Origin of the sequence: Acetomicrobium hydrogeniformans ATCC BAA-1850 (genome assembly GCF_000160455.2) — a bacterium.
GTDB classification, from domain to species: domain Bacteria; phylum Synergistota; class Synergistia; order Synergistales; family Acetomicrobiaceae; genus Acetomicrobium; species Acetomicrobium thermoterrenum.
The window spans coordinates 1665887-1723088 of record NZ_ACJX03000001.1; the positions used below are offsets into that span (position 1 = coordinate 1665887).

The 57202-nt window shown below is 44.0% G+C and carries 57 protein-coding genes, 10 tRNA genes and 1 pseudogene (2 of these 68 cut by a window edge); 57 read left to right on the forward strand and 11 right to left on the reverse strand.

Going from position 1 to position 57202, the window contains the following annotated elements; all coding sequences use genetic code 11:
- The 6 genes from HMPREF1705_RS08300 to HMPREF1705_RS11155 form a co-directional block, all read left to right on the forward strand.
- On the forward strand, positions 1–624 hold the 3' portion of the coding sequence (locus tag HMPREF1705_RS08300; protein ID WP_057940916.1) for a 2-oxoacid:ferredoxin oxidoreductase subunit beta. It extends 201 nt beyond the left edge of the window; the window shows 624 of its 825 coding nt (coding positions 202–825); its start codon lies beyond the left edge, outside the window; the stop codon is at positions 622–624.
- Complete coding sequence (locus tag HMPREF1705_RS08305) at positions 621–1181, forward strand: 2-oxoacid:acceptor oxidoreductase family protein (RefSeq protein ID WP_057940917.1); 561 nt, start codon at positions 621–623, stop codon at positions 1179–1181. Before HMPREF1705_RS08300 ends, HMPREF1705_RS08305 begins: the two co-directional genes overlap by 4 nt.
- Positions 1182–1208: 27 nt before the next feature.
- Positions 1209–2570 (forward strand): 23S rRNA (uracil(1939)-C(5))-methyltransferase RlmD, encoded by a 1362-nt coding sequence (gene rlmD / locus HMPREF1705_RS08310; RefSeq protein ID WP_057940918.1) that lies wholly within the window; start codon positions 1209–1211, stop codon positions 2568–2570.
- 390 nt (positions 2571–2960) lie between these two features.
- A tRNA-Gly gene (locus HMPREF1705_RS08315) sits at positions 2961–3036 on the forward strand.
- Between the two features lie 237 nt (positions 3037–3273).
- The gene (locus tag HMPREF1705_RS10850; protein WP_131725253.1) at positions 3274–3540 is read left to right on the forward strand and encodes a hypothetical protein; all 267 of its coding nucleotides are present in this window, start codon (positions 3274–3276) and stop codon (positions 3538–3540) included.
- A 257-nt stretch (positions 3541–3797) separates the two neighbouring features.
- Positions 3798–3926, forward strand: coding sequence for a hypothetical protein (locus tag HMPREF1705_RS11155; protein ID WP_262349453.1), 129 nt, complete (start codon positions 3798–3800; stop codon positions 3924–3926).
- A gap of 135 nt (positions 3927–4061) precedes the next feature.
- On the opposite strand, the gene HMPREF1705_RS08320 is transcribed toward HMPREF1705_RS11155, so the two are convergent.
- The 4 genes from HMPREF1705_RS08320 to HMPREF1705_RS08330 form a co-directional block, all read right to left on the reverse strand.
- Positions 4062–5456, reverse strand: a complete 1395-nt coding sequence (locus tag HMPREF1705_RS08320; protein ID WP_009201243.1) for a hypothetical protein — start codon at positions 5454–5456, stop codon at positions 4062–4064.
- 2 nt (positions 5457–5458) lie between these two features.
- Positions 5459–5593: a hypothetical protein gene (locus tag HMPREF1705_RS11160; protein ID WP_009201242.1), complete on the reverse strand. Its 135-nt coding sequence runs from the start codon at positions 5591–5593 to the stop codon at positions 5459–5461.
- Positions 5594–5869: 276 nt separating this feature from the next.
- Positions 5870–6052, reverse strand: a complete 183-nt coding sequence (locus HMPREF1705_RS08325) for a DUF1757 domain-containing protein (protein WP_009201241.1) — start codon at positions 6050–6052, stop codon at positions 5870–5872.
- Positions 6053–6711: 659 nt separating this feature from the next.
- Entirely contained in the window at positions 6712–7083 is a 372-nt protein-coding gene (locus tag HMPREF1705_RS08330) for a site-specific integrase (protein ID WP_071804918.1), read from the reverse strand.
- A gap of 135 nt (positions 7084–7218) precedes the next feature.
- Between HMPREF1705_RS08330 and HMPREF1705_RS08335 the strand changes: the two genes are divergently transcribed.
- A tRNA-Arg gene (locus HMPREF1705_RS08335) sits at positions 7219–7295 on the forward strand.
- Between the two features lie 98 nt (positions 7296–7393).
- Here the strand turns inward: HMPREF1705_RS08335 and HMPREF1705_RS08340 are convergent.
- The 3 genes and pseudogenes from HMPREF1705_RS08340 to tnpA form a co-directional block, all read right to left on the reverse strand.
- A pseudogene (locus tag HMPREF1705_RS08340) lies at positions 7394–8164 on the reverse strand (DUF3798 domain-containing protein); the annotation flags it as partial.
- Between the two features lie 39 nt (positions 8165–8203).
- Complete coding sequence (locus tag HMPREF1705_RS08345) at positions 8204–9337, reverse strand: RNA-guided endonuclease InsQ/TnpB family protein (protein WP_057940919.1); 1134 nt, start codon at positions 9335–9337, stop codon at positions 8204–8206.
- Positions 9334–9735, reverse strand: coding sequence for an IS200/IS605 family transposase (gene tnpA / locus HMPREF1705_RS08350; RefSeq protein WP_057940920.1), 402 nt, complete (start codon positions 9733–9735; stop codon positions 9334–9336). Before tnpA ends, HMPREF1705_RS08345 begins: the two co-directional genes overlap by 4 nt.
- 473 nt (positions 9736–10208) lie before the next feature.
- Here tnpA and HMPREF1705_RS08355 point away from each other — a divergent pair, with 473 nt between their 5' ends.
- The 8 genes from HMPREF1705_RS08355 (at position 10209) to HMPREF1705_RS08380 (ending at position 15065) form a co-directional block, all read left to right on the forward strand.
- Entirely contained in the window at positions 10209–11624 is a 1416-nt protein-coding gene (locus HMPREF1705_RS08355; RefSeq protein ID WP_057940921.1) for an alkaline phosphatase, read from the forward strand.
- Entirely contained in the window at positions 11621–11818 is a 198-nt protein-coding gene (locus HMPREF1705_RS10740) for a hypothetical protein (RefSeq protein WP_009202545.1), read from the forward strand. Before HMPREF1705_RS08355 ends, HMPREF1705_RS10740 begins: the two co-directional genes overlap by 4 nt.
- A 315-nt stretch (positions 11819–12133) precedes the next feature.
- A complete protein-coding gene (locus HMPREF1705_RS08360) occupies positions 12134–12691 on the forward strand; it encodes a flavodoxin family protein (protein WP_057940922.1) in 558 nt (185 codons plus the stop codon).
- Positions 12692–12800: 109 nt separating this feature from the next.
- Positions 12801–12877, forward strand: a tRNA-Ile gene (locus HMPREF1705_RS08365).
- A gap of 6 nt (positions 12878–12883) precedes the next feature.
- Positions 12884–12958: transfer RNA gene (locus HMPREF1705_RS08370), tRNA-Ala, on the forward strand.
- 325 nt (positions 12959–13283) lie between these two features.
- The gene (locus HMPREF1705_RS10950; RefSeq protein ID WP_009201227.1) at positions 13284–13436 is read left to right on the forward strand and encodes a hypothetical protein; all 153 of its coding nucleotides are present in this window, start codon (positions 13284–13286) and stop codon (positions 13434–13436) included.
- A 235-nt stretch (positions 13437–13671) separates the two neighbouring features.
- Positions 13672–14592, forward strand: coding sequence for a DUF4268 domain-containing protein (locus tag HMPREF1705_RS08375; RefSeq protein ID WP_071804920.1), 921 nt, complete (start codon positions 13672–13674; stop codon positions 14590–14592).
- A gap of 29 nt (positions 14593–14621) precedes the next feature.
- The gene (locus HMPREF1705_RS08380; protein WP_009201224.1) at positions 14622–15065 is read left to right on the forward strand and encodes a hypothetical protein; all 444 of its coding nucleotides are present in this window, start codon (positions 14622–14624) and stop codon (positions 15063–15065) included.
- A gap of 360 nt (positions 15066–15425) precedes the next feature.
- Here HMPREF1705_RS08380 and rsmA read toward each other — a convergent pair whose 3' ends face one another.
- Positions 15426–16262: a 16S rRNA (adenine(1518)-N(6)/adenine(1519)-N(6))-dimethyltransferase RsmA gene (rsmA, locus tag HMPREF1705_RS08385; protein ID WP_009201223.1), complete on the reverse strand. Its 837-nt coding sequence runs from the start codon at positions 16260–16262 to the stop codon at positions 15426–15428.
- A 95-nt stretch (positions 16263–16357) separates the two neighbouring features.
- Positions 16358–16435: transfer RNA gene (locus tag HMPREF1705_RS08390), tRNA-Pro, on the reverse strand.
- 186 nt (positions 16436–16621) lie between these two features.
- Between HMPREF1705_RS08390 and thrS the strand changes: the two genes are divergently transcribed.
- The 15 genes from thrS to HMPREF1705_RS10955 all read left to right on the forward strand — a co-directional run bounded on the left by thrS (position 16622) and on the right by HMPREF1705_RS10955 (position 29759).
- Positions 16622–18496 carry a threonine--tRNA ligase gene (gene thrS / locus HMPREF1705_RS08395; RefSeq protein ID WP_009201222.1) on the forward strand — a complete coding sequence of 625 codons (1875 nt, stop codon included), beginning with the start codon at positions 16622–16624 and terminating at the stop codon, positions 18494–18496.
- A gap of 268 nt (positions 18497–18764) precedes the next feature.
- Positions 18765–19271, forward strand: coding sequence for a translation initiation factor IF-3 (gene infC / locus HMPREF1705_RS08400; RefSeq protein ID WP_009201221.1), 507 nt, complete (start codon positions 18765–18767; stop codon positions 19269–19271).
- 36 nt (positions 19272–19307) lie between these two features.
- A complete protein-coding gene (gene rpmI / locus HMPREF1705_RS08405) occupies positions 19308–19508 on the forward strand; it encodes a 50S ribosomal protein L35 (protein WP_040348064.1) in 201 nt (66 codons plus the stop codon).
- Positions 19509–19538: 30 nt separating this feature from the next.
- A complete protein-coding gene (gene rplT / locus HMPREF1705_RS08410; protein ID WP_009201219.1) occupies positions 19539–19898 on the forward strand; it encodes a 50S ribosomal protein L20 in 360 nt (119 codons plus the stop codon).
- A gap of 68 nt (positions 19899–19966) precedes the next feature.
- Entirely contained in the window at positions 19967–21214 is a 1248-nt protein-coding gene (locus HMPREF1705_RS08415; RefSeq protein ID WP_370739605.1) for a TrkH family potassium uptake protein, read from the forward strand.
- Positions 21215–21231: 17 nt separating this feature from the next.
- The gene (locus HMPREF1705_RS08420) at positions 21232–21888 is read left to right on the forward strand and encodes a potassium channel family protein (RefSeq protein ID WP_009201217.1); all 657 of its coding nucleotides are present in this window, start codon (positions 21232–21234) and stop codon (positions 21886–21888) included.
- Between the two features lie 36 nt (positions 21889–21924).
- Entirely contained in the window at positions 21925–22968 is a 1044-nt protein-coding gene (gene pheS / locus HMPREF1705_RS08425; RefSeq protein WP_009201216.1) for a phenylalanine--tRNA ligase subunit alpha, read from the forward strand.
- On the forward strand, positions 22968–25361 hold the full coding sequence (gene pheT, locus HMPREF1705_RS08430) for a phenylalanine--tRNA ligase subunit beta (RefSeq protein WP_009201215.1): 2394 nt from the start codon (positions 22968–22970) through the stop codon (positions 25359–25361). Before pheS ends, pheT begins: the two co-directional genes overlap by 1 nt.
- A 16-nt stretch (positions 25362–25377) precedes the next feature.
- The gene (locus tag HMPREF1705_RS08435) at positions 25378–25692 is read left to right on the forward strand and encodes a hypothetical protein (protein ID WP_009201214.1); all 315 of its coding nucleotides are present in this window, start codon (positions 25378–25380) and stop codon (positions 25690–25692) included.
- 11 nt (positions 25693–25703) lie between these two features.
- Positions 25704–25943: a cell division protein ZapA gene (locus HMPREF1705_RS08440; RefSeq protein ID WP_040348530.1), complete on the forward strand. Its 240-nt coding sequence runs from the start codon at positions 25704–25706 to the stop codon at positions 25941–25943.
- A 12-nt stretch (positions 25944–25955) separates the two neighbouring features.
- On the forward strand, positions 25956–26504 hold the full coding sequence (locus tag HMPREF1705_RS08445) for a CvpA family protein (protein ID WP_009201212.1): 549 nt from the start codon (positions 25956–25958) through the stop codon (positions 26502–26504).
- Entirely contained in the window at positions 26504–28870 is a 2367-nt protein-coding gene (locus tag HMPREF1705_RS08450) for an endonuclease MutS2 (protein WP_009201211.1), read from the forward strand. The genes HMPREF1705_RS08445 and HMPREF1705_RS08450 overlap by 1 nt, the downstream gene beginning before the upstream one ends.
- A gap of 84 nt (positions 28871–28954) precedes the next feature.
- A tRNA-Arg gene (locus HMPREF1705_RS08455) sits at positions 28955–29030 on the forward strand.
- A 33-nt stretch (positions 29031–29063) separates the two neighbouring features.
- A tRNA-His gene (locus HMPREF1705_RS08460) sits at positions 29064–29140 on the forward strand.
- Positions 29141–29612: 472 nt separating this feature from the next.
- The gene (locus tag HMPREF1705_RS10955; protein ID WP_165588947.1) at positions 29613–29759 is read left to right on the forward strand and encodes a hypothetical protein; all 147 of its coding nucleotides are present in this window, start codon (positions 29613–29615) and stop codon (positions 29757–29759) included.
- A gap of 81 nt (positions 29760–29840) precedes the next feature.
- Here the strand turns inward: HMPREF1705_RS10955 and HMPREF1705_RS08465 are convergent, their stop codons facing one another.
- Complete coding sequence (locus HMPREF1705_RS08465) at positions 29841–30152, reverse strand: AzlD domain-containing protein (RefSeq protein ID WP_009201208.1); 312 nt, start codon at positions 30150–30152, stop codon at positions 29841–29843.
- On the reverse strand, positions 30149–30835 hold the full coding sequence (locus HMPREF1705_RS08470; RefSeq protein WP_009201207.1) for an AzlC family ABC transporter permease: 687 nt from the start codon (positions 30833–30835) through the stop codon (positions 30149–30151). The genes HMPREF1705_RS08465 and HMPREF1705_RS08470 overlap by 4 nt, the downstream gene beginning before the upstream one ends.
- A 430-nt stretch (positions 30836–31265) precedes the next feature.
- Here HMPREF1705_RS08470 and prxU point away from each other — a divergent pair, with 430 nt between their 5' ends.
- The 27 genes from prxU to efp form a co-directional block, all read left to right on the forward strand.
- The gene (gene prxU / locus HMPREF1705_RS08480; RefSeq protein WP_262349454.1) at positions 31266–31919 is read left to right on the forward strand and encodes a thioredoxin-dependent peroxiredoxin; all 654 of its coding nucleotides are present in this window, start codon (positions 31266–31268) and stop codon (positions 31917–31919) included.
- 330 nt (positions 31920–32249) lie between these two features.
- A tRNA-Arg gene (locus tag HMPREF1705_RS08485) sits at positions 32250–32325 on the forward strand.
- Positions 32326–32344: 19 nt separating this feature from the next.
- Positions 32345–32420: transfer RNA gene (locus HMPREF1705_RS08490), tRNA-Lys, on the forward strand.
- 264 nt (positions 32421–32684) lie between these two features.
- A tRNA-Leu gene (locus tag HMPREF1705_RS08495) sits at positions 32685–32768 on the forward strand.
- A 75-nt stretch (positions 32769–32843) separates the two neighbouring features.
- Positions 32844–34352 (forward strand): trigger factor, encoded by a 1509-nt coding sequence (gene tig / locus HMPREF1705_RS10655; RefSeq protein WP_071804924.1) that lies wholly within the window; start codon positions 32844–32846, stop codon positions 34350–34352.
- Entirely contained in the window at positions 34318–34896 is a 579-nt protein-coding gene (gene clpP, locus HMPREF1705_RS08500; RefSeq protein ID WP_165588964.1) for an ATP-dependent Clp endopeptidase proteolytic subunit ClpP, read from the forward strand. The genes tig and clpP overlap by 35 nt, the downstream gene beginning before the upstream one ends.
- Before the next feature lie 131 nt (positions 34897–35027).
- Positions 35028–36311 (forward strand): ATP-dependent Clp protease ATP-binding subunit ClpX, encoded by a 1284-nt coding sequence (clpX, locus tag HMPREF1705_RS08505; RefSeq protein ID WP_009201203.1) that lies wholly within the window; start codon positions 35028–35030, stop codon positions 36309–36311.
- A 56-nt stretch (positions 36312–36367) separates the two neighbouring features.
- Positions 36368–39055 carry a valine--tRNA ligase gene (locus HMPREF1705_RS08510; protein ID WP_009201202.1) on the forward strand — a complete coding sequence of 896 codons (2688 nt, stop codon included), beginning with the start codon at positions 36368–36370 and terminating at the stop codon, positions 39053–39055.
- Complete coding sequence (locus tag HMPREF1705_RS08515; RefSeq protein WP_057940923.1) at positions 39045–40379, forward strand: bifunctional folylpolyglutamate synthase/dihydrofolate synthase; 1335 nt, start codon at positions 39045–39047, stop codon at positions 40377–40379. The genes HMPREF1705_RS08510 and HMPREF1705_RS08515 overlap by 11 nt, the downstream gene beginning before the upstream one ends.
- 87 nt (positions 40380–40466) lie before the next feature.
- Positions 40467–41447 (forward strand): Gfo/Idh/MocA family protein, encoded by a 981-nt coding sequence (locus HMPREF1705_RS08520; RefSeq protein WP_057940924.1) that lies wholly within the window; start codon positions 40467–40469, stop codon positions 41445–41447.
- A gap of 149 nt (positions 41448–41596) precedes the next feature.
- Positions 41597–41782, forward strand: coding sequence for a hypothetical protein (locus HMPREF1705_RS08525; protein ID WP_057940925.1), 186 nt, complete (start codon positions 41597–41599; stop codon positions 41780–41782).
- Between the two features lie 32 nt (positions 41783–41814).
- Complete coding sequence (locus tag HMPREF1705_RS08530; RefSeq protein WP_057940926.1) at positions 41815–42042, forward strand: hypothetical protein; 228 nt, start codon at positions 41815–41817, stop codon at positions 42040–42042.
- Positions 42043–42081: 39 nt separating this feature from the next.
- On the forward strand, positions 42082–43908 hold the full coding sequence (locus tag HMPREF1705_RS08535; protein ID WP_057940927.1) for a hypothetical protein: 1827 nt from the start codon (positions 42082–42084) through the stop codon (positions 43906–43908).
- 37 nt (positions 43909–43945) lie between these two features.
- Complete coding sequence (gene meaB, locus HMPREF1705_RS08540; protein WP_057940928.1) at positions 43946–44890, forward strand: methylmalonyl Co-A mutase-associated GTPase MeaB; 945 nt, start codon at positions 43946–43948, stop codon at positions 44888–44890.
- 1 nt (position 44891) lies between these two features.
- Positions 44892–45989, forward strand: a complete 1098-nt coding sequence (gene upp / locus HMPREF1705_RS08545) for a uracil phosphoribosyltransferase (protein ID WP_009202543.1) — start codon at positions 44892–44894, stop codon at positions 45987–45989.
- A 14-nt stretch (positions 45990–46003) separates the two neighbouring features.
- The gene (locus tag HMPREF1705_RS08550) at positions 46004–46891 is read left to right on the forward strand and encodes a glycosyltransferase family 4 protein (protein WP_071804926.1); all 888 of its coding nucleotides are present in this window, start codon (positions 46004–46006) and stop codon (positions 46889–46891) included.
- 48 nt (positions 46892–46939) lie between these two features.
- On the forward strand, positions 46940–48058 hold the full coding sequence (gene wecB, locus HMPREF1705_RS08555) for a non-hydrolyzing UDP-N-acetylglucosamine 2-epimerase (RefSeq protein ID WP_242603574.1): 1119 nt from the start codon (positions 46940–46942) through the stop codon (positions 48056–48058).
- Positions 48059–48076: 18 nt separating this feature from the next.
- On the forward strand, positions 48077–49372 hold the full coding sequence (gene murA, locus HMPREF1705_RS08560; RefSeq protein ID WP_057940931.1) for a UDP-N-acetylglucosamine 1-carboxyvinyltransferase: 1296 nt from the start codon (positions 48077–48079) through the stop codon (positions 49370–49372).
- Between the two features lie 26 nt (positions 49373–49398).
- Entirely contained in the window at positions 49399–50514 is a 1116-nt protein-coding gene (hisC, locus tag HMPREF1705_RS08565) for a histidinol-phosphate transaminase (RefSeq protein WP_057940932.1), read from the forward strand.
- Positions 50498–51334 (forward strand): Asp23/Gls24 family envelope stress response protein, encoded by an 837-nt coding sequence (locus HMPREF1705_RS08570; RefSeq protein WP_057940933.1) that lies wholly within the window; start codon positions 50498–50500, stop codon positions 51332–51334. Before hisC ends, HMPREF1705_RS08570 begins: the two co-directional genes overlap by 17 nt.
- A complete protein-coding gene (locus HMPREF1705_RS08575) occupies positions 51327–51965 on the forward strand; it encodes a uracil-DNA glycosylase (RefSeq protein ID WP_057940934.1) in 639 nt (212 codons plus the stop codon). The genes HMPREF1705_RS08570 and HMPREF1705_RS08575 overlap by 8 nt, the downstream gene beginning before the upstream one ends.
- The gene (gene uppS / locus HMPREF1705_RS08580) at positions 51965–52660 is read left to right on the forward strand and encodes a polyprenyl diphosphate synthase (protein ID WP_057941031.1); all 696 of its coding nucleotides are present in this window, start codon (positions 51965–51967) and stop codon (positions 52658–52660) included. The genes HMPREF1705_RS08575 and uppS overlap by 1 nt, the downstream gene beginning before the upstream one ends.
- Complete coding sequence (locus HMPREF1705_RS08585) at positions 52661–53464, forward strand: phosphatidate cytidylyltransferase (protein WP_057940935.1); 804 nt, start codon at positions 52661–52663, stop codon at positions 53462–53464.
- A complete protein-coding gene (dxr, locus tag HMPREF1705_RS08590; RefSeq protein WP_057940936.1) occupies positions 53461–54630 on the forward strand; it encodes a 1-deoxy-D-xylulose-5-phosphate reductoisomerase in 1170 nt (389 codons plus the stop codon). The genes HMPREF1705_RS08585 and dxr overlap by 4 nt, the downstream gene beginning before the upstream one ends.
- Positions 54631–54637: 7 nt before the next feature.
- Positions 54638–55675, forward strand: a complete 1038-nt coding sequence (gene rseP / locus HMPREF1705_RS08595) for an RIP metalloprotease RseP (protein WP_057940937.1) — start codon at positions 54638–54640, stop codon at positions 55673–55675.
- A gap of 5 nt (positions 55676–55680) precedes the next feature.
- Entirely contained in the window at positions 55681–56733 is a 1053-nt protein-coding gene (ispG, locus tag HMPREF1705_RS08600) for a flavodoxin-dependent (E)-4-hydroxy-3-methylbut-2-enyl-diphosphate synthase (RefSeq protein ID WP_057940938.1), read from the forward strand.
- A gap of 81 nt (positions 56734–56814) precedes the next feature.
- Positions 56815–57202 carry the 5' portion of an elongation factor P gene (efp, locus tag HMPREF1705_RS08605; protein WP_057940939.1) on the forward strand. It continues 194 nt past the right edge of the window, so only the first 388 of its 582 coding nucleotides appear in the window; its start codon is at positions 56815–56817; its stop codon lies beyond the right edge, outside the window.

The following is a 57202-nucleotide window of genomic DNA, read 5'->3' on the forward strand; positions in this document are numbered from 1 at the left end:
CATACCACGCACGGCAGGTCTTTGGCATTTGCTACGGGTGTCAAGTTAGCCAATCCCGAGCTTACGGTTATCGACGTAATGGGCGATGGAGATTGCACTGCTATAGGCGGAAATCATTTTATACATGCCTGTAGGCGCAATATAGATATAACCGCCATCGTAATGAACAACAATATTTACGGGATGACCGGGGGGCAGGCTTCTCCGACGACGCCGGCCGGTGCATACGCGACTACCGCTCCCTATGGAGTCTTGGACGTTCCCTTCGATATTTGTAAACTTGCTGCAGGAGCGGGAGCTTCTTACGTGGCAAGAGCCACGGTTGCGCACCCGCTGCTGATCGAGAAGTATGTGAAAAACGCCGTTTCAAAAAAAGGTTTTGCGGTGGTGGAAGTAGTGACTCATTGTCATACGCAATTTGGCAGGAAAAATAAGAGACCAAGACCGATAGATAACATCAATTTCTTCAAGGACAATAGCGTGATGAACAATAAAGCCTCCAATATGACACCTGAAGAGCTGCAGGGCAAGATCGTTATTGGGGAATTTGTGAATATTGAGTTGCCTGAATACATAGAACAGTACATGAATTTGATAGAAAAAGTGGGAGGTAATCGCGGATGAGCGATCAGCGGTATGAAATTCGCATAGCCGGTTCAGGTGGGCAGGGCGTTATTTTGGCAGCCGTGATCGTCGGGGAAGCTCTTGCTTTGTACGAAGAAGGTTTGAACGTGGTGCAAACGCAAGCTTACGGTCCTGAGGCAAGGGGTGGAGCATCCAAGGCCGAGGTCATTGTTTCGCGGGAAAAAATAGATTATCCTAAGGCTACAAATCCCAATTTACAGGTCATATTGACCCAAAAGGCCTGTGACGAGTACGTTCACGATGCCTCTCCAAACAGCGTTGTCATAGTTGACGACTTCTTTGTGACTGAGCCTCCTAAGATAAATGCCAACGTTTATTCCCTTCCTATCGTCAGAACAGCCAGAGAGGAGATCGGAAGAGAAATAGTTACCAACATGGTTGCCTTGGGTACCCTTGCAAGAATTTTGGAGAGTTGGGACTTGGCCAAACCGGAGTCAATTCGTAAAGCTATATTGGATCGCGTTCCAAAGGGAACGGAAGAGCTTAACTCAAAAGCTTTTGAACTGGGATACAAGCTCATGAAAGAAAAGTTGTAATTTAGAAAGGTATTGTTAATTTCTGGGATGAAACAAAACCTTGGCGACGAAATAATTCTCAATATCGAAAGCGTTGACAGTAAAGCTCGAGGAATTGCAAGGGTCGACGGTTACGTAGTTTTCGTTCCAGGAGCCTTAATTGGTGAAACTGTCACCGTTAATATCGTCGAGCGGAAAAAACATTACTCTGTAGCTAAGATTAAGTCCCTGCTAAAGGCAAGCCCTTATCGAGTCCAACCTAGATGCGAAGTTTACGAGGCGTGCGGCGGTTGCAATATGCAGCACGCCTCGTATGATCATCAGGTGAAAGTAAAGAGCTCGCTGATAGAGGATGCAATTATCAGAATTGGCAAATGGAAAGAGGCAGATATTGCTCCTGTGATTCCGAGCTTTTTAGTGTGGGGATACCGAAACAAGGCAATAATACAGGCGCGATACCAAAAGGGTAAACGAAAGCTGGGATATTTCGCTCGAGGAACACATGATGTGGTGAACCTAAAAGCATGCCCAATTCTAGACCCTTTAATAAACCTCGTTTACGCTAACTTGCGGAATGCCGTGCTTCAAAGTGATCTCTCCTTTTACGACGAAGAAAGAGGGGAAGGCTTGATACGCAATTTTGTCTTAAGATCTTCCTTTTCCATGAAAAAGATCCTGCTTGCCTGGATTATCAGTCGTGAGCCCGACGACAGGGAGTATAAAATGATCAGTGATATTTCAAACGGCCTATATAAAGATGTATCACCTTTTCTTGGCGGAGTTCAAATAAACATCAACCCATCTAAGGGAAATTTTATCTGGGGCAGCAAAACGCAGTCGTTGTTTGGTGAAGATGTCTTGGTGGAGAGGTTTGAAAATATTAAGCTGAGATTCGGTGTGTCCGATTTCTTTCAGGTCAATGTGTTGCAAGCCTTTAGGATGTTCGAAATTGTTGCGGAATTAGCAAAGGATAGCAAGCATGTACTTGAGCTTTACAGCGGAGTTGGAAGTATGACGGCCTTTCTGGCGTCGTTTTGCAATGACGTTGTTGCAGTAGAGGAATGGAGACCTGCTTACGAATCTTTGGTGTCTAATATGACAAACAATGGCATTAATAACGTTACTGCAATTTGTGGAAAGGCCGAAGACGTGGTCAAGACAAAAGTTAGCGGACACTTCGATATTGTGGTTGTGGATCCGCCCAGAACGGGTTGCCATAAGGACGTGTTGAATTTTATCGGTAGGGTGATAAGTCCGAAAAGAGTTATATATGTTTCCTGTAATCCTGCTACGCTTGCCAGGGACAGCAAAATATTGAACGAATATGGCTACAATATGGAAAATGCAATGCCATTGGATATGTTTCCTCAAACAAGTCACGTGGAAAGCGTCGTTCTGTTGGAAAAATAACACACCTTAATCGAGTTAGATCTTTTTTTACAGCAGCAACAAAGCAGTTTTAGGGGGGTGAAGCGATGGGTGCTTTAGGCTACTTTAGCTATAAGAACATCTATGTTGAAGACAACAAAAGGATATTGGAAGTGAATGTACTTCCTGAAACCCGACCAAGTTAGCGTTACAACGATCAACGATGAAAAATTCAAGAAAAAACTGGGCGTGACCGACGAAACGCTCGAAAGAATTTCTAAAGAATTGTTAAAATTATAGTAACAGAACAGTATAATATAAATTCAATATTATATCGATTTAAGGCAGGCTCCTTTAAGGATGTTTTATATCTTGTTGTTGATTTTAATCCTTGCAAAAACCACGAGCCCCCAATATAATTTAAAAGGCAATGCGGACATAGCTCAGCTGGTAGAGCATCGGCTTCCCAAGCCGAGGGTCGCGGGTTCGAATCCCGTTGTCCGCTCCAAGTTTAGTTCCCGACTGGCTTCGTGCTGTGTCGGGAATTTTTTTGTGCCTATTTAGGAGCGTCGGCCTGGATTTTATAAGGCAGTGCTTTAAATGACTCCTAGAAATTCGCATCTTTCCGAAATGTAAGGTTTTCCCTCCCCTCGCTTTGTTTGGTATAGTATATTCCAGTTAGTTTATATTCTATTTCTCAACGATATTCAAGCTCAACGATATTCAAGTCCGGCGTTTATCTTTCATGGGCGGCTTGCGTCTCCGGCAGTTGTGGCCAGTAAACATGAAAAGCTGTTGTCCAGACGCCTTAGAAGGCCTCAAAAGAAGAAAAGACGAAGGGAAGCATCGTCTCGATCGAAGACGACGTCTTAAAACGGCTTCTGAAGCTATCAGGCAAAAGTATGTTCAAAGGCCTTACGACCTGCGACATGCCTTTGCCCTCTCTTACATGCGAAACAGCGGAGATACGCTTTTTGGCAGCGTATTATGGGCCATACCGATCTTGCAATGACCAAACGTTATGTTGCCTACACGCTAGGCGACATAAAAGAACAACATGACCATGCCTCGCCTGTCAACAAGCTTGTGTCGGTGGGGAAGAGAGTGAAGCTGAGAATAAGGCAGGCTTGAGCACAGAAACGGCGCAACGAACAGCCCTGGCGAGATAAAAACCTCACATCATAATCGTCTAAGTCGTCTCACCTAAATATTGCATGCTCATATATAATAGTGATACATGATATCTTTATTCAGCCTTAACGGAGCAGTTTGAGTGTCAGACGGGCCAGGGTCATGGAAGGAAGAAGGAAAGCAATGCCGCTGCCAGGTACATCGGTTGGTGGAAGTGAAGTCATAGACGGTGAAAACGACAACATAACACAACAAGTAAAGGTCTGACCCTGCCTATTCTGCTACTTACTCCGTGTAATTTTTCAAATCGAGCGTGAAAGCATAAGCTTCAACTTCGCACCTTACTAACTGCTTATGGTGGAATTCCTTTTGCCCTTGGATTCATACCTTTGTCGTTTACTTTTAGTCAATGCAACCATCACAACTAAATAAGCGACGCTCAAATTCAAGTGTGTCCAAATTAATGTCGATAAAGTAACCATCATAACCGAGTAATTTGAGAAACAGTTGGTCTATAAGTCGAATGACTCGAAAATACTCACGTGTTTTGTCAGTGTTATTGGTCGATTGGAACTCAGCTTTATGTACAAGAGCATTGCGGGTATCTTTTACCTTTGGTAATTCGCCCTCAGGAATATTCAGCTTTAAGTCGCACCGCAATCGTTTCAATAAATTCAAAAAAGAACGTCGATTTAGCTCCGATATTTTCGCTAGCATCTCATCAAGTTCGTTCTTTTTGATACCTTGAAATAGCCTTTGTATGTCCTCTTTAAGGTAGCTACGAAGCCTTTTTTCCTTCTTTTTGAAGTCACTTCTGATTTTGTCTAAGTTACGTTGAGAGGCGTAACGCCCGATTAGGAAGTCAAGGAGCGATACAGCTCTTAGGGCTCTTGTTTCAAGATATGCCGTTTCTCGTTTAGCATCGAGATACAGCTCAATAGCAGTGTTAAGATTGTAGCTATCGCGTAGTTTAAGATATATTGGATAGACTTTTTCGACAAAAAGATTTGTGTCTTGGGGATTATTTGGGTCTATTAATGCAAGATGTGAAAATGGCCAAGTGACAGCATTTTTAACTATAATTCTACAGGCTTGCTCATCTTCTGTATATTCTTCAGCGCTTATCCAGTTTACTTTGGTGCCCCGAGCTAATGATAATAGGCGACATAGTTCATTTATCTTGTTAATAACCTCATTCAGTTCTAAAGCCTCTGATGGTTTTGCAATGAGTTCACATGTAACCGAAATGCTTTTTTGCGCCCTGACTTTGAGGATCACATTGTCGTAATCAGGTATGGGATTTAGTATAGCTATTCCCCAGGGAGTATTAAGCTCAAGGGGATATCTTTTTACTTGCTTGCCATCTTGAATAACTATTTTTGGTAGACGATTCCCTTTGAACTCGAAATTAACCACGCTAAACTTATAATGTTGCCCTACTGTATGCTGATTTTCGTTGCATAGTTCTATTTCCTGAGCCACAAACATCATTGTAGTTAGCACCATTGAAGAAGTGCTATTAAAGTTATCACTTGGACTTAAAACAACAAGTTTCCCTCTGGTTTTGAAGTTAAGGCCATCGCTTGTTATGCCATAAATATATTCAACGTCTTCTTGATAAGGAGTATCAAAAAGAGCCTGCTCTATATTTATATCGAATCTACACTTGATAAGGATTAGTCCTGTTTCTATTTGTTGGATACATGCGCTGCAGGGAAGCTCGTTACCATTAGTCAGTCTGAGTTTTCCATTACCATGATATTTTCTTACAATCTTGCCATATTCATTAATATTCATATTTACACCTTTTCTGCGTTTTCTGGAATTTCCGAAACTGCGGATGCGCCTCCAAACACCGTTGATGCAGAAAGAACTGCGACCAAAAGCAACAGGAGCCAGACGCCTCCTGACATTAGCCTGTAAAAACGTTTCATAAAGTATCTACCTCCTGCACTTGCGATTTATGGAGATAAATTTGATTGACCCTCCAGGATCGAGCATGACATTGCCCCCTTAAATCTAATTATGTATGTGAATTATTGTAACGCATATGGAATTAAATGCACGTTGGTAGGGTGGTGCCTAGAGATCCTACAAAAACTTGACGCGGTCCACCTAGAGCAAAAATTTGACTATTATTAAAATTTTGTTATAATATTGTCAAGTGATCAAGGACTGGAGGCTGCGTAGCGGACTCCAGTCCTTGATCTTTAACCTTTCGGCAGTAAAATCAACCCGTAACCTTCTATTTGACCAGTTTTGCTGTCCTTACGAAATTTAGTTTTTATGATTTTCCAGTCCTCGTGTGCCTTTTTCCTAATTGCCCACCGGCCAATAGGAGTTACGACAAGGTCAGCTATCTGAAGCCCAGCTTCATTGTCTTTCTTATCCACCAGTTTTAGTTCCCTATCAATACGAGAAAAGATTTGTCTCTTGGGCAGATAATAGGTGCCCTTTCTGCGAGGACAAAGACCGGATATGCAGGGTCCACGTTGCGTAAATTGGTATCCCCAGATTCATCCAAAAACAAAATTTTCATATAACAGCATCCTTCCAGCGAAGACAAGATCGACGACATGAAAAGATGAACCTGTCCTGTCCCTTCCTTCGCCCGAATAGATGAAAAAGGCGCTTGAAGAGCTCACAGAACACCTGTTTTGTCGCTGTCATGGTAGAAGATTAACTTTTTTAAGTTTATCAAAGAGCCCATCAAACCATAAAGGCGTATTTTAGTACGCTTTTATGGTGCGTTGTCTCAAATGACAGATTCTTGCAGCTTAACAAGACCTAGGTTCCAAAGGGCATCTTTTAGGTTTTGACCTTGTCCGTTCCAAAAACCTTGACCAAACGACCCATAGCTTCCGAGCTCTTCTGGTATGGCTTTAAGTATATCGTTAGGCTAAGTTCGCCCAGATAGGCAGAACGTGCCATCCTATAAGCTTTTTCTAGGTTAGATTGACAGCAATGACTAGACAAACGATAGTCTGCAACCTTGTGCTTTGATGTGCGTTGCATTGCTGATTTGCCGTTGCTTTCTGCCTGTTGTCCATCCTCACCTCACCCTCTTATTTTTCCCTATCAATCTTTTTACCGGTGATGCCTTTTCCTGCGCCTCGCGGATGTCGGCTTCGACCAGCGCTATGTAGTGCTTCGTTGTCTCTAAGTTTGAGTGTCCCATGATGGCCTGCAGTGCAAAGGGGTTCATGCCGTTTCTAAGGAAATACAGCGCCGCGTCGTGGCGCAGGTCGTAGGGAGAAAGGCGCTTAAGTCCGAGCTTGGGTGCGTAGTTTTTCTGCAATCTCTGCCTCCAGCCGGAAACAGTTAACCTGTTTCCCTCGTAGTGGGCAAAAATTAGCTTCGTGTCCCACTCCCTCGGCCTTCCTGAAGAGGGTAAACGCCTCGAGTGCCTACTCCAATGAGGCAAATTTCTCCTGGAATAAAACCACGTGGCCTGTTTTGTTCACAACTTCGCCTTGCGGTGTCAGGAAAAGCGCAAATTTAGGAGCTTCGGCCTCGGTCAATATTTTGCTAAAATTGAGCTGAATTTGTCAGTATTTATGTGGATATAACTCAGCTGGATAGAGCGACGGCCTCCTAAGCCGTAGGTCGCCGGTTCGAATCCCGTTGTCCGCTCCATTGTTTATTTAGGTTTATTAAAATTTAAAAAGCACCCTTCGCGAAAGAATTTTGGCGAGGGTGCTTTTGGTTATGTTTAGTATCAGAATAATTTGTGCCTAACGTATATTCAAATACTTATCCGGGACTTGCACGTTCGTTAATCCCAAAAATCCCTTTCCAAATACGTAAGTGTCTTGATAGAGAAGGACATGGCGTCTATTTTCAATGCCTGTATTTATATCAATATAATAACTGCCATTCCACCTGGCTCCAGGTGTATATTTTTTAAAAGCCGCCGTCAAACTTTCCAGGTCTAACTGAGCTTCGCCATCTATGACGCGTCTGGCAAGTTCTACCAACCCGGCCGAATTCGTATATCCATAAGAGTATGCCCAAGTGCCCAAACGCCCAGAGGCCCCCTTTTGTATTATGGCTTCTTCGATCTTTTTTACTATGGCCTGAAAATCGCCCTTCTCGGCAGAGAGGTCAATTCCCAATGCTCCGGGGTATCCCATCAGAGGCGAAGGCAGATCGGCTTCTACGAAGTATCCGCCGTGAGCGACTATTTGCCTGAGCAAAGGTTCGGTGTGGGCGTCGTTGGTGCAGAAAAAGGCAGTATTGGGTCCGTATTTTTCAAGCCATGCCGGGACTTTTTCGAGTATGAACTGCTGTGCTCCCGCTACTCCCACATCGCTTACGGGATCCGGAGCCGTCTCGAAGTGGAATTTAAGGCCTATGTCGTTACATGCTGCTTCCATTATGTTGCGCCTTCTCGATAGCAGTTCGTAGCTCATATGGCGAGGGAAGGATATGTGGACGAAATCGGTAGCTCCTATCTTCTTGGCGGCAAGAGGAATTAGGTAACCTCTGTAGATGTTATTGACATTTTTGACATACTCCCACGAATAAATTTGTGGGATTCTGGTTCATCGAAGGATGCCCGCCGAAGCAGGTTTTACTCCTTCTCCCCCAAGGGTTGATGCCCCAACCCTGAGAATGTTTATGGCCGCATTGACATCCCGATCATGCACTGCACCGCATATAGGACAGGCCCAACTTCTTACATCGAGAGGCAATTCTTCCAGCACATACCCACACTTCGAACATGTCTTGCTGGAAGGATAAAACCGCGGAATTTCTATTGCCATTGTCCCAACCTTAGTACACTGGTGCTTTAAGATGTTTACAAACTGGCCGTGTCCGAGATCGGATATCTTTCTTCCCCATATCTTCTGCATCGCCTTAATATTTAAGTCTTCAATGCAGATTATGGCATATTCTTCAGCCAGTTCTTTAGCCAACTTGAAGTGATAGTCCATGCGACGGTTTGCTATCTTCTTGTAGGCCTTTGCAAGAATTATTAATGCTCTTTTGCGATTGTTAGATCCTTTCTTTTTGCGGGAAAGGATTCTGTGCAGTTTCCGTATTTCTTTTATACTTTGTTTGAAGAATAAGGGAGATTCGATAATTTTTCCATCTGACGTTGTGAGAAACTGTTTCAGGCCGAAGTCCAACCCGACGCTTTTACCCGATCTTGGTTCGACAGCGGTCTCTTCAGTTTCACACGTCAGATGAATGTATATATCTCCCAGAAAGTCGCGTTTAACTGTCAAGGTCTTAATTTTTCCTTCAATATTGCGGGACTTGGAGTATTTGTATACGTGGCCTATAATTATAATCTTATTCCCTTCAAGCAGTTTGTATCCGGTCTGCTTCAAAGTGAAAGATTTGTACTTCTTGATCTTCTTGAAGGAAGGCGGCGCTGTTTTGATACCGCGCTTTTGGTTTTTGAAAAAAAGCTTGTAGTTCCTTTCAATCCGCTGGGCAATATCCTGGATCGCCTGGGAACCTAACTGATTCCAGAAAACAAACATTCGGCGTTTCTTTAATTTCGTCATATGTTGCATCAGTTTGTTGACGTTCAAATGTTTTCCGTACAGGCGGTAGTATCTCTTATGCAGGGCTATAAGGTGGTTATATATACGCCCAGCAACGTCTATCAATCTATGAAGTTTTTTGTTCTTCTTTGAGCGGTAGAGCTTGAAACGGTAGGTTTTCATTTGTTCTTCTGCTTCTCGATATACTTGCGGATAGTTTCTTCGGATATATGGCCAACCGATTCACAGTAGTACGATCTGGTCCACATAGACGGTAGCCTACTTTTCAGCGATGGGAACTCTTGTCTCAATATACGAGAAGTATAACCTTTCAACTGCTGTACGATAAAATGGGGGCTATTGGTAGGCGTTGTTTTCACGAACAGATGCACATGATCTGGCATGATCTCCATTTGGACAATCTCTAGTTCAATCTCATGAGCCTTTTCTAGCAGCAGTTCTTCTAGCCGTTTTGCCACATCATCCACCAGTACTTTACGGCGGTATTTAGGACACCAGATAAGATGATAGCTAATATTGTATACGGTTGTTGTTGATCGTTTCCATCTTTTCCCGTTCATAATTGAATTATAATATAGTTATTAGATATTTGCAATACATCTAATAAAAATAATATCGCCTTTCATCCCACTTTTAAAAAAGGGGGCTTTCCCGGCGGTTGATCGTAAGTATAATAACCCTTTTCATGTCCTTCCCCCCAAAAATCAGAATATAGTGCAACGATAAGCCATTAAATTATCTCGTATTAAAAAACTTTGTCAATATGGCTGCCAATAAGTAGTGCCGGTAAAATTTCCCACCCGCAGAGGGACATCTCCTCCTCCTTATTCCATTTAGTGGCAATTGTAACATAAGCTTAACCAATTTTAAGCAAATCTGTAACCCTTCCCGGATAGAATGACAATGTCGATGGAAATTTCCTTTGGAAGGGAGGATGTTTTATGTCTTTGCGGAAGATACAACCTCAAGTTTGCCAATTTTGCAATAGCATCAGTAAAGACAAGAAAAAACTTTAAAGGGGGAGGTTGTCAAAATGAAGATGCGTATTTTTGCTAGGTGGGCAACTGTTTTCATACTACTAGTTACTCTGCTTACCGGAGGAGCCATGGCCCAAGAATCAATGCCTAAAAATATTATCTTGATGATCGGCGACGGAATGGGCTTCGCTCAACTTACATTAGGAAAGCTGGCCAAGGGAAGTCTCGCAATAGAAGAGTGCCCTGTTGGAGGTGCCATGACGACGGATCCTCTGCCGTCAAGCGGCGTCATCACAGACTCAGCTGCAGCAGGCACGGCTTTAGCTACAGGATACAAGACCGATAACGGGATCATATCTCAAACACCGGAGGGCAAGGCCCTCTACACCGTTTTGGAAAACGCCCGCGACAAGGGGAAGGCTACCGGGCTTGTGACCACAACTCGAATAACCCATGCGACACCTGCTGTATTTGCCACCCACATAGACGACAGGGACAACGAAAACGCCATTGCGGAACAGATTGTTAACTCTGACGTAAACGTCCTTTTAGGTGGCGGACTGCGCCACTTTGTCTCGAAGGGCCAAGATGGAAGCAAAAGAAGTGATGATAGGGATTTGGTGAAGGAAATGAAGGCAAAGGGATACACCTTTGTAAAGGATCGTCAAGGGCTCCTGGATGTCACTAACAAGGGCGAAGGCAAGATTTTAGGTCTCTTTAAAGGAAGTCATATGAGCTACGAGCTTGACAGAGACGCAAATAAAGAGCCGAGCATAGCTGAAATGACGAAAGCTGCCTTAGATATCTTGAGCAAAGATCAAGATGGGTTTTTCCTCATGGTTGAAGGAGGAAGGATCGATCATGCATCCCATGCTAATGACGCTCCAACGACGATGGCTGACATGATAGCCTTTGACGAGGCCGTCAAAACAGCTCTTGATTTCGCTAAAATGGATGGCAATACACTCGTCATCGTTACGGCAGACCATGCCAACGGAGGGTTATCCATAGGCATGGGCGAAAAGCAGTGGGCTAAGCCCGAAATTCTTTTTGCAGTGAAAGGTTCTGTTGAAGAAAAGATCGCCCCCATGTTAAAAAAAGATTCGTCTATTGAGAACATTAAAAAGATCGCAGCCGAGTATATGGGCGTAACGGACCTTACGGATGAGGAAGTATCTGCTATTCAACAAGGACTTAAGATCGAGGGCAAATGGACGGCTACAGATCCTATCGTAAAAGTTATAAACGAGCGGGCCCATATCGGTTGGACGACTCATCAACACGACGGCAGCGTTGTTCCTCTATTCGCCTTCGGGCCGGGATCTGCGCTATTTTCAGGCATCAAAGATAATACCTATGTGGGTAAATCAATCTTCCAATTGCAGGGAGGAGTTGCTCAAAAAGTCGCCTTTGCTGTCTTAGGCGATCTTTACGTGGTGCCAAAGGAACCAGTCTTAGCAGAGTCAAAGTGAGCTATGTAAACGTTCAAGTCGATGCCACTGCAGGTGTCATGGTTCGTACAGGTGCCAACCTAAAGGAAGGCGACCCAATAGGAATGAAGCCAAATTCGCGAGAAATTGTTCGCTCACCCGTCTCTGGCGTTATAGAGTTCATCACCTTCGATTCCGATACGCACACTCTCATTGTAACTATAAAGGAAAATTAAAAGACAGCGGCGACATGACAGAAAAATCAATTGCTATGTCGCCGCTCAATTGGGATATCATGGCCTTATCCTTTATCCGTTATGTGTTGCTTTACCCTCTCCGTTTTATCAATATGAATGTTTATATCTGCTATCATGGGAAAATAGTCAACTACGCTTCTTTTTGGAAAGGGCTTTTGTCCCATCTTTGGGCTTGGTTTTTTGGCAAACCTCGGTTGTGTAAGGCACACATTTATGTTATCTTTTATTGTTAGGTAATACTAATATATTATAGTTACATTGACACCATTTTAACGCAAAAAAGGGGTTGAATGAATGAAAGCCATAGGAATCGTCTGTAGCCCAAGGAAAAACGGGAATTCTGATGTACTAGTGCGAGAGATTTTAAAATCTAGCGGGATTAAGGAGAATGAGATATTTTATCCCAACGAGATGAATATAAAGGGATGCCAGGCATGCTACTCTTGTAAAGAGCGAGGCAGATGTGCCGTAGAGGATGACATGGGGAAAATATACGATGCCATTGAAAAGGCCGACATCGTGGTCTTCGGGGCCCCTATATATATGTCAGGCGTGACAGCTCAGTTTAAGACGGTGCTCGATCGGTTATTTGCCTTTTTGGGGCCGGCTCCTGAGTTCGTCAGTCGCCTGCCGAAGGGGAAGAGGGCAGCATTTGTAGTGTCCCAGGGGTACGAAGACGCAAAGGAATATGAAGCGCATATCAATCAAATGAAAAATGCCATAGCTTCTATAGGGTTTGAGGGCGTAAGGGTTCTTGTGGCGCCTGGACTCAACGGCCTTGGAGAAGCAATAGGGAAGCCGGATATGGTTAAGGAGGCCCGAATAATTGGAGAATCTTTGGTCCGAGCGTAAGCTCCATGCGGAATTGATTGCGTAAATTTGCCTTAAAATCTTTATTTGCCTTTCTGCGATAAAAAGTCCTTGCTAAAGATCTACAAGTTATGTTATATTCTTTCCCGATGGGCCGGTAGCTCAGTTGGTTAGAGCACACGCCTGATAAGCGTGAGGTCGGTGGTTCGAATCCACTCCGGCCCACCATGTTTTGGGGATGTAGCTCAGAGGGAGAGCGCCTGCCTTGCAAGCAGGAGGTCGGCGGTTCGAATCCGCTCATCTCCACCATAGAACAAGCAAGTGGTCCCTGAAGATACAGTCAGGGATCACTTTTTATATCCCTTCGCATTGGTAAATTCCACCTTGGTTTCCGGCTTGGTACAAAAAGGTGGTACAAAAATGTCTGCAGGCCTTGGTAAGTCCGCAAGTGACCTCCTCCGTGGTACAAAATTCTATTATAGGAAAGCGTTACCCCTGATTTGTATGGTAATATTGGTATCAAAGAGATTAAAATAAGCTTGGGAATGTCAAAGATAAAAGAAGCCTGGTTGCTGGCAGCTTTCCTTGAAGTCAATACTGCCCAGTTCCTGAAGCTCTTGAGGGGGGTTATCAGGTGCAGGATTTTTCCGAAGAGCAGATCATGGAAATTGTTGCCCACTGGATCCGCAATAAAAAGAAAGAAAAGAGTGGACAAAAATCAATGCTGCAGCTGAAGAAAAAGAAGATGAAGAAACTCGTATTCAACGAAATAACATGGGTAAATTGAGAAAAAGGCTGAGAACACCTGAATCATCGTATGTCCTTCCTATACTCCAAGCACTTGACCAAATGGGGCTCGGGCAAAGTTTCAGAGGTACTCGACGTGGTATTTGGGAAATATCAGAAAAGGGTAGGGCCTTTCTAAAAGAACAGTGACGAATAAGTATGATTAGTGCAATCTGAGGAAGTCCACAGGGCTACTAATAAAACCGTTCACGATGAATGAAAAAAGGGGTTCCAGAATGGATGAAGTAGAATGGGTAAAAACTATAGTTGCTCCTTCCATTGAAAAACGTCTCTGGAATGCTTTTGTAAAATATGCAGGCGAGCATGGCCGTTCGAGTGATATAACAAAACAGAAAGCTTCCGGACGCACATATTATCATGTTCATATCGGCGCGAATGGATACCATCTGTTCTTTTCTATTCCCTATGGCAAGCGGATTAAGATGGGAATCTACACCTATAACGTAGATACTTATAATCGTCTGAAGGAATCAAAAGACCAGATTGAAGCTGAATTTGGCGAGAGTTTGAATTGGGAATATTCGAAGCCTACAGGAACGACAAGGTCAATTGTTGTCGAAGAAAAGGCAGATGACTTCAATCCTGCAGAGCAGCCGAAGATATTTGATTGGATCATCGATCACTTTGATAGAATCACATTAGCACTTTCTATGGCAGGAGAGCATCTCAGTTTAAGCGGAGAGTCATCAGGGACTCGGTTTGAAATCAGAAAACGGTACTGGACATATGCCTTAGTACAAATACATGAGGCGCACGATAATCTCGGCTCATTCAGTAATGTTAATCCGAGCACAGACAATTGGATAAATGGCTTCATTGGAATAGGCGGTTTTTACCTCTGCTGTGTTGCAAATTTTGATTCTGCTCGTACTGAAGTGGTGTTTGGTAGAGCTGAGAAATCAGAGAATAAGGCTGCTTTCGATGCGCTGTATCAGCATAAGGATGAGATTGAAACAAAACTCGGAACTGAGCTTCAGTGGAACCGTGGAGACGATATTAAGTCATCAAAGGTATTTATACAGATTGATATCGTGGGCATTGAAAATGAAAGAAACTGGCCTCAGATGGCGAAATTTCATGCTGATTGGTCAAAGAAATTCTATGATGTGATCGTACCGTATATAGCAGCAGCTTGATAATAGGCTGTACAGGACGAGGTGCACAGATGGCAAACGCTAATTCAGAGAATCGACGTGTAGGGCGCAAGTTTCAAGAACTCGTGCAAATGATTCTCAAAGAAAAATATAATACATATTTTGAGCAGGAAGCAGCAATTCCTATCGGCAGGCCGCCAAAGGATCATAAGTTTGATCTTGCCAATACTGACCGATCTATTGTAGCCGAATGCAAGTGCTATAAATGGACTGAGTCTGAGAATGTCCCAAGTGCAAAACTGATGGGACTGAATGAGGCAGTGTTCTATTTTGGCTTTCTGCCTGATGGAACAAAGAAAATTCTTTGTATGAAAAAAGCCGTGTCCCCTGGTAAATCAGAAACGCTTGCGGAGTATTACGTTCGAGTATACGGACATTTGCTCAGAGATATTTCTGTTTTTGAGATTTCGGATGAAGGAACTATTAAGGTGATTAGGAGCGGAGCAGCTGAGTAAACTTTTTAGGGAAGCCTATACCTTTTAATGTTTCTGTTTAGGGGTTTCGGAAAGGAGGCGCAGCCGGAATGAGCACAGCGACAAGAGCAGCATATCAGCATAGATTCACAGGCTGGATTGCGCCTGCCGGAAGCCGCAGAATGGCTGAAAATAAGGCTTTTTGTGGGCGTCAGAGCACACTTCACGGAAAAGGACATTCCTTACTTCCGCATATTTAATGCCTAAACCCTTGCAAACACAGGATCTTTGAAAAAATATAGGATAGTCCCGGTGGAAAAAAATCAAGTGTCTCCGCTCATCACCACCAGGATAATAAAAAAGACGGGCCTGATGGTTCGTCTTTTTCTATTTTTGATGTTTTTAGTCTATCTTTGATATAAACTCATACAAATGGTGCCAGTCGTCGACGGTTAATTCTTCAGCGCGAACGGTGGTGGGCAATTTCAAGTCATCCAGGAGCTTTGATGTTTTATCTTTGTCTTTAAAGAAATCGTAAACGCAAGACAGGTTATTTGCTAACGTCTTCCTCCTTCGAGCGAAGGCAACGCGCAATAATCTCCTCCACGTGTGATCGGAGGCTAATTTCAGATCTTTGTCTATGATGATATGTACAATTGCGGACTCCACCTTTGGAGTTGGCCAGAAGACGTTGGGTGGCACCTTTTTGACTATTTGAGCTTTGCCCATCTTTTCTATGGTTATACCAATAGGCGAACGGTCTTTAGTCTTTGGCTTGGCACACAACCTTTGAGCTAGTTCGAGCTGAAGCATTAAAAGAAGTTCTCTTGTGCCCAATGGCACCAGATGCTCGAGAATCTGCCATATTAGAGGAGTTGTGATGTTATAGGGTATATTGGCCAAGACTTTGGTTGGCGGTGGAGAGAGTTCCTTTAAATTTATCGTCAACACGTCTCCCCAAATTACGGACATTCTGTTTTTGGATGTTTTAACTATGGGTTCGAGAAAAGGGGCAAGTGTTTTATCAATTTCAATGACGTGCAAAAAGCGACATTGGCTGGTTAGAATCTCCTTCGTAAGCATGCCTTTTCCGGGACCTACTTCCAAGACGACGTCATCTTCATTTAAAGCTGCATTTTCCACCATCCAGCGAGCTATATTGGGATCTACAAGGAAGTTTTGTCCGAGAGATTTTTTCGCTTTATGTCCCTTTTGTGTATTTCTTGTCATATTTCTCATAATCGGCTTGAATTTCACCTTCTTGTTTCAAATAATAAGTTAAATATTAAATAATGATGAAAAAAGGCGGGGCCTAACCCCGCCTTAACTCGCTATGGTCGGGACGAGAGGACTTGAACCTCCGACCCCCTGCGCCCCATGCAGGTGCGCTAGCCATGCTGCGCTACGTCCCGATGCATGACATATTTTAACCTGCATGGAGGATAGGGTCAAGCAAATTGTGATATTATCTTTACCGACACGTTTTTATGCAGGAGTTTGTTGGCTTTTCATATCAAGAAGCAAGGCGTATACTTAAAAAGCGAACAAGCTATGATATAATTTTAAATAATGTCAAATAAGATAGGGAGGGAATATAGGTGTCTGTAAATGAATATCCAAAGAAAGCCTCGGAAATTATCAAGGAACGAGGAATAGACGGCAAAGTGATTGCCGTAAAGATAGATGGAAAGTTATGCGATCTTGACACGACAGTGGAAGAAAATGCCAATATAGAGCCGGTAGAAATTGACAGCCCCGAAGGCATTGAGATACTCAGACATTCCACCTCGCATTTAATGGCGCAGGCTGTATATAGACTTTATCACGGAACTAAATATGGTGTTGGTCCGGCCATTGAGAACGGTTTTTATTACGATATGGACGTTCCTACTACCATAACAGAAGACGATCTCCCGAAAATAGAAGAAGAGATGAAGAAAATTGCAGCTGAGGCTATTCCCTTTGAAAGGTTGATAGTAAGCAAAGACGAAGCTATAGGCATATTCAAGGAGCGTGGCGATACTTATAAACTGGAACTTATAGATGGAATAGAAGATGATACCCTATCCCTTTACAAGGTAGGCGAGTTTATAGATTTGTGTAGAGGTCCCCATGTGCCGAACACATCATATCTCAAGCATTTTAAGCTTCTGTCTGTTGCCGGTGCTTATTGGAGAGGGGACGAGAGGAATCCCATGCTTACGCGCATATACGGCACCGCTTTCCCTACGGAAGAGGATCTTTTGGCTTATCTTGCCAAGGTTGAGGAGGCAAAACGCCGAGATCACAGGAGGCTTGGGAAAGAACTGGATATATTTAGCATGCAAAGCGAAGCTCCGGGGTTTCCCTTCTTTCATCCCAAGGGAGTTGTAGTTTTAAATGTCTTGGTTGATTTTTGGAGAAAGGTTCACGTCCAAAGGGGCTATCAGGAGATAAAAACTCCTTTAATATTGGATCAGGATTTGTGGATCAGATCGGGGCATTGGGATCACTATAGGGAAAATATGTATTTTACGGAAATAGATGGCAAACCCTTTGCCATAAAACCCATGAACTGTCCCGGTGGAATTTTGGTATATAAATCCCAGCTCAGAAGTTATCGCGATTTTCCGTTGAAGTTGGCCGAGCTTGGGGTGGTTCATAGACACGAAAGGTCCGGTGTTCTGCATGGTCTCATGCGCGTTAGATGCTTCACCCAAGATGATGCGCATATTTTTACCACCGAGGATCACATCAAAGAAGAGATAATCGACATAATGAATATTGTCAAATATATTTACGGTGTCTTCGGATTTCCTTATCACGTGGAGTTATCGACCAGGCCTGAAAATGCAATGGGAGAAAAGGCCCTTTGGGACAGGGCTGAACAAGCTCTCCAGGAGGCGCTCGACGATCAAGGGGTGGAATACAAGCTGAATCCGGGCGATGGCGCTTTTTACGGACCCAAGATTGATTTTCACCTAGAAGACTGCATTGGCAGAACATGGCAATGCGGCACGATCCAATTGGATTTCCAGATGCCGGAGAAATTCGATATCACCTATATAGGTCCGGATGGAGAGCCCCATAGGCCGGTTATGATACACAGGACGGTTCTTGGGAGCCTGGAGAGGTTCCTCGGTATATTGATAGAGCAGTACGCAGGAGCTTTTCCGTACTGGCTCGCCCCCGTTCAGGTCAAAATATTGCCTGTATCGGATGAACATTTGACATATGCCAAAAACGTGGCCTCTCTTTTGCAAAAACAGGACGTTAGAGTCGAGGTGGATCGCAAGGAGGGGACTTTGGGCAAAAAAATAAGGGATGCCCAGATGCAAAAAACTCCTTATATGATAATCATCGGCAATCGTGAAGTCGAAAATGAGGTGGTTTCAGTTAGGGATCGGAGCAAGGGAGATCTGGGTAGTATGAGCTTGGAAGCTCTGAAAGAACTTTTGAGCAACGAATATTACCCGTTGAAAGACGATTTTTAAATAGACTGCTTGCTTTCGAACAATTTTCGTGATATATTGCAAAAACGTTTCGTATTGCGATAAGCAGAGGGCCCGCCCTCTCACCTGGTGGCGCGAAAGTTGCCTTTCGGGTTAAGTCTGAAAGTTAGTAGCTAGTGGTGTTTGACTGCTACAGAGACTGTGAGGGACTGGGCGTTGTTTGCCAGTCCCTATTTTATTGTGGAGGTGACCAGTTATAGCGAAAGTAAACGAACCAAGGGTAAATGAGGAGATAAGGGTTTCTGAGGTCTTGCTGATCGATGCCGATGGATCCAAGGTAGGGGTAGTTCCCATCCAACAGGCTCTGGAGATGGCCGAGACGAGAGGATTGGACTTGGTGGAAGTTGCTCCTCAGGCGAATCCTCCCGTATGTAGGATCATGGATTACGGCAAATACAGATATCAACAACAAAAAAGAGACAAAGAGGCTCGCAAAAAACAGAAAGTTCAGACGGTCAAGGAAATAAAAATGCGTCCGAAGATCGATGAGCACGATTATAATTTCAAAGTTAAGGCCATCAAGGATTTTTTGGGTAGTGGCCATAGGGTAAAGGTGTCCATATTTTTCCGCGGCAGAGAGATGGCCTTCTTGGATAAGGGCAGAGAGGTGCTCGAAAGGGTGAAGAAGGACTGTGAAGGCTTGGGAAAAGCTGATTCGGACCCGAAGATGGAAGGCCGTTATATGCGCATGATGCTGGCACCTATTCAGCAAAAGTCAGAGAGCAAGGCAGCGAAAGATACGCAGTCTCAAAGCTGATTTCTACATTCATGAAACCAAAAGGGAGGAATGGCAATGCCAAAAATCAAAACTCACAGCGGAGCTAAGAAAAGATTTAAAATAACAGCCACCGGAAAAGTGGCCTACAAAAAAGTTAACCGGGGGCACTTGCTTCGAAAGAAGAATCAAAAACGCATTAGAGCATTAAAACAAAAGGGCTACCTCGATGAGGCATTTGCCAGAAAAATTAAACAGTTAATGCCCTATTCCAATTAATTGCAAGATTTAAATAAGGAGTGAAAGATAATGCCCAGAGTAAAAGGTGGAACTGCCACTAAAAATAAAAGGGCCAAGCTATTTAAGCTGACCAAAGGATATTACGGCCGCAGAAAGAATGTATTTAAAAGAGCAAGAGAAGCAATGCTCAGGTCCTTGAGCTATGCTTACAGGGATAGGCGCAACAGAAAACGCGATTTCAGGAAACTTTGGATCATGCGAATAAACGCTGGAGCTCACGTGTATGGTATGAACTACAGCACCTTTATAAGCGGGTTGCGCAAATCCGGCATCGAGATCAATCGCAAAATGCTAGCAGAACTTGCTGTATCGGATATCGAAGCCTTTGGACAGCTGGTTGAAAAAGCAAAGGAGGCGCTGGTCCGATAGATATCAAAACCTATAGTTCTCTCAAGGTTGAAAAAACTATAGTGTTCGGGTTCCTATCGCTCATAGCGGTGGGGACCCTTTTGATATGGCTTTTTAATTTATCCCAAAAGCCCATTTCTTTGATAAATGCGCTTTTTACCGCAACATCTGCCGTTTGCGTTACGGGCCTGATCGTTGTCGATACCGGTAGCGATTTGACGCTTATGTCCCAAGTTGTCGTAATGGCCCTTATTCAGCTTGGCGGTCTGGGGATAATGACTGCGATGACTATTGTGCCCTTTTTAATGGGGCAGCGGATTGGGATACGGCAGCGATTTTATTTTATAAAGGAAAAGGGCCTGGAGTATCCTTCCGGGGCAGTCAAACTGTTGATTCAGATCCTAAAGGTTACGATATTATTTGAAGCCATTGGTTTCATCCCTCTTTTCATTAAATTCTCAGAGGAAATGTCTCATAAAGAAGCACTCTTCACAGCTGCATTCCATAGCATCAGCGCCTTTTGCAATGCCGGTTTTTCATTATTTTCAAATAATTTGGAAAGCTATAGCAACAGCTTTATGATACCTGGAGCTATAATGTTTCTTGTAATATTAGGAGGGTTAGGGTTTCCCTTTTACATGGAATGGGTTTCCAAAGCGAAATCCCATAAAAGGTTATCGCCTTACGCTAAACTGGTTTTATCGACCACTTCGATGTTGATAATATTTGGTTTCCTTTTAATTCTTTTTGTCGAATGGAAGGGGGCGTTTGTAGAGTATAACCTCCCATTAAAGCTGTGGAATGCTCTCTTTATGGCAGTAACTCCAAGGACAGCCGGTTTTGATACAATTAGTCCGTCTAACTTTTCCAAGGCAGGGTACATTATAGTCGTTCTTCTCATGATTATCGGTGCATCGCCTGCTTCTACAGGAGGGGGCATTAAGACGACGACGGCTGGAATTTTGTGGTGTACCGTTAAATCAAATTTGAGGGGCAAAAAACCCTTTCTTTTTAATCAGTCTATTTCATCTGATCTGATCGTTAACACCACTACTTTGATTACCCTATATTTAACGACTATCTTTGTTAGCGTAGTTCTTCTGTCCCTTTTTGAGCCTTTTTCCTTCGACCAGATCCTTTTTGAAGTGGTATCGGCTTTGGGAACCGTGGGGTTGTCGTTAGGAATAACGCCACATCTATCGTCTGCGGGAAAATTAGTGTTAGTAATACTGATGTTTTGGGGACGAGTAGGGCTTATTACCTTCATGTACGGGGTGTTTAAGAAGCGAGAAAAAGAAAACATTAACCTGCCTCGCGCATACATCCCCATCGGTTAAAGAGGTGTTAAGATATAATGAATGACAAGAATACAGTGATCGTAATTGGTCTGGGAAGGTTTGGACAATCCGTTTGTCGCAGGCTTGTTGCCCTAAAACAGGAGGTTGTGGCCGTTGATCGAAATATGCACCGCGTCGAGGAAGTTGCCGATATAGTGGATTTGGCTGCGCAGGTCGATGCTACAGACGAGGAAGCTATGATTAAAGTCGGAGCAAAAGAGGCCAACGTCGCTATCGTAGCTATAGGAGAGAACATCGAAGCCAGCATATTGGCCACCTCTATATTGAGAGGTCTGGACGTCAAACATATCATAGCTAGGGCACAAAGCTCACTTCATGCCAGAGTGCTTGCGCAGGTGGGAGCGCACAGGGTCATATTTCCAGAGAGGGATATGGGCATCAGGATTGCCGAAAACATTGTTTTCCCCTGGCTTAGCGAATTTGCTGCGTTGCCCGGCAGTTCCTATTTGGTAGGCTCCATTGAAGCGAAGGAAGAGATGTGGGGGAAAACCTTGGCGGAACTGAACTTCAGACAGAGATATAATTTAACTGTATTGCTACTAGAACGAAAGGGGACAAAATTGATTCCTAGCCCCGATACCGTTTTTCAGGAGGGGGACGTCCTTACAGTCATCGGAGAACGTGAAGACATTGATAAGCTCAAGAGCCTTTAATTTAACGACAATATGCCAGTCTGGTAAGGAGGGGAAATGGTGAATCCGAAAACTAATGGCATCGAAGATGTTAAAAATGCCTTTATAAAAGAGTTGAAACTTGCCAAAAGGTCGGAAAACCTGAACGAGCTTAGAATTCGGTATTTAGGAAGAAAGGGAATAGTTACCCAAATGTTGAAGAGTTTGGGAACCCTCCCACCAGAGGATCGACCTGCCATGGGTAAGGCAATTAATGACTTAAAGTCAACCATTGAAGACATGCTTAAAAGGCGAATGGAAGAGCTTGCTCTTTTTGAGGAACGGGAACAGGAGAGAAAGGATGCCATTGACGTCACTCAACCGCCAAAAGGCAGGCCTTGGGGCGGTTTTCATCCTGTCGTTGAAGTCATGCACGAACTCATGGATATATTTGTAGGGCTTGGTTTTTCCGTAGCGCTAGGACCTGAGGTTGAAGATGATTTTCATAATTTCGAGGCTCTTAATATTCCACCCCATCATCCGGCAAGGGATATGCAGGATACTTTTTATCTTCAGGGCAATGAGCTTTTGCTCAGGACCCATACCTCTCCTGTCCAAGTGAGGTCCATGCTGAAGTATGGGGCACCGCTGAGGATAGTCTGTCCGGGCAAGGTTTACAGAAGAGACAGCGATCCCACTCATTCGCCTATGTTTCATCAATTGGAAGGGCTTTTGATCGATGAAGATGTATCGATATCGGATTTGAAGGGATGTATGGTCCATTTCATAGATAAGGTTTTTGGAAGACCCTTAAAATCAAGGTTCAGGGCAAGCTATTTTCCCTTTACGGAACCGTCTTTAGAGATGGACGTCGAATGTATTGCATGTTCGGGTGAAGATCCTGCCTGCAGGATATGCAAGGGTACAGGCTGGCTTGAAATATGCGGAATGGGAATGGTGCATCCCAAGGTTCTTCGAGCGGGCGGTATTGACCCCGAAGTTTATAACGGCTTTGCCTGGGGATTGGGAATAGACAGGGTGGCTATGCTGAAGTACAGTTTAAGCGATTTAAGAATATTGTTTTCCGGTGATATTGCTTTTCTCGCAGGGGGTGTTAATTAGTGCTTGTATCATGGAATTGGTTGACAGAACTCGTTGATCTTCAGATAAATGTCAATGATTTCGCCGAAAAATTGACAATGGCCGGTGCAGAAGTGGAGAACTTGTCCTATACAGCACAAAAGCTCGACGGCATCATTATTGCCAAGGTGTTGGAAATGGCCCCCCATCGTGAGAGAAAAAACTTACAGGTGGTCACGTTGGTTTGGGGAGATGAAAGGGCAATCTGCGTAACGGGAGCCCAAAACGTAAAAGAAGGGGACATCGTGCCCTACGCTCCTCCGGGCGCCACTATAGCCGACGGTTCCGTTCTCGGAATAGAGGAATTTGATGGAGTGAAAAGTTTCGGCATGATGCTTTCTGCCGATGAAATTGGACTTCCTTTGTTGTCGCAAGAAGAGGGCATTTTAATCCTTCCCCAAGATGCGCCCTTAGGTGGAGATGCTGCTTCCTGGCTCGGGATAAAGGACGTTGTTTTAGATGTGTCCGTAACGCCGAACAGAGGCGACTTACTGAGCATGGTCGGTATGGCTAGGGAAGCTCATGCTTTGTTTACTGGCTCCCGCCTAAAAGAATTAAATTTTCCTTCCACTACAGAGTCTTCTGATTGGCCGGTAAGTTTCGAGGGGGTTACTTTAGAAGATTCGGGATGTCCCTTATATTGTTTGGGCTTTGCCGAAGAGCTTGAGATAGCACCTTCTCCTATTAAGTGCCGCGTTAGGCTGGCATTATGCGGGGTTCGTCCAATCAGTAACGTGGTCGACGTAACCAATTACGTGATGTTGTTGTTGGGGCAACCGTTGCACGCCTTTGACTTGGACAAACTTCCGGCGCCGGAGATAACCGTGAGGTCATCACGCAATGGCGAAAAGATCACCACATTAGACGGTAGGGAGCACATATTATCTTCGGACGATCTTTTGATAACAAGCGGAGGGCTGCCTATCGGATTGGCGGGAGTGATGGGAGGCGCCAACAGCGAAATAGACGAAAATACGAGGCGAATACTGATAGAATCGGCACATTTCCTGCCGGCTCGAATAAGCACAACGGCAAGACGCCTTGGCATAAACAGCGAAGCAGCTTATCGTTATGCAAGAGGAGTGGACAAAGCTAAAGCGCCGTTGGCCTTGTCCTGTGCATTGGATCTGATGAAGAAGTGGAAGTGCGGCAAAGTTTATACATCCGTTATCCGGGAGGGAGATGCCGCTCCTGTAGAGAAATTCGTGCCTCTAACGGCAAAAAAATTAAAAACATATACAGGTACCGGGAACTTGTCGGAGGCTTCCAGTATACTTATGCCCCTTGGGTTTGAGGTTGAGTCCTGTTCAGAGGAAAAAGCCATCTACAAAGTTCCTGGCTATAGAATGGACGTGGAAATAGAGGAAGACCTGATAGAAGAAGTGGCCAGGATTAAGGGTTACGACGAGCTGCCGGCTCGCCTTCCGGGCAGGATTCACGATTCGGCGACCATAGGGCTTGAATCCCGAACCGAGAGAAAGATCAGAGAAACATTAATGGCAAGGGGTTATATTGAAATACTGAACTATAGCTTTATCTCGCCTAAATTCATTGCGGATTTGTCCATACCCGCTTTAGACAGTCGGGCCAATCCCTTTGCCCTGGCGAATCCTTTGAGTATGGATCAATCCCTTTTAAGGACCTTCCTGCTGCCCGGAATGGTAAATGTAATATGCGATAATTTGAGAAAGGGTTGGCGCTTCCCCGTCAGGATTTTTGAGATTGGAAATGTCTTTCTCAGAGAGGGTGCGAATCTGATAGAAGAAAAACACATAGCAGGTGCAATATTCTTGGGCAAGGACGACAGGTCCCCCTATAAAGAAGCAGTTAGGGATGATTTTTTCACTATGAAAGGTGATATACTCGCCTTAGCAGATGCTTTTAGGCTTAAATTTGACGTTCTTCCCGGTAGCGAGCCCTTTGGACATGCCGGTCAGACGGCCGATGTTATATCCGACGGACGTAAGATAGGTTTTATGGCTAAGATCAAACCATCTATTGAACGCCGCCTTGAATTACCCGCATCGCTTTATGTTTTCGAGGTTACCTTCAAACCCTTTTTGATGGCTAAACCTCCCAGGTTTGGAGAAGTCCACAGATTTCCTTCCGTCTATAGGGACATATCTTTGATAGTTCCTGAGGACGTTACGGTCAAAGAAATCGGTGAGCTCATTGGCGATCTTTCTTCGGATTTGGTGACCTCGATCCGATTGTTTGATATATATAAGGGCAAAAACATTCCCGAAGGACATCGCAGTCTTTCTTTTACTCTGGAATATCGCCACCCCGACAAAACGTTGAGCGATGAGGAGGTTGACGAACTTCACACCAGACTTAGGTCCCAAATTGAGTCCAGGGGACTAAAACTGAGATAAGGATGGTGAGAGCAGCATGCAGGCTTTAGAGAAGATCGAACAGATGATCGATACCTTGTGCGAGAAGTTCTCGGCAACCAGAGAAGAAAACGAAAGGCTCTCTAAGCAGGTCGAGACCATAAAGGAACAATTGCAGGAGAAGGATTTGGAAATAATACGACTGAAAAAAGAGCACCAGCGTCAAATAGAGACGATGGAGAGAGAGCTGATGAGGTTTAAGAAAGAAAGGTCGGAATACGAGGAAAAGTTATCAAGGTTACATCAGAAATTGTCTGTTTCGCTTGGGATGCCCCATGAAAACAAAAGTAATAATACAGAAAAGCAGGTTTGATAAAAGTGGGAATGGATGAAGATAAAAGGACCGTTGAATTAAACCTGGGGGGAAGGCATTATAACATAAAGACCAGCCTGGATGACGAGACGACCAGGAGGGTTGTTGAAATACTTCAGGAGGCCTTTTCGCAGACTTCTAATCGCTTAGGCCAGGAGGAGCGGTTCTTGTTGACATCGTTGCATTTGGCCTATAATATGGTCTTTCTCGAAAGGCGACTGCAGGATGCTTTGAAGGATACGGAAGGATAAGTGGTGAGTTAAATGACCCTCAATGTTTCAGTAATTGCTGATTTTTTGGCTCTTCTGATGATGATCTTTTTTATGTTTAAAGGCTTTGCCCGTGGATTCGTAAACGAACTTTCTGGTCTACTGGGTACTCTAGCCGGCTTTGTCCTGCTTTGGAAGTATTCCCCTGATCTTGCAGGTTTCTTAAAATTTAAGCTCGGAATAAACGATGTAATTGCCTATGTGATTGCGATAGTGGCAATTTTTTTGGTTGCCAATTTAGTGGTATCCTTGTTAGGCAGGCTGGTCAGAAAAGTCGTTTACTTTGGGCATCTTTCGTTGGTAGATAAGGTTATTGGGGCTTTTTGCGGTTTTGCGAAAGCTTCGGTAATACTAATTCTAATCTATCTAGCCTTTGAAATGGCATCTGGCTATTTGGGAAATTCTGAAATGTCTTGGATGTATCAAAGCAAGGCCATGACATTTGCGGGCGATCTGTGGAGCTATGTTAGTTCCTGGCTTTTCAATAAAGGAATAATAAATCATATTTCCCTTCCAAATCTTATAGCAAAGGTACGTGTGTAATGATATCCGGCAATCAAACTGTACAGCTCCTTGAAATCCATAAGATATTAAAATTTTACGATAAATATGTTCGTACCGAACTTGGAAAAAATTATCTGAAAAGTGTCCAGCCCTCTCAAAATATAAATGGACTCAACGATAGACAAAATTTGTTCAGAGAATTTGAGCGATATATTGACACAAAGGGCGATTTCCCATGGGATGATCGTTTAATTTCCCTTGATGGCATTTTGGAAGAGGGAAAATCAAAGGGGATTCTTTTTGGCGAAGAGCTTTTGCCCTTTAAGTTTTTGATCAGCCTTGTCGTGAAGATCAAAAATTTGAGCCCTAGTTTTTTGAGAGAGGGCTACGATAGATTGGCCGAAAAAGCCGGCGAACTTGGCGACTTCAGCGATGAAGAACAGGCGCTGTCTGTTTTGGACGAAGATGGAAGGTTATATGACAGCGCCTCAGCGAAACTTGCCGAGATAAGAAGGGAGCTAGAGTCAGCCAAAAGACAGGCCAGAGCGATAGGTCAAAATATAATATCTGATCCGTCCCTCTCCTCTAAACTTCAAGACCAGGTAATTGCTTTGCGTAATGGCCGATATGTTTTGTTGGTCAGAAAAGAAAGCGCGTCTTCCTTCCCGGGTGTATTTGTAGACTATTCAAGCTCAGGTAATTCCCTTTACATGGAACCTCACTCATTAGTCGCCGTGAATAACAGGATTGCCATGCTATTAGAAGACGAGAGGCGTGAAGAGCGTCGAATATGTCAAAAACTTACGAGCATGCTCATTTCAAGAGAAAAAGCCATAACAAGGGCTCAAGATCTGGTTGGACAATTCGATATGATGTGGGGTATATATTATTTTCTTCAAAAAAACGACTGGACCTTTCCTGAAATAGAAGATAAAAGCGGTTTTTATCTCATCAATGCACGGCATCCACTATTAGGTGTCAAGGCAGTCCCTATTGATGTGCATTGTGGGAGGAATTTTAAAGCCCTGGTCATAACGGGGCCCAACACGGGCGGGAAAACCGTTGCGTTGAAGACGGTGGGACTCTGCATATATCTTGCTTGGTGCGGGCTTCCCATTCCTGTAAAAGGAGGCTCTCGAGTCGGTCAATTTTCTCGCGTTGAAGCCGATATAGGCGATGAGCAAAGCATCGAACAAAATCTATCGACCTTTAGCGGTCATATAAAGCGCATAATTGAAATGCTCGATCAGGCTGACGACACCTCTCTTTTTCTGATAGACGAACTTGGAGCGGGGACAGATCCGGAAGAGGGGGCAGCCCTTGGAATAGCAATACTTGAAACTTTTTTGAAACGCGGATCTTCTCTGTTGGCTACGACCCATCATAACTCTATAAAAAGGTATGCCCTAACAACGCCAAATGTCGAAACGGCCAGCGTAGATTTTGACCCGGAAACCCTTATGCCCAAATATAAATTGCTCCTCGGAATCCCGGGGCAAAGTAACGCTCTCTTGATAGCAAGAAGATTGGGCATGCCCGAAGACGTTCTTGAGATAGCCAAAAGAGAGCTAAAGACCAGCGATACCTCGCTGGAAAAGCTCGTATCTAATTTAAGGGCAAAGCTGTCAGATCTGGAGGAAAAGGCTAGAGAACTTGCCAGAGAAAGGGCCGAAGTCCAGGCTGTCAAAAGAGAGCTCGATAGAAAATTAGCCGCCTTAGAAGAGAAGCGGGAGGGTATTATAGCTGAGGCGGAACAAAAGGCTAAGCGGCTGATAAAAGAAGCTCAGGAATCAGCTAAGTTGCTTCTTAAAGAAATAAGCAAGACAGCAAGTTCGAAAGAAGCACACAGGACTTTCTCAAGTTTAAAAAAACGAACCGATGATATATTGAGAGCAATCGAAGAGCGGGAAGCTGCTCGTATCGAAGAAAAGTCTTCGATATCTGAGGGTAAGGTACCAAAAACGGGGGATAAAGTTAAAGTCCTTGGGACGAATGCCACTGGAATTATAGAAAAGGTGGATAATGATAAAGCCACAATTCAAGCAGGGCCTATCCGTTTGGATGTTCCTCTTAAGAGGTTAAAGGTGCTGGAGGAGGGGGAAGAAAGGAAGGATAAACCTTCCATAAAGATCAGCGTCGAAAGGCCGCAAAATGTCTCCAGCTCAATAATGATAAGAGGAATGACTGTCGATGAGGCTATGCCGATGGTGGAGGCCTATTTGGATAAAGCTTTCAGAGCGGGATACAGGGAAGTCACAATTATACATGGGCGGGGGGAAGGAATATTGCGCCGCGAAGTCCACGACTTATGCAGAAGGCTGCCCTATGTCGAGGAATATCGCCTCGGAGGCCCGGGTGAAGGCGGATATGGTGTTACTATTGTGAGGTTTAAGGGGATAAATTGAGATGATTCCTTAAGCTTAAGATCCCAAGGCAAGTACTTGCGCAATCGTGCTTAATTGGTTATATTATATGGGCAAACGGAACAGGTGCCCGTAGCTCAGTGGATAGAGCGTTGGACTCCGGATCCAAAGGTCGGGAGTTCGAGTCTCCCCGGGCACGCCAAGAAACGAAAAATATGAATACCGCAAAGAGATGGTGAGCGTAGCTCAATAGGTCAGAGCACTGGACTGTGGCTCCAGGGGTTGGGGGTTCAAGTCCCCTCGCTCACCCCATTTTTATGCAAATCCAGTAACAGCAAGGCTTTTCAAGCTTTCCCCCTTTTGTGCTTTTTCAAACAATTTCCTCCCAAAATGTACGAGTCCAGTGTCCATGAAAAGGGGGATTGAAATGGGAAAAGTCTTGAGGTTTTGTAAACTTAATAGCTGGGAAGATTACTTTGAAGAATTTCTGCTCCAAAAGGAGTTGGAGGGCCTAAGGCCTCGAACGCTCAATGACTATAGGTATTACATCCCACGTTTCTTTGATGGAAAAGAATGATTGTAGAAGAAAGCGGGAAAAGGGGAGCGGGGTCCTTTTATACCATTGCACATTAATCGCACTTATTGTACAACCATTGCACATTAATTGCCCAAATGATAAGGACTGCATCTTGAATGAAAAACAGGAAACTTTGTTCAAAAAAAAGAAACGAGATAGCGGAGAAATTGATCGAGCTTGCTTATCACATGTATGGAGAAAAATAAAATGAAGCCCATGGACGTACAGATCGAGATAATAATCAGAACGAAAAGAAAGACGATAGCTTTGCAAGTGACGGACGATGCTAAATTGATCGTAAGGGCGCCCTTTAGTCTTGATGATGAGAGGATCAAGGAGATAGTCTCAAAATGAAGTAATAAATAACATTAACCCTCTTTTATTTTGCATAGCAAAACCAATGGTTTGTATTGGTTGATTATGATATCACGATTTTTAAAATGTGTTAAAGATAAACACAAAGACGATTCCCGTCAGTATTGTCAAAAGGGTATTTTTGGTAAGCAGTGCGGTAAATATGGCGGCAATGCCTGCCAATAGCCTGACATTTTCGAGGGAAATAAAAACCTTTCCCGATTGCACAAATAATTCGGGAACAATAAGAGCCGACAGAACGGCTGGAGGCACAAAGCGCAAAAACTCTTTTACCCAAGAAGGTATTTCCCAAAGGCCAAAAAGAAATATGAAGAATGCTCGCGTAAGATAGGTGAAAATTCCTCCCAGAAGCAAGACCAACCATACATTCATGGCCTGCGCCTCCTCATGTCTATAATAAAGCCTGTGGTCATACCGGCTAAGGCAGCGGCAATCAATCCTAATTTATAGGGGAATCCGTAAAAAAAGATCGAACATATTCCGGCCGTCAATGCAACAGCTATGGCGGGAAAGTTATTCAAAGAGGGAACAAGGATGGCTATGAAGGTCAGGGGTAGAAAGAAATCCAGCGGCCAATTTGATGGGAGCATCTTTCCCAAGTAAATCCCGGCTGCTGTGCTCATCTGCCATGTTAACCACAGAATCAGACCCGCACCTAAAAAGTAAAGATGGCCGTATCTGTCGTCAGGTCTTTTTTGATAGTGATTTATAGTTACGGCATAAGCTTCATCCGTCAGCAGATAGGAGAGCGTCGCCTTCCATCCCAGGGGAAGTTCTTTTAGGTAGGGTGCCACCGAGGCGCTGTATAGCAGGTGTCGCAAGTTCACCATGACCACGGTTAATACGATTATCGACCAAGGGGTGGATTCGGCAAATAACTTGCTTGCCACAAATTGCGAAGAACCGCCAAATATGATGTAGGACATTGACTGAGCCTGAAACCTGGTTAAGCCGGCCTCTAATGCCATAATACCGTATATAACCCCGAAGGGCATGACGGCAAGGAGGAGTGGCGTTTCGTCACGCACTCCTTTAAAGAATGTTTGTAATTTCAATTATAGTATCCCCCATTTCGGCCTAATTTTAGCATTGTAAATAAAATATCAGGATTCGTATTAGGGTTTAAACCGTTTTGATCCCCGATTATAGCTCTGGAAATTTGGTTAAGCAATATTTAGTTCTTTAAAAAATTCATGGGAATTTTGGGACACGACATAATGGCAATTTGGAGCAAAAGCCGTAAATACCGCTTGTACACGCTAAAATCTGTTTGAGATGAGATTTCTGATGTAATCAAATGATCGCTTAATGTTGTCTGCGTAGAGAGCAATCTAATGGTTTAAAATATGTCAGTAAAGGTAGATGATGGGTTATTTGAATATAGCTACAAGTATAAAGTATGCAACTTGCTTCTTATTTAAAATCGTTTTAGAATATATTTAACTTAAAAACAGAGATTGATAACAAAATGGGAGGGATGAAACAGTGGAAGCAAAGATAGGATGTCCGGTCCCGGAATTTAAAGCAATGGCTTTTGATAGGGGCAATATCAGGGAAGTATCGCATGCCGAGGCCAGGGGAAAGTGGTTAGTGTTATTCTTCTACCCCGGCGATTTTACTTTCGTGTGAACAACCGAAATCTCGGCGGTTGCCGAGAGGTACGATGAATTTGAGGCCTTAGGGGCTTTAGTATACGGTATAAGCGTAGATTCGCCTTGGGTTCATAAAGTATGGGTTGAGCAGGAAATTTCTAAAGCAGTTCCCAGGGGAGTGCCCTTCCCAATGTTATTTGACGCAGGCGGCAGGATCGGAGAAAAATTTGGGGTCTATAGCGAGGCTGACGGCATCGACATCCGAGGAACATTCATAATTGATCCCGATGGCATACTTCAATGTATAGACATACTTCCGGCTCCATGCGGAAGAAGTGTGGATGAAATTATTCGTCGCATTCAGGCTCTTCAGCACATAAGGGCTACATCAGCTAAAGAGGTTACGCCATCTGATTGGAGGCCGGGATGTTCTACCTTGAAGCCAAGCCCGGATATGGTTGGTAAAGTATGGCAATTCGTTGAAGAACAAAAGGGATCCCCAGGTGGCTCCAAGACCCAGCAACCTACGCCTCCCGGAGGATGCTGAGGGATATAGGCTATTCCTCCGTGCGAGGGACTAAATAAACTATTTTAAAAAACAGGGGAGAGGGCAACTTTAGAATTGTCTCTCCCCTTTAAAGATTGCCAGGTAACCGGATGTAAAATTAAGGGGAGTCCTTAAATATTCGAATGTTGCAGAGTTAGTAAGATTGGCCGGGGTTAAAATGCAATATATTATTTTACTCTTTCAAAGAGAGCTGCTGGCGTCCTTATCTCAGGAACTTTTTTAGTACTCTTTGAAATAGAGCCGAAAACCTGTTGACTATTTGGCCAAGCTGTGATAACTTTCCTATTGCCGCTTGGTTATAAAGCGTAAGCGCCCGTAGCTCAGTGGACAGAGCGGCGGACTTCGGATCCGTTGGTCGCGGGTTCAAATCCTGCCGGGCGCGCCATGGAAAAGACTATATATGTGGGCCGTTAGCTCAACTGGCAGAGCACGGGACTCTTAATCCTGGGGTTACAGGTTCGATTCCTGTACGGCCCACCATTATATTTAAGTTTGCCGACTATTTGGCCCATTATAAAAAATAAAAAGACATTGCTTGCAAGATGTAAATGCTATGTGCGAGCAATGTCTTTTGTTTGTGTCTTTTGAGACAGTTAAAGTCAAATCGGCATTGACTTTCAAATTAAGGGCATGGTAATATACGCTAGCGACGAGGATCGCGCGAAGATGTGTCGTGGCAGTTTGGATGTTTGGTGGGTTTTTAAAATTTAAGTTTGCAACCCGCCTTAAATGTTTGTTTAAGGGGCGAGAGTGGTGGAACGGTAGACACGCGGGACTTAGGATCCCGTGGCTTCGGCCGTGTGGGTTCAAATCCCACCTCTCGCACCAGAAGAACATAAGTGCGACCTCGGTGTATATTTAGCACCGAGGCTTTTTCATGTCGAAGAAAGGGGTTTGGTGGCAATGAGGTCTGAGCTTATATCTCAGGAGAAAAATATCGTTAAAATAAAAGCGGAAATTGAGGCAGAGAGGTTTGAGAAAGCAGTTCAGTATGTGGTCAAAGAGATCAGTCACAAGGCCAATATAAAGGGTTTTAGAAAGGGAAGGGTTCCGCGTAATGTCATCGAACTCTATTTTGGCAGGGAAAGATTATATAGAGAGGCATTAGAAAATCTTATTCCTGAAGTTATAGAGCAAATTCGGGATGAATACGAGCTCGAATTGGTGGCTGAGCCTAAGATAAAATCAATTGGCGAATTAAAAGAAGGCGAACCGCTCGTTTTAGAGATAGAATACGAAGTTATGCCTGAGATCGAATTGCCCGATTTGAACCAAATCGAAGTGCCAAAGTTAAAGGCAACGGTGACTGATGAAATGGTCGATGAAGTCATCAATGATTTACGGGAGCGAAATGCCGAATACGTCGAAGTCAACGAAGATAGGCCAATTGATGAAGGAGATACTGTTGTAGTTAACGCCATTGCCGAAGTTGAACGGGAAGATAACGATGATGCTGAGAAATTCGACTTCGAAGGCAAAGAGATGGAAGATATGATAGACCTTTCGGTTCCTTATTTGGACGAAAACGTAAAGAAAGATCTAATTGGCCAGAATGTTGGCAACACCGTTACGACTACAGTCACTCATCCGGAAGATGGCAGCAATTTATCTGGAAAGCGTATTAAGTATTCGATGGAAATAAAGGGCATAAAGAAAAAAGTCCTTCCGGAGCTGGACGAGGAGTTTTTAAAAAAAGTAGGGGCGGAAGGCAAAGGTTTAGAAGAGTTTAGGGCAGAAATTAAAGAACAGTTGATAAAAAATCTGGAAAACAGGTCTAAAAATGAGGCAATCAATCTAGCATTACAGCAAATTGTAAATCAGGCGAAGATCGAAGTTCCCGAAAGCATGGTTGAGAGAGAATTTCACAGCCTGCTCCACGAAGAAGAAGAGAAAATAAAGCAGGCTGGTGAGATGACGTTTGAAGAATATGTAAAACAATCCGGAATGGATCTTGATGAATATAAAAACAGGTTACGCGAAAAGGCTTACAAAAGAGTTATGAATTCATTAGTGTTGGAGGAGCTTACTAAACGTTTTGAGATCAAAGTAAACCCAGAAGATATCAAAGCATATGTAGAAAGGATGGCAGGTGCATATAACATAAGTGCCGAGAAGCTGTCTTCATTCATAGCCTCCGACCAGGACAGATTGTATAGATTGAGCTATGATATTATGGCTGAGAAGACATTGGGCAAAATCTTAGACCATGTAAAGGTTAAAGAGCTCGAGAGAGAGGAATACGAAGAAGCTCTGAAGGTTATTATGAATAATCAGGGCAAGGTCGAGGCAGTTCAGGAGGAAATGCAAGAAAAAGTTGAAGAGGAGCCTGAAAAAGCGTTACAAGACGATGGTAACGATGTAAGAGGAGGTCATGAAGATGTTGGTACCGATAGTAATAGAACAGACGGGTAGAGGGGAAAGAGCCTACGATATATATAGCAGGCTGTTAAAGGACAGGATAATATTTTTAGGAGATGTGATAGAAGAGCATCTCGCAAATCTGGTAGTAGCTCAAATGTTATTCCTCGAAAGCGAGGACCCAGATAAGGATATAAACCTTTATATAAACAGTCCCGGTGGTTCCGTGACCGCCGGGTTGGGAATATACGACACCATGCAATACATTAAATGCCCCGTGTCGACCATATGTGTTGGTCAGGCTGCGAGCATGGCGGCAGTGCTTTTGGCTGCAGGTGCGAAGGGGAAGAGGATAGCTCTTCCAAATTCTAGGGTTATGCTTCATCAGCCCTTGGGAGGAGTACAAGGTCAGGCTACGGATATCGAAATTCATGCCAAGGAGATCAAGAAGATAAGGGACAGGCTAAATGAGATAATAGCCTATCATACGAATCAGGATATCGAAAAGGTTGCCAAGGATACCGATCGTGATTTCTTTATGTCCGCAGAGGAAGCTCTGGCCTACGGAATAGTTGACAAAGTCATAGAAAAAAGATAGTTTATCGGTGTAATCTTGCTTATAAACATGCGAGGGAGCAAAGCTGAGCTCTCTCGTTTGTTTATAAGGACCTTATAATTTGGTAAGATGCAATAATATTTTATAAGAGCCCAAGGAGGAAATAAGAGGAAATGTCGAAAAGCAACGAAAAGGATCCTAGAAAGAAGGGCTTGCGCTGTTCCTTCTGTGGCAAGGATCAGGAAGATGTCAAGAAGATTATAACGGGGCCGGGAGTCTGTATTTGCAACGAATGCATACACCTATGTAATATTATATTGAACGAAGAGAGAGGAATCCTGCACAGCATAGATTGTAAAAACAGGGATATGACTCAGAATTTTGTGTTGCCCAAACCAAGTGAAATAAAATCATATCTGGACCAATATGTCGTCGGGCAGGAGTACGCCAAGAAGGTTCTTTCTGTGGCTGTCCACAATCACTATAAGCGTATTTTTAAGGGCAAAAAGGGCAAAGACGACGTTGAAGTTCAAAAAAGTAACATCCTTCTTTTAGGCCCCACTGGCTGCGGTAAGACTCTGTTGGCACAAACTTTGGCTCAAATGCTGAATGTGCCCTTTGCTATTGCTGATGCTACTACTTTGACAGAGGCGGGCTATGTTGGTGAGGACGTGGAAAACATATTAGTGAGGTTGTTGCAAAGCTGCGATTACGATGTAGCGCTGGCTGAAAGAGGGATTGTCTACATAGACGAGATAGATAAAATTGCCCGCAAGAGCTATTCTCCATCGATAACTAGAGACGTCTCAGGAGAGGGCGTGCAGCAAGGCCTTCTTCGCCTTTTGGAAGGAACGGTATCGAATGTTCCTCCAAAGGGTGGCAGAAAGCATCCCTACCAAGATTTCATTCAAGTCGATACATCCAACATCCTATTCATTTGTGGCGGTGCCTTTGATGGAATCGAAAACATAATAGCCAAGAGGATCAACAAAAGAGTTATAGGTTTCGGTGGAGATATTATAGGCAAGAAAGTGGAAGCATCTTGGAAAATTTTGAAGGAAGTCCAGCCCGAAGATCTGATGATGTATGGGTTTATTCCTGAATTCATAGGGAGAATTCCCGTAATCGTCCCTCTCGAGGGCCTGCACGAAGAATCTTTGGTGCATATCCTGTTGGAACCCAAAAATTCCCTGGTAAAGCAATATCAAGAGCTTTTCAGCTATGAAGGCGTGGAGTTGGAGTTTACCGAAGCCGCTCTAAAAGCGATTGCCCATCAAGCTCAAGAGAGAAAAACGGGAGCTAGGGGATTAAGGTCAATAATGGAAAACCTCATGCTTGATATTATGTATGAATTACCCAATATTGCAGGCGAAGTAGCTAAGGTCAAGATCACAGGCGAGTGCGTTTTAGAAGGAGCATCTCCTATTTACATATCAAGGGATGAGGAAGTGGCTTAGAGAAATTCGTGCGATGATACATCGTAAACTCGAACCTATAGGGGGAGACTAAATAAATGCCTGTCGACGACAAACTTGTTTCGAAGGAATACGAACCCGAAGAACTGGAGCGAAAATGGTATGACTGGTGGCAGGATCGGGGTTTATTCCATGCTGAAGTCGACGAAACCAAAGAACCCTTCAGCATAGTGATACCACCGCCCAATGTTACAGGCTCGCTTCACATGGGACATGCATTGAACAATACCCTACAAGACATTGTATGTCGCTACAAGCGAATGAAGGGGTTTAACGTGATGTGGATACCGGGGACGGACCACGCCGGCATTGCCACGCAAAATGTTGTGGAGAGAGAATTGGCCAAAAAGGGTATAGATAGAAAGGATATGACCAGAGAGGCCTTTCTGGAGAAGGTATGGGAATGGAAGTCCGAATATGGCGGCAGAATCATCTCGCAATTAAAAAGACTTGGTGCCTCTTGCGACTGGGATAGAGAGCGCTTCACAATGGATGAAGGTTTATCTAAAGCTGTCAGGGCTGTATTCGTCCGTTTGTATAAAGAAGGGCTTATATATAAGGGCAAATATATCATAAATTGGTGCCCTCGCTGTCACACGGCACTTTCGGATCTGGAGGTAGAACATACAACTGAAAAGGGGAAGCTCTATTACGTAGCCTACCCCTTTGTGGAAAAAGATGGATTTCTGGTCGTTGCTACTACACGTCCGGAGACAATTTTAGGGGATGTCGCCATAGCAGTTCATCCTGATGATTCAAATAACGCAAAGTACATTGGAAAAAAGGTTAGAGTTCCCATAGCAGACAGAATTGTGCCCGTAATAAAGGACCAGATGGTCGATCCATCCTTTGGAACCGGAATGGTTAAGATAACGCCTGCCCACGACCCCAACGACTTTTTGGTAGGGCAGCGGCATGATTTGGAACCAATCCAGGTAATAAATGCCGATGGTTTCATGAATGAAAATGCCGGTCGTTATAAAGGAATGAACAGATTTGATGCCAGAGAAGCAATCGTAAGAGACATAGAGGCTGCAGGTTTGTTGATAAAGATCGAGGAATACGAGCATGCCGTCGGTCATTGTTATAGATGCAATACAATTTTAGAGCCCTATCTTTCGGAACAGTGGTTCGTCCGCACCGAGCCTTTGGCAAAAAGGGCCATTGAGGTCGTAAAAGAGGGCAAAATTCGTTGGATACCTGAGCGCTGGGTGAACACTTATTATCAGTGGATGGAGAATATACGCGACTGGTGTATCTCGAGACAGCTATGGTGGGGGCATAGAATACCGGCTTGGACCTGTCTGGACTGCAATCACATAACAGTGTCGGAAATTGATCCGGTGGAGTGCGAAAATTGTGGCTCAAGAGCCATTGTGCAGGACGAAGATGTTTTAGATACATGGTTTTCGAGCGCTCTTTGGCCTTTTTCCACTATGGGGTGGCCTGAACAAACTCCAGAGCTCACATATTTTTATCCGACTTCATTGCTGGTTACCGGCTTTGACATAATATTTTTCTGGGTGGCAAGAATGATAATGATGGGCCTTAAATTTATGGATGACGTGCCCTTCAAAGACGTTTATATTCACGCTTTGGTCCGTGATGAAAAGGGTCAAAAAATGAGCAAATCCAAAGGCAACGTCATAGATCCTGTAGACATAATAAATCAATATGGGGCTGATTCCTTGAGATTTACCTTATCATCGTTGACAGTACAAGGCCGTGATATATTTTTGAGCACCCAGAAGATCGAATCCTGCAGGCATTTCATGAATAAGATTTGGAATGCTGCCCGTTTTGCTTTGATGAATTTGGGCGATTTTGATGAAAGTCGGACCATGGAATTCGACGATTCTTTGAGGCTTCACGATAGATGGATCGTCATGCGCGTTAATCAAGTGACCAAAGAAGTTACAGACTTGATAGAAGGATATTTTTTCGGCGAAGCAAGCAAAATGCTTTATGACTTCGTGTGGGGAGAGCTCTGTGACTGGTACATAGAGATGTCGAAACCGGCTTTAAGGGGAGACGAGGGGAGCAAAAGAAAGATCGCTTCGCAAAAGGTGCTTTATTATGTTTTCAAAAAGGTTCTCCTTCTTCTCCACCCCTTTATTCCCTTTATAACCGAAGAGTTGTGGCATTCCTTCGGTTTCAGCCAAATGTCAATCGAAGAAGAGCCTTGGCCCGGTACGGAGGAGATGTTCGATGATACGACAAAGAAGTCGTTAGAAAAGAATATTTTTGTCCTTCAGGAAACCATACGTTCGATAAGAAACCTGAGGGCCGAGGCTAACCTCACGCCCCAGATCACGGTTCCTCACTTAACGATCAATCCAACGGATCGATCTGTTCTTGAAGTGTTAGCTGAAAATGAAGATATAATTAGGTTGATGCCCAAGGTAGGAGAGGTAAGTTTTGAGTCGAGGAGGCCTGGTGGCTCACTGGTTTCTGTATTGCCCTGGTGTAATGTCTATCTGATCGTAGGCGATATTATTGACATTTCTTCGGAAATAGAGAGACTACGAAAAGAAAAAGAAGGATTACTTTTGGAGGAACAGAAAAGCCTTTCGAAGCTTTCTAACAAGTCCTTCCTGCAGAAGGCGCCGCAGGAAGTTGTCGAAAAGGAGCAAAATAGGTTAAAGAAGGCCAGGGAACGCATGAAGAGGATCGACGATAATATTGCATCTCTTGAGCGCAGCTCGGAGGAAGCAGATGGTCGATAAAGAAAATGCCGAAGCCTTTGACCTTTTGGAACAAGACATTTTAAATAGTGCTAGCCCGGGCATTCGCCCGGGCTTATCTCGGATGGCTAAGTGCCTCAGTTTGCTGGGTAATCCTCAAAGGGATTTCAAGGCCATTCATATAGTCGGTACTAACGGCAAAGGCTCTACTGCATCGACTATTGCGAGTATCTTGTCTTCATCGGGTCTTAAAACTGCGCTATATACTAGCCCTCACCTGTTGCACATGGGCGAGCGTCTTAAAATTGAAGGCAAGATTGTAAGTTCGCAAAGGTGGATGGAAACATGGCAAAAGGTAAAATTGGTGCTAAGGGAAAATTTCATCGCCGAGACGCCTCCGACTGCTTTTGAGCTTATGACGGCCGTGGCTTTCTTAATTTTATCCGAAGAAAAGGTCGATGTAGCCGTTGTAGAAGCAGGAATGGGTGGAAGGCTCGATGCCACGAATCTTCTGGGAGAAGTTATACTTTCAGTGATTACCTCTATTTCGCTGGATCATACGAATTTTTTAGGAGACACTATTTCCCAAATAGCGAAGGAGAAGTTTTCCGTAATCAGGCCCGGGAAAAGGGCAATCTATGTGGGTGGGGACTTTGGTCTGGAAAAACTGTTTATTGATAGCTGCGCAAAGATGATTTCCGAGGGACACATTTTCTCAAGAGAATGTTTAGTCAAACCCGCACATTTTTCTTTGGATGGCGTTATTTATGACTTTTGGACATCCAAGGGATACTTTTTCGATTCCCTTGAAACGAAGCTTACAGCTGCTTATCAAATCGGCAATACTGCATTAGCTGTCTTTGTGGCTCTTCTTTTAAAAGATATCTTTCCAGGAATATCCGATGAAACGATCAGATCGGGATTGCTCTCTGTTTCATGGCCCGGCCGCTTTGAAATTATAAGGTTAAAAAATGGAAAGGTATTAATACTGGATGGTGCGCACAACCCGGAGGGAATGGCAGTCTTTGCTCAATCCCTTAAACAAGTTTTGCGTCCTCATGAAAATATTACCTTTGTGACGGCAATGATGAAGGACAAAGATATCCGAGAAACATTAAAGAAACTATGCAATCTGCCCATCGAAAAGATTGTATGCACACAAGTGCCTCAACTGGACAGAAGCGAATCTTCACATGCTTTGGCGGATATAGCAAGGAATATCTTTACCAAAGCCTTTATAGGGGACGAACCCGAATTAAATACGGCTCTGTGCGAAGCAGTTAATAGCCATTCCAGTTATATCGCGATTTGCGGCAGTCTCTACCTTATAGGGGCGATAAAAAAGATTTTGAAATCTGATCTTTAAGGAATGCCAAAATAGTTCATATCAAGTGATAATAATTAAGAGGAATTTTAAATATTAAGTGTATATGCGATTTAAGAGGTGAAGATCATGAATGCGTTGCGGGTAGGCGTCATTGGGGTGGGACATCTGGGATATCACCACGCCAGAATATATTCGGAGTTGCTGGAAACCAGACTTGCCGGGGTTATGGACATAGACGATCAGAGAGCTGTCTCCGTTGGCGAGATGTTGCAAGTGCCTTATTTCAGTGATTTAGATGAATTTTTGGAAAAAGCTCGCCCAGATGCTTTGAGCATTGTTGTGCCTACGGTTGCTCATTACGAAGTGGCCAAAAAGGTAATGGAAAGAGGCATTCACGTGCTCATAGAAAAACCTGTTACGAAGACAGTCGATGAGGCAGAGGAGTTGCTCAAATTGGCAGCTCAAAAAAACCTCGTTTTACAAGTAGGGCATATTGAGCGCTTTAACAGCGCAGTTCAGTACGTCAGGGGAATTTGCAAACCTCCTCTTTATATTCAAACTAGAAGGCTGGGTCCCTTTTCTTCCAGGGTTGCGGATGTCGGCGTTGTCTTAGATTTGATGATCCATGACATTGATATAATTTTATCGTTGGTTGGTAGTGAGATAAGCGAAATTTCGGCCTATGGAAGGTCCGTCTTTACAGAACATGAAGACATAGCCTCGGCTCACCTTACGTTTAAGAATGGGGCAATATCTCATATACTGGTCAGCAGGGCTTCCGAAAAGAGGCTTAGGACGTTGGAGATTATGGAAAGAGAGCGTTACATAACCTTAAACTACGAAACTCAAGATGTTTCCATTCATAGATGCATTAGGAATAATGGCATGGGATTAATGGAGGTAATTGAGCATCCCGTCTTTCCAAAACACGAGCCTCTGAAGATGGAATTGCAACATTTCATATCTTGCGTCAAGGAAGGAAGACAGCCGATGGTCGGTATTGCTGACGGCAAGAGAGCTTTAGAGATAGCGGTTGAGGTTTTAAGGCAGATAAACAAAAATAAATCGGCCGATTCCGATGAGAACCTTGAAGGTCTTTTAAATTAAAGCAGGCTGATATGGTTGTTGTATTCATGTAATATATTGTTATATGTCATGAAGTACCCCCAAACATGGTCGAAATTTTAATTTATAATTAAGATTATTGTAAAATAGAGGGAGAAAAGCTCCCTCTATTTTTATGGGGTGATGTGATAATGATAGAAAAAGCGAGAAAACATCGCGATAACCTTGCACGCCAGATTATAATTTTCTTGATTGTCATCATCGCTGCTCTTTCCTTTGTCATTATTGCCTGTACTTATTCAAGGCCCGACAGAATTTTCATGGAAAATGCTATTATAAAGCTGATTTATGAGAAGCATTCAAAGGGACAACCTTAAAACTTTAAAAAGCAGAGGTGCAAATTTATATCATGTTTGGCTCTATTCCGGATGTGAACGTTCAAGCCCTATTAGCGTTGGCTCTTTTTATGGTCTCCTTGATGATAGCAAGGATTATAAACAATATAACTTCAAAGAAATGGCCCGGCGGTACTTTATGGGTTTTTTACTTACGTGTCCTTCTGGGGTTCACTTTGGCCGCATCGGCGATCATGGGTTTTTACGCCTTTGCCGGAATATCTATAATAAATACGAGATAATGCTCTTCATCATGATTTTCCCCAAAAGGAGTTGTTGTCATGCGCATTTTCCTAACTGTGACAATTTTTTTTGTTCTTTTCTTTGGCCTCTTTTCGCCTGTTGAAGGGAGTGAGCTCTATTTATTGCCGGAGGTCAATAAAATAGAGGCAGAAAAGCATATGATAGCTGCCAGGCGATATTTTTTAAGCGGAGATTACTTTAGATGTATCGATGAATTAAAGGCGGCGCAGTCGGAAAACATCTACCTGGTTAATGTTTATCTCCTCCGATCTCTTTGTGAAAGGCGCTTAGGAATGTGGGATCGCTCTTTAGAATCCATCCGTTATTATTTGGAAGTAGAAAATGGCGATGGACGTGCTAAATTAATCAAGGAGCAAATCGTGAAAGAAAATGAATATGTTAAGAACTTACTTTACGGTGGCGTTGACTCCTCTTTAATGAAAGTTTTCAAACAACCTCTATCCATGTTTTTCGATCTTCCCTTGGGAGCGAACGTCAAAGCTTCGACAGTGGGAAAGGTTAGCTATTTTGAGGGAATGTTGTGGATTTGCGATATCGATGGCAACAAAATTACGTTAATCGAGGAGGGTCAAAAACCGCATTCCTTTAAAATAAACAAACCCGTAGCCGTGGTGCCCTTTGGGCTTCAAAGAATATTAGTAGCCACTAGGGACGGACAACTTTTCTGGGGTGATCTAAAGAAAGGTGAAAAAGGCGATATAGAAGTTAATTTCGAAAAGATAATCAGTCTTTCGGCGATACTTTCGGATGCTGTCTCCTTGGGTGAAAAGATAGCCGTGGTAAGCGATGTATTGGAGGGGAGGTTGATATGGATAGATCTTGAAGAGGGCAAAGAAATTTCCGATTGGCGTCCCTCTGAGGGGATTCGGTTTGAACCGCTTGCTCTGTCTTACAGCGGGTATTTAATGGCGATCGCGGACAGAGCCTCCGATTCGCTGATTGCTCTGGATCCATGGTCTAAAAAAATTATGTTTCAAGAAAAGGCGCAATACCTGAGAGATGTGGAATGGTTTACGCCTACAGAAGTGATCGGGTTGAGCGAAGATGGGTCGGTATATATTGGAAACGTGATAAAACGTAATTTTGCTAAGCAAATAGAAGTTAAAATCACGAATGGTTGGTGCCTCACAAGAAGGGACGAAGAACTGGTTGTCCTCGATACCACTCTAAGAAACATTTATTCGATACGGATAACACCGGAATTGACTGACCTTATGGCTTTTGCAAATATAATCAATAAAAGCAAAGGCGTCGCAGACTTAAGCGTCATTCGCTTTAAAGCAGGTTTAAATGTGCCCGTTTTAGATGAATACGGAGAAGATCCACCGTTTTTAGCGGCCGCATTTGGGGAAATGATTCTTCCGACCAAGTGGGAAAAGACAACTCACGTTAAAATGGGGAGCGTAGTCAATGTTACTGAGCTAGAGGATTACGAAAAATTTATGAGGGGGATTTATCATACAAATGATGCCTGGCCTTTAAGGCTCGTCATCGAGCAAAACCCCATCGTTTCTGGAATAAGTGATGATTTTGTGTTAATGTTGGCTGGGTTTTGTTTGAGGGAAGGGATTGCGGTGGATTTACTTATGAAAGATGGCCCTTTGCCGCTGAGTTTGATAATGCTTTCCCATGTATCGGGAGGCAAAATTTATTTTTATCCCTTTCAAGGGGAGAAATCGATAGAACAAATTGGCCTTCAGGGAGAGCTGGTTATAATGTTGCCTGAAAGAAATTCATTGTTCAAAGAGATGACCTTTGAGCCGCTATTGGCAGTCTTTGGTAATTTAGGAGGCATTCCCTTCAGGGATTGGACCCCAATAGACTTTTATCGGATTATTAACTAAAAATAAATTGTCAATAAGATTGATTGGAGGTTTATCAATGGATCATCTTGTCGAGAAGGCTTTAGAGGGAGATCATAGAGCTATTGCGCGACTGATCTCACTTGTTGAAAACGAATCGCCCTTTGCAAGCCAGATCATGGCTAATTTATATGCCCATACGGGGAAAGCTCATATAATTGGAGTGACGGGAAGCCCGGGCGCAGGCAAGAGCACCTTGCTGGACAAGTTGATAGATAACCTAAAAAGAATGGAGAAAAAGATCGGTGTTATAGCAGTGGATCCTACGAGTCCCTTTAGCGGCGGTGCAATATTGGGCGATAGGCTAAGGATGCAAAGTCATGCCCTTGAGCCCGATGTCTTTATCCGTAGCATGGGCACAAGGGGATCATTAGGGGGTCTGAGCAGGGCAGCCTATGAAGCTGCCATGATACTGGATGCCTGTGGCAAGGACGTCATCTTTATCGAGACCGTGGGAGTAGGACAATCTGAGGTTGATATAGTAAAGATAGCGGATACGGTTTGCCTGCTCCTCGTTCCGGGCATGGGCGACGATGTTCAGGTTATGAAGGCGGGTATAATGGAAATTGCGGATATATTTGTGATCAATAAGGCAGATCGCGACGGCGCCGACAGGCTGGAAGCCGAAGTTAACATAATGCTTGACCTTTATGGCAGTAAAGCATGGAGACCGCCAATTGTAAAGACCGTGGCGGAAAGGGGAGAAGGTATAGATGCTCTCTGTAAAGCTTTAGCGGACCATAAAAAATATTTATCCGAGAGCGAAGAAGGCAAAAAGAGATTTATATCGAGAATAAAGATGGAAGTTGAAGAAATTTTAAGAAGAGAAATCGCGAAAGTAGTTGAAGAGAAATGGAAAGAAAATTGTGATGACAATCTGATCCGATCTCTTGCCTCTCGTAGTATCGATCCATATACAGTAGCGGGAAAGATTTTAGGCGAAATATTCTCAAGGGGGTTATAACGTGAAAATAGTCCTCGGAGCCGATCATGCGGGATGCGCTTTGAAGAACGCAGCTAAGGAATATCTTTTAAAAAGGGATATAGATGTTATCGATTTGGGTGTCGGTTCAGACGATGAGCCTGTAGATTATTCTGATATCGGGATAAAGGCAGCCGAAATGGTTGCTGCCAGCAAGTGCGATCGTGGAATATTGTCCTGTGGAACCGGCATAGGCATGTCAATAGCTGCAAATAAAGTACGGGGAGCATATGCTGCTCTTTGTACCGACAGCTTTATGGCTAAGATGAGTCGCCTCCATAATAATGCTAATATCCTCGTCCTTGGAGGAAGGGTTGTAAGCGTCGAGCGGGCAATGGAAATAGTAGAAGTGTGGCTTGATACACCCTTTGAAGGCGGTCGGCATTTTAGGCGCATTGAAAAAATAAGGGCCTATGAAAACAAGGATATCGAGGGAAAGGGTAGCCATTCGAAGGGGCGACTGGTGATAATGGATCATCCGCTGATACAGCATAAATTAGGAATTATCAGGAATACCTCGACAAGCGTTAAAGAGTTCAGGGAGTTAGTAGAAGAAATAGCCGGTTTAATGGTTTATGAAATAACAAGAGATCTTCCTGTCGAGGAGATAGAGGTCGAAACACCTCTGGCGAAGACACGTGCCAAGACAATTTCCGGTAAAAAAATGGCAGTTGTACCCGTTTTAAGGGCAGGGCTTGGGATGGTTCAAGGCATTCTTAAGCTGATACCCAACGCAAAAGTAGGCCATATCGGGGTATATAGAGATCCTACGACACTTCAACCTGTTGAATATTATTGCAAGTTGCCCGGTGATATAGAAGAGAGGGACATTCTCATCGTCGATCCTATGCTGGCCACGGGGGGTTCTTCTGTTTTGGCGATCGATTTAGTAAAAAGAAGGGGAGGTAAAAAAGTTTCATTGGTATGTCTGATAGGTGCACCCGAAGGTCTGCAGAAAGTGAAGGAAGCTCATCCGGATGTCGACATCTACATGGCTGCGTTGGATGATCACTTGGACGAACACGGCTATATAGTGCCCGGATTGGGCGATGCCGGCGATCGTTTATTCGGAACAAAATAACTGATAATTGCATTATGAGCAGTGAAATGGTCCTTTGTGCTTTTTTGTCCTTTATGTGGGGATGGGGAATAACAAAGATCTCCATTCCCCTCTCTTTTAGGTATCGTATTTTGGATATGCCCGAATCCAGAAAGCTCCACAACGAAGTTACGCCACGCGGTGGGGGCATCGTCTTGTGGAGCGGTTTGCTTCTGTTCCTTTTGTTGGCGAGGGATCATTTTGAATTCGATCCTTCGTTTTTTGCGTGGTGTGCGAGCGCGACATTTTTAGTCGGATATTTGGACGATATGAGAAGCCTATCTCCAAAAGTTAGGCTTTTAGTCCATATTGCTGCTTCAATAGTAGCTTTAATTCCTCTGTACAAAAGTGGCAATTTTCCCCTATGGGGTTGGCTTACCGCATCTTTGTGGATTGCCGCCATGATAAGTGCATATAATATGATCGACGGCATGAATGGTTTGGTTTTGGTCATATTCGCGGCAAGTTCATGTATGTTTATGGTCGTCTTCCACAATATCTTTTGGGCCTTTGGCTTTGGCATCGCTATCGGGATCCTCCCCTGGAATTTCCCCGAGGCAAGGACTTTTTTAGGGGATGGGGGCAGTACGCTTCTTGGTTTTTTTCATGCCTCTATTTTATTGTATTCGATCTTTTCGTATACACCTTTGACACAATCCTTTATACCTCTTTGCTTATTTTTGGCCTTTGCCGGGGGCATTCCCTTTATTGACATGTGCTTTGCTATACTGCGAAGAACTGTGAAAGGTGTCTCTCCCTTTTACCCCGATAAGGGACATATACATCATCGTCTCCTTCGGAGAGGGTTCACGCCTCCTTTTGTGTTGGTCTTAATGGTGTCTTTCCATTTAGCAATGCTGTTTATAAGCATAAGGTTTTTTTAAACCCGATTTTTTTAGTCGGAGTATCTCTTGTGCATGGAGGTTGTCGCAATGTCTTCAATTTGCTGTATAATAGGCACTCGACCGGAAGCCATAAAGATGGCTCCTGTTATAATGAAATTGAAAGAGCGTGATATGCCCTATTATGTTCTGGCAACAGGACAGCATACAGACCTTTTAACTCAAGCATTAAAGGTGTTCAATATTGTGCCAAATTGTAATTTATCCATCATGAAGGAAAAACAAAGCCTGGATTACATCACGTCATCTGTGCTGACGAAGGTGGGGGAGGTCCTAGATGATATAAGACCGGAAGTCGTTTTGGTGCACGGAGATACTACGACAACTTTTGCATCGGCCCTAGCGGCTTTTTACAGAAAAGTTAAAATAGGCCACGTCGAAGCGGGACTCAGAAGTGGCAATATGTATTTGCCGTTCCCTGAGGAAGCCAATAGGGTAATGACCGATAAGCTATCTACATTTTGGTTTGCCCCAACGAAATTGGCAAGGGAGAACCTCATCAACGATGGCTGCGATCCATCGAGAATATGGGTTACAGGGAATACAGTGGTGGATGCTCTTATGGCTGTAAAAAAGGCCGCAAGGCCCCCAAAGTTTTCATTGGACAAATTGCCGACCGGTGCTCCGATGTTACTTGCCACCGTTCACAGAAGAGAATCATGGGGTGAACCTCTCGAAGCTATTTGTAAAGCTTTAACGAAGATATTAGATGATTTGCCGGAACTTTATGTTGTCGTACCAATGCATAAAAATCCCTTGGTTCGTGAAATATGGCAAAAATATTTGGGATGCCACTCGAGAGTGATTTTATGCGATGCAATGGAATACGATGATTTCGTGTGGACAATGGATAGAAGCTCTTTGATATTGACTGATAGCGGTGGCATCCAAGAGGAAGCGACGACCCTTAAAAAGCCCGTAATAATTCTTAGGGATGTTACGGAAAGGCCTGAAGCGGTGAGCTCGGGGACTGCGGTGTTGGCCGGCAGGGAACCGTCCAAAATTATCGAGCTATCGCTTAAAATATTGCGGGATGATAAGTTCAAAGCAAGCATTCTTGCAAAAGCGGGCTTTCCTTTCGGAGAGGGAAGAGCAGCCGAAATCATAGTTGATGTCTTGAGTAATTACATAAAAACTGGTAAGTATTGATTTAGGGAGTGAGAGAAAGTGAAGACTAATCAAGAATCCGGTTTTTTGAAGATAAAAGGGGGAACCCCTCTTAAAGGGAAGGTAAAGGTCCAGGGTTCAAAAAATGCGGCCCTGCCGGTCATGGCTGCCGCGCTTTTGTTGGATAATGGTGAAGTGCATCTTCGAAATGTGCCCAAATTGCTAGACGTGCAAACGATGAGCGATTTGCTCGTCAGTTTAGGAGCAGTTGTCAAACGCGACGATCATACGATGACGATAGAAATTGAAGGCGAACCAGCTTGGGAAACACCGTCATCTCTTGTCAGAAAGATGAGAGCTTCCTCTTTGGTCTTGGGCCCTCTACTTGCTCGATGCGGAAGAGTGATTTTGCCCCTTCCGGGCGGGTGCGCTATAGGCAGCAGACCCATGGACCTGCACTTTAAGGGTCTTTCTAAGATGGGTGCGCAAATAGAGCTTGATAAAGGAGCAGTAATTGCTAGGGCCGATAAATTGGTTGGAGCGAGGATTTATCTCGATTTTCCTTCCGTCGGTGCCACGGAAAATCTTCTCATGGCGGCTGTTTTGGCAAAAGGGGAGACGCTGATCGAAAACGCCGCAAGGGAGCCCGAAATTGACAACCTTGTCAGAGCTTTAAAGTCCATGGGTGCTGCCATAGAAGGAGAGGGTACCGGGATATTGCGCGTCAGAGGGCAAAAGGAATTGAACCCCGCAACCATCGATATTATACCTGATCGTATTGAAGCGGCAACATACCTTTTGGCTGGTGCAATTACCCGAGGAGATATCACTGTAAAAGGTGTGGTTGCCGAACATCTCAATGCTCTCCTGGCTAAGCTTGATGAAGCCGGAATAGAAGTGATAAATAAAGAAAACGAATTGCGAGTCAACTCTCCAGCCCGTCCAAGAGGTCTTACGGTTAAGACCATGCCCTATCCGGGCTTTTCCACGGATCTGCAACCGCAGATGATGGCCTTGCTTTCACTGGCAGAGGGTACGAGTGTAATTTATGAAACTATTTTTGAATCACGCTTTCTCCACGCCAGCGAACTGCAAAAGATGGGTGCCCAAATTGAACTCCAAGGTAATACCGCTATTATACACGGGCAATCTTCGTTAATCGGCGCTGAGGTATATGCAACAGACTTGCGTGGAGGAGCGGCTTTAGTTCTCGCAGGGTTGGCGGCCGAGGGTGAAACCGTTGTTTACGATGTTCATCATCTCGACAGGGGTTATGAGAATATGGCCGAAAAATTGATCCTTCTCGGCGCAGAGGTCTGTGAGGGAAAGGATAATATTAAAGCGAGAAAACAATAAAAAGCAAAACGGTAGGAGATGTTATCATGTGGTTAGAAAATTTCATTCGTAGGTCAATTGCCGACGTTGAACCCTATAAACCAGGAAAGTCGATAGAGGAATTAAAGCGTGAATTGGGTTTAACTCGCGTAGTGAGACTTTGTTCTAACGAGAACCCGTGGCCTCTTCCGGATAGCGTTCTAAGTGCAATCGACGAAGCTTCTAAAATGCTAAACAGATATCCAGACGCTGAGGCTTATTCCCTTAGAAAGGCAATTGCCAGAAAATTAGGCGTTTCCGTGCAGGAAGTAATTGTCGGCGCTGGCACCGAAGGCGTTACCTTCGCGCTTTTTCAAGCACTGCTTGAGGAAGATGACGAAATTGTAATCTCCAAACCTACATACCCCCTTTACAAGTTAGCTGCATCGGCATGTGGAGCTAATTGTGTCGAAGTTCCCGTAGACCACGATATGAGAATTAGCGTCACCGATATCATGGAAGCCTGTACGGAGAAAACAAAATTGTTGGTATTATGCGATCCCAATAACCCTACAGGCCTTTTCTTACCGCGGAATGATATGCTGGTTCTTTCTTCATTCCTTAATAGACGGAACATTTTGCTGGTAGTGGACGAAGCATATGCTGAATTCGTCACAGACCCCGAATATCTTTCTGGCATAGAGCTTTTTCATGAAATTGGAAATGTCGTGATACTGAGGACCTTTTCCAAGATTTTCGGTTTGGCCGGGTTGAGAGTCGGATATGGTATCGTCCCCAAACCCATCACGAATGCCTACGCTAAGGTAAGGCGCGTTTTCGACGTCAACTCTATAGCTCAAGCTGCTGCCATTGCAGCCTTAAAAGAAGACAATTACGTTGAGAAGATCCGGGAGTTGACTTTGCTTGAAAAGGAAAAAGTTACACGTGCCCTTGTAAATATGGGCATGGAGGTTAGAGAAACGGTTACAAACTTTATTCTGATAAAAGTCAATGACGAGCAAAAGATGTTTAATGAACTGTTGAAAGAGGGCATAATTGTTCGTCCGGCCAGTGATTTGGGTCTGCAGGGGTATTTACGCGTGTCTATCGGGTTGCCCGAGGAAAACGAACAATTTATAAGCACGTTAAGAAAGTTGATGAGAAGACTTGGCGACAGAGTTTAAAGTACTTGCCTTTATAGGTCCCGCAGGGACTGGCAAAAGTCAGAGAGCGCACTTTATAGCGAGACAATTCGGGGCAGAGTACATAATTGACGACGGGCTTTTAATAAAAAATGGGAAAATATTGTGCGGTAAAAGTGCCAAGACCGAACAAAATCAGGTCAGAGCGATTAGAAGGGCTTTGTTCGAGTTTCCCGATCATAGGGATCAGGTCGTAAGGGTCCTGGAAAAATCTGCACCCGGCACCATATTGATTGTCGCTACATCGCCTGGCATGGCTTTAAAAATTAGCAAACAACTTTCGTTGCCCAATCCAGAGCGTTATATCTACATCGAGGAAATCGCTACAAGGGAGGAAATTGAACAGGCCTTAAGGGAACGTCGTGTAAAACGACAACATGTTATTCCAGTAACGTATGTCCAGGTGAGAAGAAATTTTGCGGGCAAGGTGGTGGGTCGACTTAAGACCTTTTGGTCCTCTCATATGCGAGGATCGGATGACGCGGAGAAAACGATAGTCAGACCTCCTTTTAGTTACTATGGAGAAGTCGAGGTAGGGCCTTTAGCTATAGAACAAATTGTTAGACGAGTGGCCTCTCTTGGAGCGCAGGTGTATGAAGTTAAAGAGGTAAGAGTAAAGTCTGACAACGATGGAAAGGTATCCCTAAACGTCTCTTTAGTTGTGTCTATTGGCAAATACAAATTCATTGAAGTCGGCCGAAAGGTGCAGCGTAGAATTTTTTCGGTTTTGCCATTTTTGACTGGATTGGATTTGGGTGAAATTGACATTTTGATCGAAGGATGGAGGAAAAGCGATGTCTGAAACTCTCTATCTTTTATCTGGGAAGGAGATCGACAAAAAAGTAGACGAAACTTGGAAAATTCTTGAAGAAAAAGTCAAGGAATGTAGAAAATGTCCTCTCTCGGAAAACAGGACTCAAAGCGTATTCGGGGAGGGATCGAAAAAAACCGAACTGATGTTCGTCGGAGAAGGGCCTGGAGCTGACGAAGATTTACAGGGCTTGCCTTTCGTTGGAAAGGCCGGACAGTTGTTGAATCAGATCTTCGCTGCAGCAGGCATCGATAGGAGTGAAGTTTATATCACAAACGTCGTCAAGTGCAGGCCTCCCCAAAACAGAGTTCCCACAGTTGAGGAGTGTTCGGCATGTAACGATTATCTTTTTGCTCAAATTTCCTTAGTACAGCCGAAAATTTTGGTTACTTTAGGGAATACGCCAACTAAGTGGTTGCTTAAGACTACGCACGAAGGGATTACACAGCTTAGGGGAAAGTGTTTCGATTGGTATGGGATTAAACTTATGCCAATGTTTCATCCCAGCTACCTGCTCAGAAATCAATCGCGCAAGGTCGGCAGTCCTAGGCATTTGATGTGGCAAGATATCCAGGAGGTAAAGGCTCGGTGGGACGAGATAAGGCAAGCGGCGAAGCAATAATGCCTTCCCATGTTGCCATAATTATGGATGGCAACGGGCGGTGGGCGAGACAGCGGCATTTACCCAGGATAATGGGGCACTACGCAGGAGTAAAGGCCGTGGAGAAGACTGTAATGGCTGCCCTTGAAATGGGTATACGGTATCTGTCCCTTTTCGCTTTTTCTACTGAAAATTGGAGACGTCCCAAGGGAGAGGTTTTAGGCCTATTTGGGCTTTTCAGATATTACATTAAATGCAAGGTCAAAAAGCTTGTGGAAGAAAACATTCGCCTTCGCTTTTCCGGACGCATAGATAAACTTCCGGAGGATCTGAGGGATTTGGCCCTTTGGGCCGAGAAAGAAACGGAGGCAGGAGATAAACTGGATCTCATCCTGTGCTTAAATTACGGCGGAAGGCAGGAAATCATAGATGCCGTAAATAAAATTTTGGCTGCCAAAACAGACTGCGACGATGTCTTGGAGATCGATGAGGATTGTTTTAGAGGCCATCTCTACCTTCCCGATGTTCCCGATCCTGATTTAATAATCAGGACTAGCGGAGAGAAGAGGTTGAGCAATTTCTGGCTTTGGCAGTCTTCTTATAGCGAACTTTATTTTACCGATTGCCTTTGGCCTGAATTCGATGAGGGCAAATTGCGTGAAGCTGTCGAAGAATATCAGAGGAGAGAGAGACGTTACGGAGGAATCAGATCATAAATGGGAGAACTAAAAATTCGCGCAATTAGCGGCATCGTAATAGTTGCTTGCATACTTGGGGGAATCCATATCGGTGGGATTTTTTGGCTTCTGATAGCCTCAGCGATCGCCTTGGTTTCTTTATGGGAATATTACGGACTTTTCTCCAGTTTCTCTCATATATCCAAGGGCATAGGCTTGATCGCAGGAGCGATAGCGATATATTTGGCCTATAAAGGGTGTTCCTTTACGGCCCTTACATTATTGCTCATTTTACAATCGTACGTCGTGTTGGCTATCGAATTAATCAGGAAAATCACCATAAATAAAAGCTATGCACTCTTAAACGTAGGGGGAGTGTTAAGCGGCCTCATGTTGGTTGTCCTTCCATGGTCTTTCCTGGTCCTACTTAGACAGAGGCCTATAGGTATACAATTATTGTTTTCTCTTTTTTTATGCACCTGGAGCTGCGATGTGTTTGCTTACTTAATTGGCAGCAAATTAGGAAGAACACCTTTTGCTCCTTACATAAGCCCTAAAAAGACACTGGAGGGGTTCATAGGAGGTCTTTCGGGAAGCATTTTATGTGCTGCTATCATTTCATATTATTATAAAATACCCCCTGTGCCGTGGATTTTGTTGGGGGCAATGGTTGGCGTTGCGGGTCAAGTAGGGGATCTTTTCGAATCCCTTTTCAAGAGAGAGGCGGGTGCTAAAGACAGCGGCTCTCTCATACCTGGACATGGAGGTTTCTTGGATAGGTTTGACAGCATTTTGATTAACTCAACATTGATCTTTCTGGCCTTTGAGGTGATATTAAATTGAGCCAAAAAAGATTAGCTGTCATTGGTGCTACGGGATCCATTGGAAGGGCTACATTAGATGTTTGCAGACGGTTTCCGGAAGAGTTTGACGTCAGAGCCTTGGCAGTGAGGTCTAATATCGAGGAGCTTAAAAAACTTGTCGATGAATTTAAGCCTAAATACGTAGTGATCTACGACGATGTCGCTGCATCGAATTTCGCTTTATATGACGAAAGCGTAAAGGTTTTAGTTGGACATGAAGGACTGATGCAGCTTATAGATGAAGGGATGGATCACATTGTTTTTGCTTCTTCCGGAACGGAAGCCATAGCTGCTTTATCGGCATCTTTAGATCGAAAGATAGAAGTATCATTGGCCAATAAAGAAAGCTTGATAGTCGCCGGTCCCTGGATAATGGAAAAAGCATCCCTTGCAGATCCCCTGCGTCCCATAGACAGCGAACATAATGCAGTATGGCAGTGCTTGCTTGGAGAAGACTTGAATGAGATCGAGGAGATTATACTGACGGCCTCCGGAGGTCCCTTTCTGCACTCTTCCTATGAAGAAATGAAGCTGGCCACACCCTCAAGGGCATTAAAACACCCTACTTGGAGCATGGGCTCTAAGATTACCGTAGATAGTGCCACGTTACTTAATAAAGGATTTGAGGTAATAGAGGCAAGTTATCTTTTTGCCCTGCCAATCGAAAAGATAAATGCAGTAGTTCAGCCCGACTCCCTTGCGCACGGCTGTGTGAGGTTTAGCGACGGGAGTGTGAAGATGTTTTTAAGTGAGCCCGATATGAGGATTCCAATATCCTTTGCCCTTTCATACCCAAAACGTTTAAAGATAGGGCATCTATTCCATAGATTGGCCATCACTGAGAAATGGAAATTGGATTTTTTACGACTGGATGAAAATAAATTTCCATGTTACTCCCTGGCAAGGAGGGCATTGCAGATGGGGAATGCCTATCCGCCCATAATTGTTGGCGCCGATGAAGTTGCCGTAGAAGCCTTTGTAAAAGGAAAAATTTCTATAGTTGATATTTTCCCTCTGTTGGAAAAAGTTCTTTTGTCTTATAATGGACCGTCAAATTTAAACGGCTTGGAAGAAGCGATTTCTCTTGTTGAATTTGGTCGACGCATAGCTAGAGAACTATGTCGCCTTTTTAGCGAAAGGAGATAAAAAATTAATGTTTGCCCTTGTTTCTTTCATAATAGTAATAGGTGTGTGTGTAGTTTCCCATGAATTTGGACACTTTATTTCGGCTAGGTTGCTAGGAGTTCAGGTCCATGAATTTGCCTTTGGCATGGGCCCTGCGATATATAGAAAAAGAAAAGGGGAAACACTCTGGTCTATAAGGGTATTTCCCATAGGCGGTTTTGTGCGGTTAGCTGGGATGGGAGAGGCTGTGGAGGGCGAAGTTGAAGATCCCGAAAGGAGCTTTAGCGCCAAAAGCCCCGCACGAAGGTGGCTTATTTTGGCGGCCGGATCCATAATCAACATTTTACTCGCAATTGTTATTGCCACCCTCTTCCTCTGGGGCCATGGAGTGCTAGACATGGAACACGCCAGAATCGGCGAGCTCATGCCCGGTTATCCTGCCGAGTCGATAGGGCTTCTACCGGGAGATACGATTGCGTCTATAAACGACAAAAAAGTTACAACTTGGTTGGAAATGGCCACAACTTTAAAGAGCAACGCAGACAATCCGGTAACGATCGAAGTGGAGCGTCCGGAAGTGGGACGGCTCGTCTTTCGAAATGTATTGTTAAAACCCGATCCTGTCACCGGAGCTTATATATTGGGGATAAAACCTGGGCAGATAAAATACGAAGGGCTCTCCGCCATTCAATACTCGCTAAAATATTTATGGGAGATGACGAAAAACATTTTCAGCGCCCTTGTAAATTGGGTATTTGGCGGGCAGAAGATAGATGTTACCGGGCCAGTTGGGATAGCGGAAATGGCGGGCGAGGCAGCAAAAAGCGGAGTATGGACATTTTTATTTTTCCTGGGAATAATCAACTTAAACTTGGGTTTATTCAACCTAATTCCCTTTCCGGCTCTTGATGGTGGTAGGTTGCTTTTCGTAACCATCGAAATGATCTTTCGTAAGAAAGTTCCCGAATACATCGAACAAAAAGTACACTTTATAGGAATGATGGTGCTTCTCGCCTTAATAGCATTAATTACATGGCAAGATATAACTAGGATATTTAACAGGTGATCCAGATGTCAACACTACGGAAGAGGGTTGCTATAGGAAACCTAATCATAGGGAGCGGTTTCCCCGTCCGAGTGGAGAGTATGCTCAAAACTCCGATTACCGATGTAGAAGCATGTAGGAAGGAGATAGATTCGCTGGCTGAGGAGGGATGTGAACTTCTTCGCGTGGCTTTCCCTAATATTAATTGCCTTCCATACCTTAGGGATATTTTGCAATTCTCGAAAGTGCCGATAATGGCTGATATTCATTTCGATTTCAAGCTAGCTCTTGCAGCGCTTGAGACCGGTTGTATGGCTATTAGGATTAACCCTGGAAATATGCCGAAGGAGGGCCTCGTTGATATAGTCAACTTGGCAAGGGAGAGAAAAGCCGTTATAAGGATAGGATCGAACAGCGGTTCGTTAAGCAATGTCCAAATAAGGCAGTCTTACGGAAATAAGGCTAAAGCTCTTTTTTTGGCCGTTAAGGAGCAACTTCAAATGCTTGAGGACATGGGATTTGAAGATATCATTCTTTCTTGTAAATCGACATCCATAACCGAAACGGTCAACGCAAATTTATTGCTTTCCAAGCATTTTCCCAAATACCCCCTTCATATCGGGATCACGGAAGCTGGGGTAATGCCCGATGGGTTGGTCAAATCGGCAGCAGGTATGGCATTGCTTCTGACGCAAGGCCTTGGGGACACGATGAGGATAAGTTTGTCCGCTCCGGCCGTAGAGGAGGTAAAGGCCGGTTACGCCTTACTTAGGTCGCTGGGATTGAGAAAAAAGGGAGTAGAGATCATTTCGTGTCCTACGTGCGGAAGAAAGCATTTAGATGTAGCTAAAATTGTGGAAGACATAAGCCCCTTATTAAAAGGGCTTCCGGATGGTTTGATCGTTGCCGTTATGGGATGCGAGGTAAACGGACCGCGGGAAGCCAAGGAGGCCGACGTGGGAATAGCAGGAACTCCTAACGGAATTGTGATATTTAAAAAAGGAAAGGTGGTTGAGCAAATAGATAGGGATGATTTTAGCATAGAGAAGGTAAGTGCAATCATCAGAGAGTTGTTATAGATTATTATATCTTGACAATGCGTAAAACACATATAAGATAAAATTAATAAAACTCTAAACCGAACATTAGGAGGATAGCGTATGGCACAAATTGTAGACACCAATAGCTTTAGACAGGGAATGATGATAAAGTGGGAAGACAGCATTTGGGAAATTGTAGACTATCAGCATCATAAAATGGGCCGAGGAGGGGCAATCGTCAGGACGAAGCTTAAAAACATATATTCCGGAACGATAATAGAAACCTCTTTTAGAGCTGGAGAAAGGTTTGAAAGGGTTGTCTTTGACGAAAGGGAGGCCCAATACATATATAAAGAAGGAGACAACTACGTCTTCATGGATTTGGAAAATTACGATCAGATATATATTCCTGCCACACTGCTTGGTGACAAGGCGATGTATTTGAGCGATAATTTAGAGGTTACGTTGAGGCTTTATGAAGGCAATGTAGTTGGAGTGGATCTTCCGA

Bases quoted from the DNA above. Each gene is read 5' to 3' on its own strand.
- HMPREF1705_RS08305 (WP_057940917.1), top strand. From the start codon at position 621: ATGAGCGATCAGCGGTATGAAATTCGCATAGCCGGTTCAGGTGGGCAG.
- rlmD (WP_057940918.1), top strand. From the start codon at position 1,209: ATGAAACAAAACCTTGGCGACGAAATAATTCTCAATATCGAAAGCGTT.
- HMPREF1705_RS10850 (WP_131725253.1), top strand. From the start codon at position 3,274: ATGGGCGGCTTGCGTCTCCGGCAGTTGTGGCCAGTAAACATGAAAAGC.
- HMPREF1705_RS08320 (WP_009201243.1), bottom strand. From the start codon at position 5,456: ATGAATATTAATGAATATGGCAAGATTGTAAGAAAATATCATGGTAAT.
- HMPREF1705_RS11160 (WP_009201242.1), bottom strand. From the start codon at position 5,593: ATGAAACGTTTTTACAGGCTAATGTCAGGAGGCGTCTGGCTCCTGTTG.
- HMPREF1705_RS08345 (WP_057940919.1), bottom strand. From the start codon at position 9,337: ATGAAAACCTACCGTTTCAAGCTCTACCGCTCAAAGAAGAACAAAAAA.
- tnpA (WP_057940920.1), bottom strand. From the start codon at position 9,735: ATGAACGGGAAAAGATGGAAACGATCAACAACAACCGTATACAATATT.
- HMPREF1705_RS08355 (WP_057940921.1), top strand. From the start codon at position 10,209: ATGAAGATGCGTATTTTTGCTAGGTGGGCAACTGTTTTCATACTACTA.
- HMPREF1705_RS08360 (WP_057940922.1), top strand. From the start codon at position 12,134: ATGAAAGCCATAGGAATCGTCTGTAGCCCAAGGAAAAACGGGAATTCT.
- HMPREF1705_RS08375 (WP_071804920.1), top strand. From the start codon at position 13,672: ATGGATGAAGTAGAATGGGTAAAAACTATAGTTGCTCCTTCCATTGAA.
- HMPREF1705_RS08380 (WP_009201224.1), top strand. From the start codon at position 14,622: ATGGCAAACGCTAATTCAGAGAATCGACGTGTAGGGCGCAAGTTTCAA.
- rsmA (WP_009201223.1), bottom strand. From the start codon at position 16,262: ATGAGAAATATGACAAGAAATACACAAAAGGGACATAAAGCGAAAAAA.
- rpmI (WP_040348064.1), top strand. From the start codon at position 19,308: ATGCCAAAAATCAAAACTCACAGCGGAGCTAAGAAAAGATTTAAAATA.
- rplT (WP_009201219.1), top strand. From the start codon at position 19,539: ATGCCCAGAGTAAAAGGTGGAACTGCCACTAAAAATAAAAGGGCCAAG.
- HMPREF1705_RS08420 (WP_009201217.1), top strand. From the start codon at position 21,232: ATGAATGACAAGAATACAGTGATCGTAATTGGTCTGGGAAGGTTTGGA.
- pheS (WP_009201216.1), top strand. From the start codon at position 21,925: ATGGTGAATCCGAAAACTAATGGCATCGAAGATGTTAAAAATGCCTTT.
- HMPREF1705_RS08435 (WP_009201214.1), top strand. From the start codon at position 25,378: ATGCAGGCTTTAGAGAAGATCGAACAGATGATCGATACCTTGTGCGAG.
- HMPREF1705_RS08440 (WP_040348530.1), top strand. From the start codon at position 25,704: ATGGATGAAGATAAAAGGACCGTTGAATTAAACCTGGGGGGAAGGCAT.
- HMPREF1705_RS08445 (WP_009201212.1), top strand. From the start codon at position 25,956: ATGACCCTCAATGTTTCAGTAATTGCTGATTTTTTGGCTCTTCTGATG.
- HMPREF1705_RS08450 (WP_009201211.1), top strand. From the start codon at position 26,504: ATGATATCCGGCAATCAAACTGTACAGCTCCTTGAAATCCATAAGATA.
- HMPREF1705_RS10955 (WP_165588947.1), top strand. From the start codon at position 29,613: ATGAAGCCCATGGACGTACAGATCGAGATAATAATCAGAACGAAAAGA.
- HMPREF1705_RS08465 (WP_009201208.1), bottom strand. From the start codon at position 30,152: ATGAATGTATGGTTGGTCTTGCTTCTGGGAGGAATTTTCACCTATCTT.
- tig (WP_071804924.1), top strand. From the start codon at position 32,844: ATGAGGTCTGAGCTTATATCTCAGGAGAAAAATATCGTTAAAATAAAA.
- clpP (WP_165588964.1), top strand. From the start codon at position 34,318: ATGTTGGTACCGATAGTAATAGAACAGACGGGTAGAGGGGAAAGAGCC.
- clpX (WP_009201203.1), top strand. From the start codon at position 35,028: ATGTCGAAAAGCAACGAAAAGGATCCTAGAAAGAAGGGCTTGCGCTGT.
- HMPREF1705_RS08510 (WP_009201202.1), top strand. From the start codon at position 36,368: ATGCCTGTCGACGACAAACTTGTTTCGAAGGAATACGAACCCGAAGAA.
- HMPREF1705_RS08515 (WP_057940923.1), top strand. From the start codon at position 39,045: ATGGTCGATAAAGAAAATGCCGAAGCCTTTGACCTTTTGGAACAAGAC.
- HMPREF1705_RS08520 (WP_057940924.1), top strand. From the start codon at position 40,467: ATGAATGCGTTGCGGGTAGGCGTCATTGGGGTGGGACATCTGGGATAT.
- HMPREF1705_RS08525 (WP_057940925.1), top strand. From the start codon at position 41,597: ATGATAGAAAAAGCGAGAAAACATCGCGATAACCTTGCACGCCAGATT.
- HMPREF1705_RS08530 (WP_057940926.1), top strand. From the start codon at position 41,815: ATGTTTGGCTCTATTCCGGATGTGAACGTTCAAGCCCTATTAGCGTTG.
- HMPREF1705_RS08535 (WP_057940927.1), top strand. From the start codon at position 42,082: ATGCGCATTTTCCTAACTGTGACAATTTTTTTTGTTCTTTTCTTTGGC.
- meaB (WP_057940928.1), top strand. From the start codon at position 43,946: ATGGATCATCTTGTCGAGAAGGCTTTAGAGGGAGATCATAGAGCTATT.
- HMPREF1705_RS08550 (WP_071804926.1), top strand. From the start codon at position 46,004: ATGAGCAGTGAAATGGTCCTTTGTGCTTTTTTGTCCTTTATGTGGGGA.
- wecB (WP_242603574.1), top strand. From the start codon at position 46,940: ATGTCTTCAATTTGCTGTATAATAGGCACTCGACCGGAAGCCATAAAG.
- hisC (WP_057940932.1), top strand. From the start codon at position 49,399: ATGTGGTTAGAAAATTTCATTCGTAGGTCAATTGCCGACGTTGAACCC.
- HMPREF1705_RS08575 (WP_057940934.1), top strand. From the start codon at position 51,327: ATGTCTGAAACTCTCTATCTTTTATCTGGGAAGGAGATCGACAAAAAA.
- uppS (WP_057941031.1), top strand. From the start codon at position 51,965: ATGCCTTCCCATGTTGCCATAATTATGGATGGCAACGGGCGGTGGGCG.
- HMPREF1705_RS08585 (WP_057940935.1), top strand. From the start codon at position 52,661: ATGGGAGAACTAAAAATTCGCGCAATTAGCGGCATCGTAATAGTTGCT.
- rseP (WP_057940937.1), top strand. From the start codon at position 54,638: ATGTTTGCCCTTGTTTCTTTCATAATAGTAATAGGTGTGTGTGTAGTT.
- ispG (WP_057940938.1), top strand. From the start codon at position 55,681: ATGTCAACACTACGGAAGAGGGTTGCTATAGGAAACCTAATCATAGGG.